The following is a 57,671-nucleotide window of genomic DNA, read 5'->3' on the forward strand; positions in this document are numbered from 1 at the left end:
GGATTGGATGACAAGCACTACGGGTAGTCATTCAGAAACAGTACTAAGATTTAAGAAAATAGTAAGCACTTTAAAAGAAGCTAAAAGTAACCCAGCCCAGTATGAAAACTTAGTGTCTAACTTGGATGCTAGTACTAAAAATGCACTTGAGGCTACTATTAAGAGTAATAATATTATTGTACCGACACAAGACACTAATAAGGTAATGTCAGAAATATTATCAGGAATGCAAACATGGCTAGATACAAAAAGTCATATCCCTATGGACCTTAAACAAAAATTCTTAGATTTAGGTTCTAATAATTTAGAACTATTCATAAAAGCTGCTTATAACAAATTTAACAATACGTGGATAGTTAAAGAGTTTCTTGATAATGCTGTAAAAACTGGAGAAGAAGGTAGAAAATATCTAGCCGATTGTGATTGTAGTTCAACTAACCAGCTATGGACAAAGCTTGTTGAACCTCAAATAGAAAACCTTAGAATAAGCGAAAATTCAACTGATAAATCTGAAGATGATGAAATATCAGAAGCTTCGGCGAATAAACTTGGAGCAAAAGTAAAGACTTTAGCACTATCTAATACTCATGAACTACCAGCACAAAAAGAAGCATTAAAGCTTGTATATGATATGAGGAAAGGTAATATAGATAAAGCAACTGTTGTTAAGAACATTAATTTTTTTGGTCAGGACGATACTTTATTAGGTTGGTTTGTAGAATATAGTGGTTTTACTATTGACCAAATCAAGACTAAAGCAGTAGAGCTTACCGGTGATACTGCTGCTTTTTATTTAGAGTAGTTTCTTAAGGTTATTCTCATTTTCTATGTCATTTCTGTTCCCTTTTATGTCATCCCTAGCTAAAATGGGAATCTGCTTGCCTCTGTCGTAGCGTGGCTTGTCCACAGTATCTAGAAAAAATAAAATAAAGACTGGATGCCGTGGTCAAGCCACGGCATGACATAGTAGGCTTATCTGTTCATATAACAATACCTATCAATTATATTCATGATTCTTAAAAATATATCTTTACTAATAATATTATTTTTTTCAATATCAACTTTTTCTGCTGGTCATAGTCTAAAAAATATCTCTATTACTGTTGTTGCTCCGGCAACAGGAGCGGATAATAAAACCTTGTCGGATTTAAAAAATATTAATGGACTAAATTTACAAATTTCTTCTAAGTGTTTTGCTAAAGGTAAGCTACCCTTTCTTGCAAGTAGCGATGAAGTAAGATTTAATTGCCTGCGGGATGCATTATTTGATGAGTCTGATAATATAGTATGGAGTTTACGAGGTGGTTACGGCTCTGCGAGAATAATTCCTGATTTACTAAAGCTATCAAAACCAAATAAAGAGAAATTCTTTATAGGATATAGCGATATAACGGCGTTACATCTTTTTCTATCACAAGAATGGGGCTGGAAAACTATTCACGGCAGTAATATAGCCGATCTCTTAAAGCCGGAACAAGATCAAGGTAATTTTACCAAGCTTGCTAAAATATTAAAAGGTAAAGTAAAGCAGGTTACTATAGATAATTTAGTGCCTCTTAACGATATAGCAAAATCAAGTGATCTTGTTAACGGCAAACTAACAGGCGGTAACTTAACTATGGTGCAGATTAGTATAGGAACGAGTTGGCAAATAAAGACTAAGGGCAAAATTCTTTTTTTAGAAGATGTGAATGTAGCTCCTTTTAGATTAGATCGTGGGCTTTTACACTTAAAGCAAGCAGGGTTACTTGAGGATGTTAAGGCTATAATATTTGGTTCATTTGGTAAAGATCTTGATGCCACAATGTTAGTGCTTCGTAATTTTGCAGATAGTTTAGATATACCGGTATTTAAAACAAATAGATTCGGTCATGAAAAAATTAACGATCCGATTATTTATAATACGAATAGTAAGATTATTAAAAGTAAAGAATTTAAGTTAGTGATGGGGTTGTAAGCACTATTGCGAGCAGTTGCTAAGCCGTATTGCGAGCGACTGAAAGCCTTGTTGCATGGTTTGTTTATGTCATTCCCGCGGAAGCGGGAATCTAGGGTAAAGCGAGATAAATCGAGCTTTACAAAAAGTTTTAAAGTACTGGATTCCTGCCTCCGCGGGAATGACATCGAGTCTTAAGTTGACACCCATGCACCTTCGCAGGAATGACATAATTAGCCTATCGACTCAAATGCAAATAATCATTATACTTTGATAAATTCAAATCATAAGAAAAGAATTTATTTGTAATATAATGTTCAAGTAATTTTACTAATCCTGCTTTATGTCTATTTAAAGTCTCGATGCTTAAAGCTATTTCCGTTGTGTGCACATAAGGTTCGGTACTAGTTATTTTTACGTAGGCGATAGTAATATTGTTATTCATAACTGGATTCCCGCTTTCGCAGGAATAACACAAAAGGGGCTGGGGATGACATAAAAGGGACAGAGAATTACATTTCGTAAATCCGTTTTCTAGTAACATCAAACTTTCTATGATAAGTTGCGGAGAGAGTCCAAGCTCTATTTCTTTCTTAGTCGGAATAGTACCGGTCTTATAATCTAGTATAGTTATATTGTTTGATTTACTTATTTCAATTCGGTCAGCTATACCGATTATTTTTATATCTTGACCTACAATATTTAGCCGTAACTCCCCTTTAGTTTCAAAATAGATTTCTTTGCAGTTTTTTCGGCGTTCTATATCAAATAAAATAAAAGCTTTGCTGAAAGCCGTGAGTTTTATTTGCCAAGTTTTTTTTGTGTAGCTTGGTAAAATAGTGCTATATAAAATATGATTACCGATATTTATTAAAGCATTTTGTTTATCAAGCAAATTTAAATTAATATATTGTTTGGCGTAATTTTTAGAATATTCCTCTAAAACTTTATGGATCAAATTACCGAAATCCGATATTTTAGGCTCTTCCCATATATGATCTTTTTTACGTAGTCCAAGAATTTTCTTAGCATAAAAACCGTATGGGTTTCTTATTAATGTTTCTATTTCGGTTACTGATAAGGTGGTTGGGAAAGAGGGGCTGTGGATCTCAATACTCTTGTCATACCGTGGCTTGACCACGGTATCCATATAATTACTGGACCCCGTGATCAAGTCACGGGGTGACACAGAACCTTTTTCTAGCTTCAAAAATAAATTACTCGGCACTGACAACTTCCCATCATATTTTTTAGCATTCAGTATAACTATTTGTTTATTTTGTAGAAATAAATTGAAGTAATCTGAATATAGAGTAGGGGCGATTTCACCGTAATCTATATTTAGTATCTGCAAGGCTTTCTTGCTAAGCCATGGGTGAGTTTTAGCACTAAGTGTCCAGTTTTCATTATTAAAATGCGGTAATATAATTAAGTCAAATTCACATAATGCTAAATCTTCAGGCCGTCCTATAATAATACTAGCAGTGTCGGTATTTTTGTAATATTTGATATTAGAAAGTAAAAAAGAAAAAATTTTAGGAAAATCCTTTTTATCCGTTGAATTTATATATTTACTATATGCGGTTAAATTTGTTAAAAACTCAAGTAGTTCTGCTCCTCCTTCTTTTTCCCAAATAGTAGGCAAAAGTTTTTCAGTTATTTCTTTAGTTAAGGTTAGAATAGCTTGTATATTATGTGGAGTATCGGTAAATAAAATATCTATTAAGTTACGGCAATACTCTCTTATATCCTCATTATCAAATTGTAATTGCAATAAATATTTCGGTGAGGATATAAAACGATTTTTATTAGATAGCATTAATTCTAACTGCTGCACAGTAGGGCAGTTAATTAAAGGATTTTTAAGTAATAAAAATAGAAGTTTTAAATCAAAATTATTACATAATATTTTAATAATGGAAGTTAATAATTCACCTATATTAGTAAGCCTTAAGTCATTACCTAGTAGATCTGCATATTTGTCTAAAAAATTACAATATACTCTTTTAAGCTTATTATTATTTGTAACGATTGCAATCCGTCTGTCTTTATTACGGCTACATATATAAGCTATTTGTTTAGTTTCTTCATGAATGTCATTAGGTTCATAATAAGATATACCATCGCTAATCTGCTTGGAGGCAGGATTATAGTGAATTATGTAATCCTTTAATTCTTCTTCAAATCTTTTTAAAAAAACATTAGGCTTGAATATTCCGGCGAGTATTACCTGCTTATGTCCCTTTTTGATTTTTATTATTTCTTCTTGTAATAGCTTTAATTTATAAACTGCTTTAGTTTGTTTTTGAGTAAACGATATTTCTTCTTGCCATCTTAAAAAGCAATATTCTAGAAATTTATAAATCTTTTGCCAATAGTTAGAATTGTTATAGACTTCAATTAATTTTATATCGATATTATTGATTATAAGATCATTAAACAATTTTCTTAAAAATTCTGCAGCTTTTAATGATTCATTTTTATTAAAAGGTAATTCTTTATATTCGGTGATAATGGATGATAAAATAAGTAATTCTTCTATTTTAGATATATAATCCGAATCGATTTTTTTTGAAATAAGAGAATTAAAAGGAATAATGATAGGTAATTTAATTTTATATTTATCGGTTAAAATCTTCTTTAATTCTAGGCATGAGAAATTATTAGGCAATATTATTTGAACTTCTGTACCTTTACCTAATTTATCAATGATATACTCAGCAAAACTTTTCAAAAAAGAATAATCAGCAGTCATAAATAATGTTTTTGACGATAATATAGCAGATCAAAGGTCCGAGATCTTATTTAAAATGATAATATAGTACAATAAATAATATTTGATTATTAGTTTCTTATTAAGTATCTTAAAATATATTAATTTAAATTTAATAAATAAGGTATCATATGATAATTTTTATTATATTATTTACTATTTATTATAGTCTCTATAACATCACGAGCTTATGCTAATAATTTAAACTTACATATAGCTTATTGTGATAATATACAAGTAGAACAACAAGCAGATTTGGTAATACAAAAATTGGTTAAACTATTTGTGACTGAAATGAATTGTATTATTAGCGGCTGTTTACAACAATGAGATGTGCAAGATAATCGGGTAAAATATTCAATTGCTTGGCAAGAACAATGTGGACCTGTAATTTATGGTCAGTATCAACTAGAAGACAATGGTAGAGGTTCTACTTTCGTATATGAACGCTCTAAAAATTCCGTATGTTGTTGGCCGCTTGGATATGAATATAATAAAGCGTTTGTAATATGTTCATCTAATGATGTTAAAAACTAATATTTACTTACTAACTTTTACAAATTCTTTAAATAATTCTAAATCTACTCCATTATCGTTAAGATATTCAGGATGCCATTGAACGCCGATAACAAATCTATGTTTCGTTGATTCAATGGCTTCAATTATACCGTCTTCTGCTTTTGCAGATACGATAAGATCATTACCAAGTTGTTTAGCAGCCTGGTGATGAGTCGAATTAACCATAGTTTGTAGCTGATTATTAGCTATTTTAGCAAGTTTAGTATTTGCTTCTATATTAATTGCATGTGAAACGATGTTTTTAGGCAAAGGTTGTGTATGATTAATTACAGTTTCAATATAATCAGGAATATGTTTAATAAGCGTACCCTTAAAAATAACGTTTAATAACTGCATACCTCGGCATATTCCTAAAACCGGAATATCTCTCTCTAATGCTTTCTTTAAAACTAATATCTCAAAATTATCACGTTCTTCATTGGAAACTACTACATTTTCGGCGTATTCCGGCTCATAAAATTTAGGATGTATGTCCTCATCACCGCCTGACATTACAACACCATCAACAAGTTCCATAAGCTGATTTATTGTATCACTTTGATAAGGTAATAATAGCGGTACACCGCCGGCTGCAATAATCGCATCGGTATAGTTTCTTCGCAAGGCGTACCATGGAAAAGCAGCGTAAGTATATTTTTCACAATTTTGGGCTAAGTCAGGTGTAACACCTATTATTGGTTTTTTATACATTTTATTATCGTTTTATTATTTTTCTGTCAGCTATGTCATTCTTCATAGTACCGGACAGTTCATAAAGGTCCCGTCATTGCGAGCCAGCATTTATGCTGACGTGGCAATCTCAGGAGTTTTTTTTATATTATCTTATGAGATTGCCGCGTCGTTGCTAACACAACTCCTCGCAATGATGACTTGGCATCCACGCAGCAAAGCCACTATTACCCCTCAATATGCGGTGGTGTTTCAAAAGTATGGAACGGCGGTGGTGAGGTAAGTGTCCACTCTAATGTGTCTGCTCCTTCTCCCCAAGGATTGTTTGGACAATCTTTGCCGTATTTGAGCGTATAGAAAACGATAAATACAAAATAAAGGGCAGCAAACATAGAAATACCTGCTCCTATCGACGAAACCATATTCCAGCCGGCGAAAGCTTCAGGGTAGTCCGGTATTCTTCTTGGCATGCCCGCAAGACCTAAGAAATGCTGAGGGAAGAAAGTTAAATTAACGCCTATAAAGGTAATCCAAAAATGAATTTTGCCTAAAATGTCCGGGTATTGTTTACCGGATATTTTGCCAAACCAATAATAAAAGCCTGCAAATGCCGTAAATAAAGCACCGAGCGACATCGTATAATGGAAATGTGCAACAACATAATATGTATCGTGCAGAACTCTATCAAGTGCCGAATTTGATAGGATTATGCCGGTTACGCCGCCGATCGTGAATAATATAATAAATCCTATCGAAAATAGCATAGGAGTTGGGAATGTAATCGAACCACCCCACATAGTCGCTATCCAGCTAAATATTTTAATACCCGTCGGAACTGCTATAATCATCGTTCCGGCAGTGAAATATATAAGTGCATTATAAGAAAGCCCAACAGTAAACATATGGTGAGCCCATACGATAAATCCAACAAAGCCTATTATCACCATAGCCCCGACCATACCTTGATAGCCGAATATAGGTTTGCGTGAAAAAGTTGAAATAACTTGACTTACTATACCAAAGCCTGGAAGTATTACGATATATACTTCAGGATGACCGAAAAACCAAAATAGATGCTGAAATAATACAGGATCACCGCCGCCGTCAGGCTTAAAGAAAGTAGTTCCAAAATTACGATCTGTAAGTAGCATAGTAATAGCTCCACCAAGTACCGGCATAGCAAGAATTATTAGAAATGCGGTAACTAAAATAGACCAAACGAATAACGGCATCTTGAAAAGCCCCATTCCCGGAGCTCTCATATTAAAGATAGTAACGATTAAGTTAATTGATCCAAGGATTGACGATAGACCGGTTAAATGTAAACTGAAAATAGCCATATCAACGGCTGCACCGGGGTGACCGCTTAAATTACTTAAAGGAGGGTAGAGCGTCCAGCCCGTTCCCGGCCCACCGTCAACAAAAGCTGATCCCATAAGTAAAAGAAAAGCAGGAACTAGTAGCCAAAAACTGATATTGTTAAGGCGTGGAAATGCCATATCGGGAGCCCCTATTAACAGAGGTACGAAATAGTTACCAAAGCCACCGAACAAAGCCGGCATAATCATAAAGAATACCATAATAACCGCATGTGCTGTGATAAGCACGTTATATAGCTGAAAATCATGATTTAAGAAAGTGCCGCCGGGCATTGCAAGCTCTAACCTAAAAAGCAGTGAGAACAAACCTCCGACAATTCCGGCAAAAACGGCAAATATGATATACATAATGCCGATATCTTTGTGATTGGTAGAAAAAAGCCATCGCCTCCAACCGTGTGGGGTGTGGTGGTCATCGTGATAAATTTCGGTAGTAATTATATCCATAATTATTATTCTGCCTGTTTTAATTTTTCAATATCTGCTCCAACAATTGCCGGAATATTCCGAGTAATTTTATCATAATCCCAATCCCACCATTTAATTTCAAGTAATTGCTCAACTATCTCATCAGGAAATCTATAGCGTACTATCTTTGCAGGATTACCGACAACAATACTATACGGTGGTACAGCTTTAGCTACTACTGAGCAAGCACCGATAATTGCTCCGTCACCTATATTAACTCCAGGCAAAATGGTAGAGTTTGTACCAAACCATACATCATTTCCTATAACGGTGTCTCTTCTTTTGTCAGGTGAAGGCGTGTAATTATTCCAATTTTCAAAAATAAAGGAAGGATAAGTAGAAAAGCTGTCCATAGGATGATTCATATCATCGGTTATAAAACTAGTACCCATAGCAATAGCACAAAATTTTCCTATAATCAATTTAACAAAATAAGCTCCTCTAACATTTTCATATTCAAATTTCTCAGGGTGATTAGCGTCATTGTAATAAGTGTAATCTCCGACTATTATATTTGGATTATGGATAAAATGTTTTAAAAATATCATTTCTTGCGCTTGTTTAGGCAAAAGATGAGGATAAGGGTTATTGTGGTTAGTCATATATTAAAAAATTTAAAGTAATAGTTTTAGTTTATAAAATACTTTCTTTATAAATTACCATGCTTCTTTACCTACTGAATCATCACTACTTAATAATTTCTTGATGTCGATTAGAATCAGTTATATCGTTTAGTAATTTATCTAGTTCAGATATTTTTGTATTATAATTTTCCATAGAACTTCTAAATATAATTAGTTAGCTGCCAATTTTGGCTTCTTGCCATTCATAGCAGTCTTATTCTTGCTTGCAATCCAATTGTCGAAATCCTCTTTACTTACTACTTCTATAGCAATCGGCATGAAGCCGTGATGGATGCCACATAGTTCGGAGCATTGTCCGTAATATACGCCTTTTTTAGCCACTCTTGTCCAGGTTTCGTTTATTCTGCCTGGGACTGCGTCTATTTTAAACCCAAGTGATGGAACGGCAAAACTATGTATTACGTCACCTGCGGTAATGAGAAACCTTACGGTAGCATTTTCAGGGATAACAATTCGATTATCAACATCTAATAATCTTTTTTGGTTAGGTTTTAAATTCTCATCAGAGATCATTACGCTATCAAATTCTAAATTATCATGATCAGGATATATATAATGCCAATACCATTGATAACCTACTACTTTAATAGTTAAATCCGTTTCGGGTATTTTTTCGGCATGACGCAATATTTTAAAAGACGGCACTGCAATAATAACTAAAATTATTATAGGTATTACAGTCCAAATTATTTCTATTAAAACATTATGTGAAAATTTTGCCGGTACGGGATTATTTTTTGCATTAAATCTGATGCATACAAAGCCAAGTAATCCGGCAACAAATAAAACAATAGCTGTGGAGATATAAAACAGAAAATTATGAAAATGATGTAATTCCTCCATAATCGGACTTGCCGGCGGCTGGAATGTTACTTGCCAAGGTAACGGCTCGGAAGCAAAGCAATTACTACTAACAATCAAAAAACAAATTAAAACAATAGACATCTTTCCAAGTTTCGTTTTTGGAGGTAATTTATAAGTCAATCCGGTATTCGAATCCTCACGTACGCTTTTGTACGCTGCGGTTCGAGGGGAAGTGTCTCCTTTAAATTCCTCTCTATAAGCTGGTTTGGAAAGATGTCTAATAATATTTTTCATAGCACATATAAAGTTATTTATATTTAATATAAATGGATATACAGTTTTATTAAAGTAAAAATCGATAAATTTTTGTAAAAACTACATATTTTTAATAATATTTGAGCTAGAAAGTGTACCTATATTAGGATGTTGCAGTAAGTCAATAACTTCTATTACTTTCGCATTTATTTTTTGCTTGAATTTATTTATTAACTGAGGATCGTGCTTTGTTACAGCGATTACAGCAGGACAAATATTTTGCACTAACCGAGCGTAATCATTAAAATCTTTTAGTTTAGGTAATATAAGTACTTTATCAACAAATGTGAAAGAACTTAAAATTTTTGCTCGTTGTAATTGATTATGGATAGGTTGACGTTTTTTATATTTAATAATTGTTTCATCCGGCTCTAAAGCAACGATTAAGTATTTACCGTGTTTTTTAGCTTTGCGTAGAAATTCTATATGACCGTAATGTAATAAATCAAAACAACTACCTACTAGAACTATTTCACTATTTATAGGACAGTTTTTATTTAAAGAAATATTCTCATAATATTCTATTTTGGGCAATGATTAGTATTATGGCTAGATGAGCAGGACATAAGATTTATAAAAATTAATAAAAATAGGAAAAGTCTAGGCATAATATTTATCTATATAAGTTAATGAAAATATAACTTATATTAAAAATTAAATTTTAATCAATAAAAAACTAATAAGACAGAAATAAAACAAAATTTTACAATTTTCTATTGTAATTTGTTTGTATATAGTTCATATTATTATTAGTAATGAAAAATTGATTCAAATAATCTTCAGAGCAATTTTAATGAATGATACCGCACTATCTTATGATTTTAATGGCATATTACCATCATCTTTTATTAGTGCACGTCTCAGGAAAATCCTCACCTCTACCTCCTTATTATTATTTATAGGATTAGTTGTTTTTGTCTCTTTTGCCGTTAATAATTATGTTAACGACACTTTATCCATAACTTTAGTACAACCTGATAGTAGTGAAGAAGAAACAATTTCATTTAAAGAAGTAGTAGTAAAAAAAGGTGATACTATAAAGTCAATTTTGATAGAACAACATATCCCTAAAAATGAAATAGACAAAATTGTAAGTTTAATAAAAGAGGGAAAATTATCTTCTGCTCTTAAAATAGGGCAGCAAATTATTTTTGAATATGAAACAAAAATTATCGAAAACGAGGATGAAGATTTAACCTCAGAGGTAGCATTCTTAAATAAAATCGTTATAATTATCGATAAGCTAAAAACTATTGAAGTAATTAGAGAAGGTGATAATTTTAAAGTTGAAGAAATTGTAGTACCTTTAAGTAAAAAAGTTGCTAAATCGTCGGTAAGTATTGAAGCAAATTTTATGTCAGCTCTTAAAAAACTGGGCTTATCGAATAACAGTATAATAGAGCTGATTAATGCTTATACTTATCAAATCGATTTTCAGCGTCAAATAAAAAGCGGTGATACTGCAACCGTAATAACGGAAAAATACGTAACGGAAGACGGTAAATTTTCCCACCACGGTAAAATTCTATATGTTTCATTAAATCTTTCAGGGAAAGAATATAATATATATCGTTATTCTCATGACAATAACGCAAATAATCATGCATTTTTTTCCGAAGACGGTAAAAGTGTAAAAAGAAGCTTACTTAAAACTCCGCTAAAAGTTATAAAAGTTTCTTCACATTACGGTAATAGAAAGCATCCGATACTCGGTTATACTAAAATGCATAAGGGGGTTGACTTTGCAGCTCCAACCGGTACGCCTATATATTCCGCAGGAAACGGAGTGATAACAGAAATAGGTTGGAAGTCGGGTTATGGAAAATTTATTCAGGTAAAACATAGTGGTACGCTATCTACTGCTTATGCGCATGTTTCAAATTTTGCAAAAAATTTAAAAGTGGGAAGTATCGTAAAACAAGGACAAATCATCGCATATGTCGGAAGTACCGGCAGAGCTACCGCTCCACATTTACATTATGAAGTTAAAATTGATGGCAAACATGTTAATCCTATGTTAGTTAAAACAACACCGGGTATAGAATTAAACGGAAAAAATTTAGAGAAATTTAAACAATTTAAAAAAGAAATAAAAACTTTAAATGTTAAGCTTGATAAGGAATTGCAAGCTGATAAAGCAGCTACAGTTTCATTGTAGAGTGAATCCTTGTCATACCGTAATCAACTTGGTGTTGTACGATTCTTATGTCATTCCCGCGAAAGCAGGAATCTAGTAAAATCTAAAATCTATAAAAAACTTGTTTTTTATAGATTTATTTTATCAAATATATAATTTTGTATTAATATTAAGGTTGTTTTTTTTCTGGATTCCCGCTTACGCGGGAATGATATTTACAATTATGCTCCCACTACTAAAAAAACTATATCTTACATTTGCTCGTAGTAGTCGTATAATAATAACCTTAGTGATTATTGATCAGTTAAGTAAATGGTGGTTTATTGATAATTTGAGATGGAAGCCGGGCTTAATGCTTAAGGTTACTTCTTTCTTAAATATGGTTTATACTTGGAATTACGGTATTAGCTTTGGTCTAATGCGTGAATATTATCAATATAGCAATGCTATTTTCTTAATAACGAACACGATTATTGTCTATTATTTATATTATTTGATGGTACGTTCAAAAACGATCGGAAGCTTTGCCGGTTATAGCTTTGTAATCGGCGGAGCTGTTGGTAATCTAATTGATAGATTTTTTAGAGGAGCAGTTTTTGACTTCATCCATTTTCATTATCAGAATTATAGCTTCCCCGTATTTAATTTAGCTGATTGCTTTATTACAATAGGAGTAATTATCTTAATAGAAGATTATTATAGTACTAAAAAAGTTATTGAAGAAAAGGCTAAAGGGAATTATGATAATGCTCAAATTGAAGCTATGGCTGAAAAAATTCGTAATACCGGTAAGGGTGGTAACGATAAAATAGATTCCTTGCAAAATTAAACTTATAGAGAGGAATTTGAAGGAAACACGGAACGCAGAACCGTAGCGTAGTAGACCTACGTGAGGATTTGAGTACCGGATTGACGTACAAGTTATCTCTAGAAGTTCATTTTGCAAGGAGTCTATTATAATTTTAATTTATAGGTGTTTAAGTGAAAAAGATTTTTTTATTATTTACTGTTTTATTAATTACTTCTGCTTGTAGTAAAAAGTTAAAAGAAACCGTAGGTATATCAACAGCTGGACCTAATGAGTATCAAGTACAGCGTGCTAAAGCACTAGAAGTTCCGCCTCATTATTATTTACCTGATCCTGGGCATAGCAAAGCAACTTGCAGTAATGTAAAAGGACAAGGTGAATTTAATGAAGGTGAACAAGCATTACTGCAGGACATGAATTAGTATACTTGATCAACTTCAAAAATTGGCTACGTCGTTTTACAAGATCTGCGGTGCTCACGTATTAAGTATACGCTCCGCTCCTCGACTTGTAAACTCCTTGCTCTTTTTGAAGTTGATCTTAATATACCTGTTCTTGAATACTAAGACTGCAATGTTCTTTCAAATTAATTCATGAATTCTCATACAAAACAAAAAATAGGTGTTTTTGGGCTTGGTAAAACCGGTATATCGGTTTACGAGGAATTGCAAAATAAATATGATGTAATTGTTTATGATGATTTAAAAGCAAATAGAGATATATTTGAAGAATTATATAGTAAAACCGCTATCGCTGCTTTATCTGATTCAAGATGGCAAAATTTAGATACAATTGTCTTAAGTCCTGGAATTCCTTTAACGCATGAGATAGTCAATATTGCAAAAAATTTTAATATTCCAATCACTTCCGATATAGACTTATTATTTGCAAAATCAAAAAACTTAAAATTTATAGCTATAACCGGTACAAACGGTAAAAGTACTACTACTGCTTTAATAAGCCATATCTTAAATAGTAGCGGTTTAGACTATCCGGTTGCCGGTAATATTGGAGTTTCTGCTTTGCAAGCTAAAGCAAGTAAGGATGGATATGTACTTGAATTGTCTTCTTTTCAGCTAGATCTAGTAAAAACCTTTACAGCTAAAATAGCCGTGCTGCTTAATATAACTCCCGACCATTTAGATAGACATCAGGATATGACCTGCTATATTGCAGCAAAATCTAAGATCTTTGATCGAATGGATCAAGAGAGTTATGCGGTAATTAATATCGATAATGATTATTGTCGTGAAGTCTTTATAAAATTGCAGCAAGAGCAGCGTATAAAGCTAATTCCTTTTTCGGTTACTAAAATTCTTGAAAACGGTATTTCGGTAGTTGATGATAAAATTAGCGCTAATTTTTTTGATGATATAAGTTTTGAATTACAGCGTAATTCAGAAAGTTTTAGACAAGATGAATTTCAAGGTGAGCCTGTGGAGCGTATAAAAATACGTGAGCACAGGCGAGACCTGCGAAATTCGCTTGTATCAAGCTTTATGCATTATGCTGTGCCTTTTAATAAAAACTTGCAAGGAGTGCATAATTGTGAGAATATTGCAGCAAGTTATGCAGTAGCTAAAATAATAGGAGTAGAACCTAAAAAAATACTTGAATCTATAAGTAGTTTTCAAAGTTTACCTCATAGAATGCAATATATCAGTAGTATAAATAATATAAGTTTTTACAATGATAGTAAAGCGACAAATGCCATATCTGCCGTGCAATCAATTAAAGCACTCGATAATATTTACTGGCTTGCGGGAGGAATCCCTAAAGAGGGTGGTATTGAGGAAATAAAGCCTTATTTCAGTCAAATTAAGAAAGCTTATTTTTATGGTCAAGCTAAAGAAATATTTGCAAATACTGCTAAGAATATAGTAGATTTTGTAATATGTGATAATCTTGAACAGGCTTTCGATCTTGCTTATAAGGATGCAGTAGGTGATAACGCGGAGGTAAAAAATATCTTGTTAGCACCTAGTTGTAGCTCATATGATCAGTTTAAAAATTTTGAAGAGCGTGGCGAGTTGTTTATAAAATTGTGTAGTATCCTGTCACCCCGTGGCTTGACCACGGGGTCTAGTTAAAAATACTAAATAATATTAGTATTTTTTATTGTTTTTCTGGATACCGTGGTCAAGCCATGGGGTGACATCGAGGTTGTTTTCCGATCCATGCAATAACATTATAAATATAGCCATAATTGAATAACTATAATATGAATAACGAAATATCTAATAACTTTATAAAATTATGGTGGCGGAGTACCGATAGGCAAATAATAATTTCTTTAATTATCTTATTTGCTTTTAGTCTAATGCTTGTTACTACCTCAGGTTCAGCAGTAGCAAGTAGAATAGGTCTTGAAGAAAGTTATTTTGTATCTAGACAAATATTTTATTTAGCTGCCGCTTCAGGACTTATATTATTATTTTCATGTCTTAATAAAAAATGGTTAAGGCGTTTTGCAATAGTTGGATTTATTGCTAGTATAGTTTTATTAATAGCAGTTAAATTTTTTGGCTATGAAGTAAAAGGCGCAGTGCGATGGATTAATATTCTAGGTCTATCTATTCAACCTTCGGAATTTATCAAACCGTTTTTTGCAGTTGTTATGGGCTGGATATTATCGCTAAAATTTAATGATGATTTTCCAAGTTTTACAATTTGTGTAATACTTTATTCTATTGTTGCTATTCTCTTAATTATTCAGCCGGATTTTGGAATGCTTGTAATAATTACGGCAGTTTTCGGTATTCAACTGTTTATTGCGGGTATGCCGATATTTTTGATTGTTTTAGCCGGTTTTTTAGGAATGATAGGAGTAACTATTGCTTATTTTTGGTTACCGCACGTAACGCAAAGAATTAATTCGTTTTTAGATCCAGATAGTAGCAAGAATTATCAAGTTAGTAAGTCTCTTAAGGCTTTTGAGTATGGCGGGTTATATGGACGAGGTCCAGGGGAGGGGGCAGTAAAGCAGGTACTACCTGACTCGCATACGGATTTTATTTTTGCTGTAGCAGGTGAGGAGTTTGGAGCTATTATTTGCCTTATTGTTATAGGTATATTTGCTTTTATAGTATTAAGAAGTCTTATTAAGTTATTAAACGAAACAGATAAATTTGTACAATTCGCTGCTAGCGGTATAATTGCACAATTAGGGCTTCAGGCAATAATTAATATGGGCGTGACTTTACATTTACTTCCTACTAAAGGTATGACATTACCGTTTATTAGTTACGGTGGTTCTTCAACGCTTGCAATGGCTATCGCTACCGGTATGCTTCTTGGCTTTACAAGACACCGAACGCCGTTAAATTCGTACAAAATTCGTAATATTGAAATATGAAAAAAATCATTTTGGTCGCAGGAGGGTCGGGGGGACATTTTTTTCCGGCAGTTGCTCTTGGAGAAGAATTAATCAAACGTGGCTATGAAGTTCATTTTATTACTGATTTAAGATGCAAACAATATATAAAGCAGGATATGAAAGTAATTTTTCATATCCTAGATTTAAAACGCTCAGGTAATATTTTCTTGTTTTTACCTAGGTTATCAATTGCAGTTTTAAAGGCTATTAAATTATTATATAATATGAAGCCTTCCGTCACTGTAGGGTTTGGCGGTTATCCTGTTATAGCTCCAATGTTTGCGGCAATTTTTTTAAGAGTACCGATTATAATTCATGAACAGAATTCTTACCTTGGAAAAGTTAATAAATTTTTTGCAAGCTTTGCTAAAAAGATAGCTATTTCTTATGAAAAAATAAAGAATTTACCGGAATTTGCAAAAAGTAAAATAGTAGTTACCGGTGGGGTAGTTAGAGAGAATATTAGGGAATTGAAAGTTATAGAAATGCCATCCCGTGGCTTGACCACGGGGTCCAAAAAGTCTTTAATAAAAGCACTGGACTCCGTGGTTAAGCCACGGAATGACAAGCTTTTTACAATATTCATCTTTGGCGGTAGTCAAGGAGCTAAGTTATTTTCAGAGCTGATACCTGCAAGTATTCAAATTTTAATGCAAAAACAGCCAAGTCTTGAATTAAATATAATCCAGCAAGTAGCATTAGATGATCAAGTAAAAATAAAAGATATATACTCGAAATTAAACATTACTTATGAATTTGCTGAATTTTTTGATAATATGGCATTGCAATATAAAGAAGCCGATTTAGTGATTTCAAGAGCAGGAGCATCTACTATAGAAGAATTGACCTATATAGGGTTACCGGCAATCTTTATTCCACTGCCTAGTGCTGCGGATAATCATCAATATTACAATGCAAAATTATTGGAAGATAAAAAAACAGGATGGTGTTTAGAGCAGAATAATATTTCTGCAGGAAAATTAGCAGATAAAATACTCGATTTGATAAGTAATCCAAAAATATTAGAGGATGCTTCACAAAATTTATTAAAAAGAAGAAAAGAAGGGCATAAGTTATTAAGTAACCTAATAGAAGAGGTGATTTAGATTTTGTTTTCCGTCATTGCGAGGAAAGACTGTAAGTTTTGACGAAGCAATCTCGTTCTAAAGTTCTGAGATTGCCACGCTCCTTTTAGTCGCTTGCAATGACGGGGTGGGAGACATACAACAAGACCAAAAATACCTCAGAATAACAATAATTTAATTAAGTACATAGCAGTTCGGCTCTTTATCCTTGCAAGTTTGGCTATTATGTGGCATTAATCATAATAGACTTTCTGCATAACTTGCTTCTAAGGGTAATTTGTGCGTCGATCCGGTACTCGCATCCTCACGTACCAAAGCGTACGCTGCGGTGCTGCGTTCCGTGTCTCCTACAAATTCCTCCTTATTATCTAAGTTGTACAGGAAGTCTAATAAAAGTTTTGGAATAATATAAATATATGTTAAAAAAAATTATAATATTATTTTTAGGAATGTTTTTACTTTCAGCTTGTACAGATAATTTTAGAAGCTATTTTCAAAGATCAGCAAATAACAGATTGGTTGATAGCAAAGGTGCTAAAGGCGGCAAGAGAAAACCTGTATATAATAATAAATATATTACTTTGGCTAAAAAGAATATAGTAGAAGATAATCTTGATTATGATAACGACGATGATGATGACTATGGTAGCGATAGTCTTTTAAGAGGAGAAAGAATCGATCCTGTAAAGAGAAATCGTGAAATGTATCTTAAGATGATTAAAAGGGATATAGCAAGGCAAAAAGCAGAAGCCGGCTTCGCTGAATCCGATGATGATATGACTTTAAGTAGAGCAAATAAAAAGGTTAGAAAAGACAATAGCGATAAAGAAAAAAAGATACAAGAGGAATTAAATCAGATAAAAGCCATGCTTAGAGAAACTAAGCGTGATATATCAAAATATACTTGTCCAAATGCTGTAGTAAATCAAAATTATGCCCCGCCCGTTACAAATTATGAGCCTGTAAATTATCCACCGGTAAAAAATAGTAAGCCGTATAATAACAATTCTAAGGTAAAGCAAAAATTTATCTGTGAAGATGATGATAACGGCAGTAATGCTTGTTCGATATAATAAGCCTATTCTTAGCTAAAAGCAGAAATCTCCAGTCTTTAGATATATACAGCAATCTCTAATGTGATATATTTATCACTATCAATAGGTTTATTATTTTTTAAGTAAGATTATTATTTATTAATAAAAATTAATATTTGAATATAGAAATATGTTAAATTTATTAATAGGTATATTATGAAAAGTAAACTCTCAGCAAGTACTGCTAGTCTTACCTTTATAAAAGGCCTTCAAAACCCTATTGTTACTGAAATAAAAGAATTAACAAAAAAATTACATTTTAAAGATCAAGAGCTTGAAAAAGCTTACGGGATGGATTCAGATGATGTTTCTATTCAAGCAACAAGAGAACAGATATTATATGCTTTAAAAGCTGTGGGATCTGCAAAACAACATTCAACAGACAAGACACAAGCATTTATTAAATGACTACGGTATTTGTGTTGCCTACTCATTTGCTAATTATAAAAGAAGCGGTAAGGACATACTAGAATTTATATCACCTTATTTATTAAAAAACGCATCTGATATGGAATATATTAAGGCATATATTCCTGAAGCATATATAAAAGAAAGTAATAAAAATGATGCTATGGAATTGCTTGGTAAACGAGAAGTAAGAGACTATTTAGATCAAAAGTCTTCTGAGTTAGTAAGCACATCGCCTGTACCGTCTACTCCTTCTACAACGGACATATTTAATTATGATAGTGATGAAATTACGGTTGCTGGAGAAGCGAAAACGACGCCGAATACTAAACAAGCTTGATACCACTGTCACGCTGTGGCTTGTCCACGGAGTCTAGTTAAAAATACTAATATTATTAGTATTTTTAGTTGTTTTTCTGGATATCGTGGTCAAGCCATGGTATAACACCGAACGAGTTTCTCGCGCTATACAATAACATTAAGATTTCCAATTTAATTCTGGATAGTTTCTAATTTCAGCTTTATAATTGCTATGTTTTAACCATTTCTTAGCTGTCTCTAAATATAGGCAAATTATCGGTGTGATGTAAAGAGTAAGTAATTGCAATGTGGGTAAACCTCCCACTACTGCAAGCCCTAGTGATCTTCTCTCTGCTCCTGTTGTTCCGACTCCAAGAGCAGTAGGCATAGCTCTCATTAAGGCAGCTAGGGTAGTCATCATAATCGGTCTGAATCGTATTATACATGCTTCATAAATTGCTTCATGCGAAGATTTATTGCCAGTTCTCTCAAGTTCTAAGGCAAAATCGATAATCATGATAGCGTTTTTCTTCACTATACCGATTAACATTATAAGTCCGACAAATCCGTACATATCAAGTTTGCTATTAAATATTAGTAGAGTGAGTAATGCTCCAAATATAGCGGTAGGTAGTCCTAAAAGTATAGTTATAGGATACACAAAACTTTCATATAACATGCCAAGGATGATGTAAATAACTATAACAGCAAGTCCAAGCAATAAGCCAAGATCAGAAAAAGACGACTGACATGCCTGAACTGTTCCTTAGAAGCTTCCCGTAATCGTAGCCGGCATTTGTAACTCTCTTATTGCTTGATTAACTTTTGGAACGGCATCACTAATTGAATATCCATCTTGCAGGTTAAATGATACCGTAACTGAAGGTAATTGCCCGAAATGTGAAATACTAAGCGGGCCAACAGTATTAACAATTTTAGCAAGGGTAGTTAGCAGTACTAAATTGCCGCTTGTGGAGTTAATATTGACTAAAGATAACATTGACAAATCTGTTTGATATTTAGGATCTAGCTCTAAAATAACGTCATATTGAGCTGTTGGGATATATAATGTGGAAATCTGCTCAGCACCGTAAGCTGCATATAAGATATTCTGGACGTGCTTGACTGATATACCAAGTTTTGCAGCCTTATATCTATCAATCTGCACTAAAGTTTATGGCTGTGCTATTTGTAAATCCAAAGTTACGTCAATAAAACCTGGCAGCCGTGCGAGCTTGTCCTTTAATTTCGGTGCAAAGCTAAATAGCACATCTTGATCGAGTTCTTGCATAGTATATTGATATTGGCTTTTGGTTGCTTGTCCGTCGATCGTAATAGTAGGTACGTTCTGGATATATACCCTTAAACCTACTAAATGATTTAGTTTTGAACGTAACTGATCTATAACGGCGTCAGCTCCTATTCTTTGATCACGAGGTTTTAAGCTAATCAAAATCGTACCCTGATTTACTGCAGAGTTTCTACCTGAAACACCTACGGCAGAAAAAAATGAATCTATATTAGGATTTTTAAGTAATACATCACTTACTTGTTGCTGTTCTTGCACCATCGCATCAAAAGAAATAGTTTGAGCGGCGTCGGTAAAAACTAAGATTTGTCCCGTATCGGAATCAGACATAAAGCCTTTGCGTACTTTCTCAAATAAATAAGCCGTTGCGATGATTACTAAGAGAAATATAAGCATAGTAGTTTTTGAATGCTCTACTACTGTTTTTAGACTGCTACCATATTTTTGTTTGACATATTCAAAGGCTTTTTCGGTTGGTGGTAGGTCGTTATTGCGAGGCGTCAAAGACGCCGTGGCAATCTCGGTTGATTGTCCTGAGAGTGCTTCGTCACTACGTTCCTCGCAATGACGATCCCTTAAAAACACATTACATAACATAGGAGTTACGATTATCAAGATAACTCCCGAAAGCAAAATAGCGGTAGTAATAACAACGGTAAGTTCGTGCAGTAGCTTCCCTAAAATTCTGCTCATAAATAATATTGGGATGAATATCGTCATTAGGGATAAAGTCCTTGAGACGATAGTAAATCCTATTTCTTTAGTACCGTTAATACATGCTGCTATTTTACTCTCGCCTTTTTCCATATGTCGTGTGATATTTTCAAGCACTACTATTGCATCATCCACGACAAAACCCATCGTAAGCGTTAGAGCCATTAAAGACATATTATCGATGCTATAACCGAATAGATACATAAAGGCAAAAGTACCGACAACTGATAAAGGAAGGGCAATAGTCGGAATAATCACGGACCGTCAGTTATGTAGAAAGAGAAATATAGCAATCACTACGAATATTAAAGCGAGTAGCATAGTAAAATTGGCATCATTTACCGATGCTCTGATAGAAATTGACCTATCAAACATGATATTAATATTAATGCCCTCAGGGATTTGCCTGTGAAGCAACGGCAATACTTCTTCTATAGAGTTGACTATTTTAATAGTATTAGTATCCGGTTGTTTTTGAATAGCAAGTATTACCCCCGGCTTATCCCTATACCAAGCGGCTATTTTATTATTAGCTACGCTATCAATGGCTTTCCCGATATTTTTAAGAAAAAGTGGATTACCGTTTTTATAAGTTAATATTAACTCATTATATTCTTTAGCATTTTGTAATTGCCCAGGGGCTCTAATATTTGAGTATATATCTTTACCTTATAAAGCTCCGGTCGGTAAATTAATGTTAGCAGAGCTGATAATGTTTGATACTTAGTCAAGTCCTATATTATTTGCTGCCATTTTAACAGGGTCAACCTGCACACGCACTGTATATTGCTGTGAGCCGTAAACTTGTACCTGTGCAACACCCGGCAGCATAGATAAACGCTCAGCCATAATTGTTTCGGCGTAATAGTCCACGGTATATAAGAGGGAGAGTATCAGAAGTTAAAGATAAATAAAATATAGGTACGTCGGCAGGATTTACTTTACGATATGAGGGCGGGGTAGGTAAGTTGTTCGGTAGCTGCTTGTACGTCTTGCCGCTGCATCTATATCTTGGTCTAAATTAAACTGCAAAGTAATTTGAGTAGTACCGTTACTATTAACCGAACTCATCGAGTCAATATCTGATATCGTCGAGAATTGCTTTTCAAGCGGTAATGCAACTGAAGATGCCATAGTAGTAGGATCAGCTCCAGGCAAGCTTACTGAAACCTGAATAGTCGGGCAGTTGATGTCAGGTAAAACGCTTACCGGTAATATCCTATAGCCGAATGCTCCAAACAGCAAAATAGTTGCCATGAATAAAGTAGCCAGAACCGGACGCTTAATAAATATTTCTGAAATACAATTATATTTTTCCTGTTTTATGGATTTTTTCTGTCATATATATATCGTCATTGCAAGCGACTGTAAGAAGCGTGGCAATCTCATGAAATAATGATAATCTCCTAAGATTGCTTCGTCAATTACTTTGTAATTTCCTCGCAATGACGCCTGCTCGCAATGACAATTTGACACTACTCCTCCCTAACATTCACCTCTGCCTCGTTAGATAATCGTAGCTGCCCGTTGGTGATTACCGTTTCTCCCTCATCTATACCGCTTTTAATAACAATAAAATCATCATTAGAAAACACTATATCTATATTCTTGACCACGGCTTTATTATCTTGATCGACAACAAATACATAAGGACCTTGATCGTTAGTTTGCATGGCTTTAGACGGAACTATTAAAGCCTCTTTTTCGATGTAAATCGTTATAGGGATACACGAACACACTGTCCCGGCCATAATATTTCGTTTTGGTGAGGTAGTGTTGCTTTAACTTTGATAGTGCCGCTATTTGGATCAATCGAATTATCGACAAAAACGATCTCACCGTCTTTAATTTCTTGGTCGCTTACGGTTCTAACCGTCAAAGCTAAATCATTAGATTTTTGAGATTTATTAATACGATCGAGATATTTTTCAGGTACAGAGAAGCTGACATAAATAGGCGAGATAGTATTGATAGTTACTAGACTCACAAAATCCGGTGATACTAAATCACCTATATCCACATTACTCTCACTAAGTTTACCATCAAAAGGAGCTTTGAATACTCGATTTGTAAATTAGCGTCTGCAATAATTGCTTTATCGCGTTCCACGGTGGCCCTAAGTATATTCATATTAGTTAGCATCTGTAAATACTGCTCTTCCGAAACGGCTTTTTCCTCGTATAAAGCACGATATCTTGCCTCTTCTTTTATAACATCTTCAAGGTTATAAGTATCACTTAGTAAATTTGCTTGTGCTTGCTGTAATTGATTTTGAAACGGACGAGAATCGATTTCATATAATAAATCACTTGCTTTTACTTCTTGTCCGTCATCAAAATTTACACTTAATATTTGGCCCGTAACTTGAGATTGAATATCGGTACTTTGGTAAGTTTCAGCTACTCCTGCAAGTTCTATCACATCAGGTACGTCTTTTCTGATAACTTGTGTGACCCCTCAACCGGCGCTGCTATAGTGATTTGTTTACTGCTTTTATGATGATGTTTTATTACCCAAACCACTAATATTACTATTAGTACTAGTAATGTTATCAATATCAAATTCCGTATTATTGTTTTAAGCATTGTTATTTGCCAAAATCAAAAATAGGTCCTGCTATGTTGCCGCCTACTTGCCAAGTCTCAGCTGAGTTAGTAAACAGAGTATTAAGTTTATTGCTACCGAATCCTAATAAACATGTTAAAGAAATTTGTGGAAAATAAGTAGCTTTTATTGTTTTTAAGTTTGCATCTGCTGCTAGTAAATTCTGCTCTGCTGCTTTAATATCTGGTCTTTGCTCTAAAAGCTCTGATGGTAATATTTTAGGTAATACCGGTAGAGCAGGGAAGTAATCTATTGGTTTATCACGATAAATTAAGCCGTTTACTATATTTTCAGGAATTCTACTACTAAAATTTTTAAAGTGGTTTCCTGCTCATGTCTTTGTTGTTTTAAAGGCGGCAATGATAACTTAGTAAGTGCACGCTCGGAAGCAGCTTCACTAACCGATATTAAATCATCTACGCCAAGATTATGTAATTTCTGATTTAATTTATAAATTTCCGTTTGAGCCTCAATTAGCTTTTCAGTTAGATAGATTTGTTTGTCTAATGCTAAAAGATTAAAGTAACTTATAGTAACGTTACTTATAACCGATAAATGTACCACTGCCTTGCTATACTCACTTGCAAGGAAAGTTTTTTTAGCCGATTCGCTAGCGTTGGCGGCTGCTCCCATAAATCCAGCTTGTAATTAAGCACGCTTGCTAGCCCAAAATTATTAGAGAATTTCGGCTCATTCGGTGCTTTTGTTTCTTTACTGTTTTTTGTTCGATTTGCTTCGCTTTGTAAATTGATTTGTGGAAATCTATAAGAATTAATAAGGTTAAGCTGTGCTTTCGCTGCTAGCACATTACTCATTGCCAGCTCAATATCGGAGTTACCGGTTAAAGATTCTTCGATTAGGTTATTTAACACCGGATCGTTAAATTGCAGCTACCACTTGGAGGATGCATTATTATTTTGTTCTAGAGAGTAATTATTCCAAGTAGTAATGAGAGTTTAGGTGGAATATTATCGTGTTTTGCATTACAACCACATAGAAGAAATGATGAAATCGATAAAACTAGGATATATTTTAAGTAAATGAAAAATCGGCATACGAAGTTCATCGAGTAGGTTCATTAAAATAAATTCATATTACTTAATATTAATTAAGAATCTTTAAACCGCTATGTCAATATAGACTATTATTTTTTTAACTAACTATTTTTATAATTACGTGATAATGTTGCTACAGCATATTTTAGAAAGCTTAATATAAGTGAATTTTACAAGATTCGCCTGTGTTCACGTATTTTTATACGCTGTGTAGGCTCACCCTTAAATTCATCTTATCTGAAGCTTTCTAAAATATGCTGTAACTTTTCAGAAACAACTTTAATATCATAATTTTGTTTGAGAGTAAGGTAGGCGTTTTTAGAAAATTCTTTTGCTTTTATAGGGTTCTCTATTAGATAGACAATTTTTTCTGCTAAATCTTCAGCAGAGCCGGCTTTACAAATAAGCCCGTCTTGCATGTCGTTTAAGATTGCTGCAGGCCCTTCAGTATCTGTACTAACGATAGGCACGCTTGCCTCCATTGCTTCAAGCACTATAATTCCAAACGGTTCATGACGAGACGGTAAGCAAAAAATATCTATTTGTTTAAAGAATTTATTTCTATCGTTAATCCATCCCGTAAATGATATTTGATCTTGTAAATTAAGTTTATGTGCTAAAGCAATTAAATTATCTTTTTCCTCGCCGCTTCCACCTATAACTGCATGAAGATCATATTTTTTTTCTTTTAAAATTTTGATAGCTTTAATAAAAACATCAACACCTTTCTTAGCTACAAATCTTGCTAGTACACCAATTACGACAGGTTTTCTATATGTTTTATTTGGAATAAAGTCTTTAGCAATATTTATCATATTCGGTAGGATGCATATCATAGATTCGGCAAAGTTATTTTTTAGTAAAAATTCTTTCATATGATGCGTCAAGGCAATAACAAAATCACATTTACGTAGTCCTTTTAAACTATAATTATGAGCGATACCGATTAATTTTATATTTTGTGATTTAGCAAATTTACTAAAATTTATTGCTCTATTACCGTGTGCTATAATTATATCGGGCCTAGTCTTATGAGTTATATACTTAAGAATAAGTACCGAGAGTAAATCAAACGGTACTATATTAGGTAGTTTTAAGCTTTGTTTGTGTAGAAAGGAATTTATTTTTGCCTTGTAAGAAGTGATATTTATAACCTCAATTTTTTGCATCTCTAAAGCAGTGCTATAATCTAAAAATGCTTGTTGAATGCCGCCAAGGTCACGACTTAGCATAATATTAAGGATCTTCATTACTTTAATTGCTCGATTTCTTTTTCTGTTAAACCGGTAAAATCTATAATTTTATCTAAAGGTTTATTTTTTGCTAGCATTTTTTTAGCTGTAGAAATTTTTTGTCTTGCTTCCCCTCTGGCTTCCCCTTGAGCTTCAGCATCTATAATTTTCTGCTCTTCTACGGCTAGATTATCCATTTCGGTTTTTATCATTTTTTCATAAGTATTTAACTCTTTTTCAGACCAACTAGCTTGATCCAAAGCATAAAAAGCTTTTTTAATAATAAAATCATGACCTATCAAATTCTCCATTTCTTCTAGAGTGCTTTCATGTGCATGTTTAAAGAAATATGCCCATTTTTCTTGAAGGTTCTCTAATGGATCTAATTCTTTATTAAATTTCTCAAGCTCTAAAAAGATACAATAAAAATCTTGTAGGTCGTTCTCATAAGTTTTAGTATCAAGTAATCTATGATCTGATCTCCAATCTTTTTTATCGGGCAATGAAATAAAATCAGCAATAGCTAAGAATATTACTCTTTGAAGTTTTGCATACACTGCCATTTTTTTTATGATCTTCATCTTCTTTTATTATTTGTCTTGAATAGGCCTTTGCTGTATAAAGCTGAGCTCGTTTTTCAAAACCTGGATGTTTGCTGACCTGCATCTCTACAATAAATTGAGTACCGTATTTATCTCTACATAATACATCAACTATAGATTGTCTATAAGCAGCGATATCGGGATCTTAGATTGTTTTTAAAAAAGTAACTTCGGTAATTACTTCTTTTCCCGTATAACCTAAAATGTCATTTAGAAAATGAATAAGTATATCCTTATTTTTTTCTGTACCGAAAATTTTTAAAAATGCATAGTTATTTTTAGGGTCTAAGAAACGTGAAATTAGCATAATAGTCTATATTTTTATATATCATCACTTCATTATAGCAAATTCCAAGAAATTTGCTATAATACAATTTCCTAATATGTAAAACATTATGATTAGTAAAATTAATTTTGTAAGAATGCATGGTCTCGGTAATGATTTTGTTATTGTTAACAAACGAGATTTATCAAGTTCATATGATTTATCGCAGTTAGCAAAAAATATGGCTGAGCGTCATACAGGTATCGGTTGCGATCAGTTTATTATTTATGAAGAGCATAATGATTTTTATGAAATGATTATATATAACATAGACGGCTCTAGTGCTAAATTATGCGGTAATGCTACAAGATGTTTAGCCAAGTTAATTTATCTTGATATGGGAAAGAAAGATATTACCGTAATGGTAGGCAATAAAAAATTGCTATGTAATGTCAATGATGAAAATAATATTAGCGTTAATGTAGGAAGCGTTAGTTTTAATGAAGCTTGGATGCCAAGTCGTGATAAAGTTTGGGAATTTGCAGAGCGTTATATGATTGATTTAAAGGAAACTATTTGCGTTGATATAGGTAATCCGCATTTGGTTATTTTTAGTAAGTTAGAACCTCAAGATCAAAAAATTGTCGGTGAAAAATTGCAGGCTAAGGAATTATTCGCAGATGGGGTAAACGTTAATTTTGCTGAAGTAAAAGATAATAAAATCTATTTATCCGTTTGGGAGCGGGGGGCAGGGTTAACACTTGCTTGCGGAAGCGGAGCTTGCGGTAGTTTTGCTGCCGGTTTAAAGCTTGGTTTTATCCATTCACCAAGTACTATAGTCTTTAAGCACGGTAACCTTACTATGAAAGAAGAGAACGGTAATATAATAATGCAAGGGGCAGCTACGCTTGTAGCACGTGGGGAATATTATTGTGAGCAATAATTTAAGACAAGACGTAATAACATTTGGCTGTAGACTTAATATTTACGAAAGTGAGATAATACGAAAAAACTTGGAATTGTCGGGTATCGATAATGTGGCAATATTCAATACTTGTGCGGTAACTAAAGCAGCTGAGAAACAAGCAAGACAAGCTATACGCAAGGCTAAAAAAAATAATCCTGATTTAAAAATTATTGTTACCGGTTGTAGTGCTCAAACAAGTCCGCAAATGTACGGTAATATGCCGGAAGTTGACAAAGTTATAGGTAATGAAGAGAAGTTATTACCTAATTACTACCAAATTACCGATGCAAAAATAACAGTTAACGATATAATGTCGGTGAAAGAGACGGCAAGTCATTTAGTAAGTAGCTTTGACGGTAAGTCTCGTGCTTTTATTCAGGTACAAAACGGTTGTGATCATTTTTGTACTTTCTGTATTATCCCTTATGGTAGAGGAAAAAGTAGATCAGTAGCAATAGGAGCTATAGCAGAGCAGGTAAAGCATTTGGTATTAAACGGCTTTAAAGAAGTAGTTTTTACCGGTGTCGATGTCACGGCTTACGGTAGTGATTTGCCGGGAAGTCCAACATTCGCACAAATGATTAAACGAGTGTTGAATTTAGTCCCTGAATTAAAGAGGCTTAGATTATCTTCAATAGATGTTGCAGAAATAGATGATGAACTTTTTGAGCTTATAGCTTATAGTGAAAGGATAATGCCGCATTTTCATATTAGCTTGCAAGCAGGCGACGATATGATATTAAAACGTATGAAAAGACGTCATAATAGAACAAATGTAATAGAGTTTTGTCGGAAGCTGCGGGCAATAAGACCGGAAGTATCTTTTGGTGCGGATATTATAGCTGGTTTCCCGACTGAAACCCCTGAAATGTTTGAAAATACAAGAAAATTAATTTCAGAAGCGGAATTACAATATTTACATGTTTTTCCTTATTCGGAAAGAGAAGGAACGCCTGCAGCACGTATGCCACAAGTACCTAAAAATATAAGAAAAGAGAGGGCAGCAATTTTAAGGCAAGAAGGGCAAAACCAGTTGACCAAATTCTTTAAAAAACATATAGGACAGAAAGTGGAGTTATTAGTAGAGAATAATAATATTGCCCATACCGAAAATTTTATTCCGGTAAAGCTAGATAAACCTTTAGAAATAGGGCAGATATTTAAAGCGAAATTGGTGGGGATAGAAGAGAATTATATGAAGTGTATGTTGGTTTAACGTCATTGCGAGGAACCGTAGGCGACGCGGCAATCCAGAAAATAATTAAAAAAATTCTGTAAATCAGAATTTTTAACTGGATTGTTTCGTCAATTGCTATGCAATTTCCTCGCAATGACGGATAAACAGGTCCACGCAGCAATGCCCGCTCACAATGACGTTCTATCGTACAATAAAAATCAAAAACAAAAAAACAATCATGGAAAATATAGAAACAATATTAAGGCTTGCTGAGGACAAAATCTTATTAGTACAAAACTTAAAAGCTCTGCAAGAATATAAAGTAGAATTTTTAGGCAAGAACGGTATAGTGACCGGTGAGCTTAAAAAATTAGGTAGTTTAAATGAACAGGAACGTAAAGAATTTGGCTTAAAAATCAATAAATTAAAAGATAAAATACAGAATATAATAAAAGTAAAAGAAGAAATTTTAGAGGAGCAGGAACTAAATTTTAAACTTGCTGCCGATAAAATTGATTTAACAATCCCTGCACGGAGATATAAACAAGGTTCTATTCATCCAATAACACAATGTAGTGAGGAGTTAATACAAGTATTTTCGCAGTTTGGTTTTACTATAGAAAACGGACCGAATATCGAGAATGATTTTCATAATTTTACCGCTCTCAATTTTGAAGATGATCATCCCGCAAGGCAAATGCATGATACTTTTTATTTGAAAAGTCAGGAAAATAATAAGCCGCTGTTATTACGTACTCATACCTCAACAGTGCAGATTAGAGCTATGAAAAACGGCAAACCGCCTTTTAGGTTTATAGCACCGGGTAGGACTTATAGATCGGATTCGGATATGACACATACGCCAATGTTCCACCAAATAGAAGGGCTTGTTATTGATAAAAATATCAATATGGGACATTTAAAATATGTTATTACGGCATTTATAAAAAGCTTTTTTGAAAATTCTAATATTGAATTACATTTTAGACCCAGCTTTTTCCCATTTACCGAACCTTCTGCCGAAGTTGATATTCGGATGAATAAAAACGATAAATGGCTTGAGGTCCTGGGTTGTGGGATGGTTCATCCAAACGTGCTTAAAAATGTTGGTATCGATAGCAGCGAGTATCAAGGTTTTGCTTTTGGGCTTGGAGTAGAGCGTTTTGCAATGTTAAAATATAATATCAAAGATTTAAGACAATTTTTTGAAGGAGATATGCGTTGGCTTAAACATTATAATTTTGGGAGCTTTGATATACCGAATTTAGCAGGAGGGCTTACGAAATGAAATTTACGTTATCATGGTTAAAACAATTTTTAGAGACATCGGCTTCAGTTACTGAAATTGCCGAAGCCCTAACAGCTATTGGTCTTGAAGTGGAAGAAGTGATAGATAAAGCGGCGGAGTTACAAAAGTTTGAAGTAGCATATATTACAAATATTAAACCTCACCCGTCAGCTGATAAATTAAAGCTTTGTGATGTTGAGACTAAAAGTGGTATGCTACAAATAGTTTGTGGTGCGCGTAATGCAAGAGCAGGTATAAAAGTAGTACTTGCAAATATCGGAGTGGAAATACCAAACGGTAAATTTAAGATTAAGGAATCTGTTATTAGAGGCGAAAAAAGCTGTGGTATGCTTTGCTCTGAAGAGGAATTACTGCTAGCTTCAGAGTCTGAAGGGATTATAGAGCTATCTGAAGATGCCGTAGTTGGAGAGAATTTTACTAAATATTACAGTTTAGATGATCCTATATTTGTTATTAACGTTACTCCTAATCGTGGTGATGCACTTGGAGTTTACGGCATCGCAAGAGATTTAGCAGCTAAAGGAATAGGAATACTTAAAGAGCTAGAAATTTCGGCAATAAAGAGTACATTTATTTCTAAAATGAAGCTTAACGTGCAAGATAAAGAAGCCTGTCCGTTATTTACTTTTAGAGAGATAAGAAATTTAAAAAATAAACCAAGCCCTGATTGGTTACGGAAATTATTAAAAAATGTTGGGGTAAAAACTATTTCAAGCTTAGTGGATGTAACAAATTATATTTCCTATAGCTTTGGGCAGCCGATGCATGCTTACGATGCAGATAGGATAAAAGGGGGAATTACTGTAGCACGTCATTGCGAGAAGCGTAGCGACGAAGCAATCTCAGGACAACAAAATGAGATTGCCACGGCTGCTTTGCAGTCTCGCAATGACTTAGCTAAATGCCACACCCTAAACGGCAAAGAATATTTACTTACCGAAAATGATTTAGTTATAAAAGATGAAAGCGGTATTCAAGGTCTGGCCGGTGTCATTGGCAAGGCTGATAGTAGTTGTACTGATAGTACGACTAATATAATACTCGAAGCTGCTTGTTTTAATGCTAAAATGGTTGCAGCTAGCGGGCGAAGATTCCAAATTGATACGGATGCTAGATATCGTAATGAGCGTAATATCGATAGAAATTTTACGGAAAAGGCTTTGGACATAGCAACTAATCTTATTTTGTCAATATGCGGAAACGGTGAAGTATCGGAAGTAGTGAAAGTCGGTGAAAAAGAGTCACAAAAAAAACCTTTAGATTTTTCAGCATGTTATTTAGAAAAAATTACAGGAATTAAACTAAATATCAAAGCGATAGAAGCCATATTAAATAAACTAGGATTTATTACGGATGTTAAAGGTGAGATTATACAGGTAATAGCTCCTTCTTGGCGTCACGATATAACTATTTTAGAAGATATAGCTGAAGAAATCGCTCGTATTTACGGCTATGATAAAATAGAGAGTATAAAATTACCCGAACTAGACCAAGATAATAATAAGCTAAGAGAGCATAAAAGAGTATCTAGTTTTAAAAGGATATTAGCAAGCAAAGGCTATGATGAGGTAGTAACGAACTCTTTTATGAGTAGTGAAGATGCAAAGTTGTTTGCTGAATTAAAAGAAGAGTTATTTTTGCTTAATCCTATTAGCATAGGAGACAATTATATGCGTCCTACTATACTGCCGAATTTGTTAAGTATAGTAAGTAAAAATCTAGCACGCTCTATAAAAGATATGGCTTTTTTTGAAGTTGGACCAAGTTTTATAGATTTAAATACGGAAGCAACTTATTTGACGGCAATTATAAGTGGCTCATATAATAATAAAAATCCTCATTCGCTTGGACGAGGCTATGATGTTTTTGATCTTAAAGGCGATTTAGAGTTGGTAGCTGATTATGCAGGACTATCTATAGATAAATGTATAGCAACAAATGGGACAGCATTGCCACAATATTATCATCCAACTAGAGCAGTAAATATAGAGCTTGGTAAAAATTTATTAGGTCATTTTGGGCAGATACACCCTAAAATCTTGAAATATTACGATATTAATCAGGAAATATTTGCATTCGAGCTAAACATTACGAATTTGCCGTTGATAAAAGCTAAATTCGGTAAAAGAGACAAATTTGCAGTATCGGATTTCCAAGCTAATTTTAGAGATTACGCATTTATTGTTGATCAAGATCATAGAGTCGGTGAAATAATATCATATATAAATAATTTTAATAAAAAGCTTGTCAAATCAGTTACATTATTTGATATTTATAGCGGTGATAAATTACCTGAAGGTAAAAAATCTATAGCGGTTAAAATAGAGCTACAAGCAGATGATCGGACGTTATCTGACACTGATTTAAATTCGTTCAGTAAAGATTTAGTTGCTGCCATCTCGCAAAAATTTCAAGGAATGTTAAGAGAATAACAATATGTTAAAATTAATAGTTGAAACAAAAACGTTAGTTCAGTCCCTAGGGTTTGCAAGTTCCGTTGTTGAAAAACGTAATGTAATACCTGAATATGCAAACATTAAATTATCGGCAAAAGATGGTAATCTAGAACTTAGTTCTACTAATATGGATTTGTACTTAAGTCAAAAAATAGCAGTACAGGTAGTAAGTGAAGGTGAATTTACCGTTTCTACGAAAACTCTAAATGATATAGTCCGAAAACTTCCGGATTCCGAGCTTACATTAACAGATCTCGGTACAACGGGACTTGAGATCAAAGGAAAAAATTGTAAATTTAATTTATTTACTTTGCCGGTTAGTTCTTTTCCTGCAATGGATAGTATTAATCCTGAAGCAAGTTTTAAAATTTCCTGTATGGATTTTGCTAAAATAATCGAATCGACAAAATTTTCGATTTCTTTAGATGAAACTCGTTATAATTTAAACGGTGTTTATTTACACATAAAAGACAAAGAGTTTTGTTCGGCAAGTACCGATGGGCATAGACTTTCGATTTCATGGGCAACATTAGAAAAACAAATAAAGAATTTTGGAGTTATATTACCGCAAAAAAGTGCAGAGGAAATTTTAAAAATCGTTAAAGATCCTAAAAATATAAATGAAGATATGGAAATTTTATTGAATAGCAATAAGATTAAATTTATATGTAACGAAAATACTATTATGCTATCAAAGCTTATAGACGGTACTTTCCCTGATTATAGTGCTTTTATTCCGGAAAGCAGCAGCTCAAAATTAGTAATTAATCGAAAAATATTTGCAGATAGTATAGAAAGGATAGCGATAATAACCGTTGAGAAATTTAGAGCAGTAAAATTATCGTTATCTCGTGAAACCTTAGAGATTAGTGCCGTCGGTGAAGCAAGAGGTAACGCAAAAGAGGTTATTAATTCTTCACAAGATAAGGAAAGTTTTTATGAATATAATAGTGATGAGTCTTTAGCTATAGGCTTTAACCCGCAATATTTGGAAGATGTCTTAAAAGCAGTGAAATCGGATTTAGTAGAACTATATTTTTCAGATGTTTCAGCACCGGTACTTATTAAATTTCCTGAGAATCCTAAAGATATTTTTGTCGTCATGCCTGTTAAGGTGTAAGTTTTAGAGAACCGGAATATATAAGCATTACAAAGAAAAATTATATCAAGTTATAGATACTGCAAAACATACTGAAACTTTGCAAGAGTTAGTAGTTTATAAAGCATTATATGATAATTTCCAGCTTTGGGTAAGGCCGCTTGAAATGTTTAACGAAAAGGTTTTATTATACGGCAAAAATATTCCACGTTTTGAATTTATTTCTGAGAAATAATTAAATCTGCCCGATGTCATTTCCGCGTAGGCGGGCATGACATCGAGTGGGTTTTTTGAGCCATATAACAATGCCAAAGAACGGTGAGCAGAAATAATTTTTGACTAATAGCTAAAGCTTCTCTATTATTTCCTTCAAACACACTAATTAAATATTGGCTATGAAGAAAATTATCGGATTATTTTTTGTAATTATACTTAGTGCAATAAGTACTAGTATCTTAGCGGGTGATTATCCAAAAACAGAACGAGAGCAGAAATGGGACGAAGTAGGTTCGATAGCAGGTGAAGAAGGATTAGTTTTTAGACCGGGTAGGGTTAAGAACGAATCTACTAAAGCTGTAGGAGGTTCAGTTAATAAATATCTTTGGCAAGCAGCATTAGAGACTATAAGTGTTGCTCCTCTTGCATCAGCCGACTCAAACGGCGGCGTGATTATTACGGAATGGTATAGCCCACGTTCTAATCCTAATTTTCGATTTAAAATAAATATATTTATTAAAGACGATGTAATAAGCCCTGATTCAATCGAAGTGAAAGTATTTGAAGAAATGCTTAAAAATAAACAATGGGTACTTAATGAAAACACCTCAAATCTTGCTATCACGCTTGAAGATAAAATTTTAAGAAAAGCTAGAGATATATATATTAATAGTGTGAGGTAATAACAGTATTTCCGTCATTGCGAGGAAATTACGGAGTAATTGACGAAGCAATCTCAGGATATTTGATGAGATTGCCGTGTAGTCTACGACTGCTCGCAATGACGATACAGTATATAAATTAAAAACATATGAACCAAATAGAACAAAAATGGCAGCACATTTGGCAAGAAGAAAAAGCTTTTGAGGTATCAAACGCCAGTAGCAAGCCAAAATATTACGTACTTGAAATGCTGCCTTATCCTTCCGGTAAAATCCATGTAGGTCACGTACGCAACTATTCTATAGGTGATGTTATTGCAAGGTTTATGACTATGCAAGGTTTTAATGTGCTTCATCCGATGGGCTGGGATGCTTTCGGGCTACCTGCCGAAAATGCCGCAATAAAAAATAATTCTCACCCAAAAAAATGGACATATTCTAATATCGAGAATATGAAAAAGCAGCTAAAATCTATGGGCTTTTCTTATGATTGGTCTAGAGAGATAAATAGTTGCGATCCTGAGTATTATAAACATGAGCAGAAATTCTTTTTAGAGCTTTATGAACGAAATCTTGCTTATCAAAAAGAATCGTTTGTTAATTGGGATCCGGTTGATAATACCGTGCTTGCGAATGAACAAGTTGTAGACGGGCGTGGTTGGCGTTCAGGTGCAATAGTTGTAAAACGTTATTTAAAGCAATGGTTCTTAAAAATCACCGATTATGCTGAAGAATTATTAAACGAAATTCAGAATTTAAAAGAGTGGCCTAAAGCTGTTCGGTTTATGCAAGAGAAATGGATAGGTAAGTCGATAGGTGCTAATTTTCATTTCAAAATTAAGGATAATGAAGAGACTACTATAGAAGTATTCTCAACCAAACCTGAAACCATTTTTGGTGCTAGCTTTATAGGAATTGCCTTTAATCATCCGATAATAGAGCGGTTAGTTTCTAAAACACCTGAAATACTCGCTTTTATAACTAAATGCTCGCATATTACAAGAAGTAGCGAACTAGAAAAGGCTGAAAAGGAAGGTGTATTTACCGGTCTTTTTGCTACTCATCCTTTCGATTCAAATATAGTTTTACCGGTTATTATTACTAATTTTGTGCTAATGGATTATGACACTGGTGCAATATTTGGTTGCCCTGCTCATGACGAACGTGACCATGAATTAGCTATTAAAATGAATTTATCTATTAAACAAGTAATTAAAGCAGATATGGATGTACAAAAGACCGCTTATACGGAAGATGGAATTTTAATTAATTCGGATTTTCTAAACGGCTTAACTAGTCAAAAAGCAAAACAAGAAGTCATCGGAGAATTTGAGAAACTAGGCATAGGTAAACGTAGCGTAAATTATCGTCTAAAAGATTGGGGGATTTCAAGGCAGCGCTTTTGGGGATGTCCTATTCCTATGATTCACTGCAAAACTTGTGGAATAGTGCCAGTACCTTACAAAGACTTACCCGTTACTTTACCTGATGATATAAATTTTGACGGTCACGGTAATCCGCTTGATCATCATCCTAGTTGGAAACATGTTAATTGTCCGAAATGCGATAAGCCGGCTGTGCGTGAAACCGATACTTTTGATACATTTTTTGAATCATCTTGGTATTTTACGAGATATTGCAATAGCAATGCTATAGAGATGACTGATAAAAAAGCTTGTGATTACTGGCTACCGGTCGATAAATATATAGGCGGCATTGAACATGCGGTAATGCATTTATTATATGCAAGGTTTTTCACAAAAGTAATGAACGAACAGGATTACGTAAGCGTTCGAGAGCCTTTTAAAGGTCTATTTACTCAAGGTATGGTGCTGCATGCCACTTACAAAGATGAACATAATAATTGGTTATATCCTGAAGAAGTAGTTAAAAGGGGTAATGAATTTTTTCATAAAGAAAGCAATAATAGAGTAGTGCAGGGACGCATTGAAAAGATGAGTAAGTCTAAAAAGAATCTCATCGATCTTGAGACAATGCAAGAGCAATATGGGGCAGATGCTATTAGGCTTTTTGTACTGTCCGATAGTCCGCCTGAGAAAGATCTAGAATGGTCGGCAAGCGGTATTGAAGGCTGCTCACGTTTTATTAATAAGCTTGAGTATATGTTTAAGGCGATAGATTCTTTAAAATATGATGTGAATAGCGAGATTAATAAAGAGCTTAATAGGTTAGTACATTTTACAATAAAGCATATCGCCGAAGATATAAAGCATTTTGCCCTAAACAGAGCAATAGCACGTATGCGCGAGCTTTCTAATGCTATATCTGCTGAAATATCTAAAGATAAAATTGATGTTAAAACCGTAAGGCATGGCTTTAATGTTTTAGTACAGCTACTAAATCCTTTTATCCCGCATATTACGGAAGAAATTTGGCAGAAGCTTGGCAATAAAGAGCGATTATATAATTCGTCTTTTCCTACATTTGATGAATCAATGCTAGAGTTAGATACATATATTATGGCAGTGCAGGTTAACGGCAAACTCCGTGATACCTATGAGTTTAAAACTTCCGTAAGTGAAGCTGAAATAAAGCAAGTTACCGTCAGTCTGCCAAAGGTACAAAAGTTCTTAGAAGGGAAAGAGCCGAAGAAGATTATCCTCGTTCCTCGTAAAATTGTGAATATACTCGTTTAATTTGGAAAGTTGGCTACGTCGTTTTGGTAAGTCCTCGGATACTCACGTATTAATATACGCTCCGCGCCTCGGCTTACAGACTCCTTGCTCTTTCCAAATTAAACTGCGTCTATCTACTTTTTATTTATCAGAAGTATATTATTTTTTGAATCTGTCATCCCGCGACTTGATCGCAGGATCTAGTTTAAAATACTAAAATTATTAGCACTTTAAGTTGTTTTTAAATGTCGTGGTCAAGCCGCAGCATAGTAATGACACCTAGCATACTTTTATTGTATTACCACCATACTAACCCAAAAAAAGTAGTAGTATGACCTAAAACTACCTCCTTATGTTTATCTAATGAGGAATCATAATGCTGCTTCATCGCATTTATAAAATTACTGCAATTATTATGGTAAGTACCTTTTGAAGCACCCTTATAACTCTGATAAGATGAAGTTTCATAATGCCTCTTCTCTAAGGTAATAGTAAATATTGTCTGTTATTAGCATTAATACTTTATCTATTATATAATTGGCTGCCCACCAAAATGCGGCAAAAACACCGTAATCAATACTTAAAGTGTCTTCTTCTGTTTCACAAGTTATAACCCTAGGATAACAGAGGTTTGCTATACTATCTAGACTTAGATTTAAATCTGACTCTGAATCTAGCACGTCTATTTTTTTTCTATTAGTCATAAAGATTCCCTTTTTAGTCACTAATTAATTAAACTTTTTGTATAACTTGCGTCTAAGGGTAAATTTGTATGTCAATCCGGTACTCACATCCTCACGTATTTTTATGTACGTTGCGGTGGCAAGTGTTTCCGTGTTTCCTTCAAATTCTTCCGTATTAGCTACATTATGCAATAAGTCTATTGTAGGCTCAGTAATTTAAAAAAAATCAATTAACTAATAATAGACTATCTGTAATAAATTTTAACCGGTAATTTAATTTTTTTGCTGTAAATTATAAGATTTTTTTTGAAATAGGTACTGCTATTTCTGCAAAAATCTTCAATTATTAATTAAAATTTATTACAGATAGACTATTAAATAGTGCGCCTGATTTTATACCTGAAGTCAATAAATTGTATTAATTTAATAATATTCTTATTAATTTAAATTAATGCATGAAAATATCGATTTCATTCCAACCGGTAAGGTCTAAATTAGCTCTTGTCGGTAAAAAACGGAAAATATCTTGGGCAAGTTCATACCTATTTTCTTTAAGTAGCATTTTTTGTAAAATATCTTTTAACTGATGCAAATAAAGCACATCTTTTGCTGCATATTCTTTTTGTTCTGAAGATAAATTATCTGCACCCCAATAGGAAGATTGTTGTTGTTTTGAAATATTTATATTAAGCAATTCTCGGCATAAATCCTTAAGCCCATGACTATCGGTATAAGTTCTAACTAGTTTTGAAGATATTTTAGTACAAAAGATATTTTCTAAATCTATACTTAAATATTTTTTTATGGATGCTAGATCAAATCTAGCAAAATGAAATATCTTGCATCTAGTTTTATCTAGTAATAATGCTTTTAAATTAGGAGCTGTATAATCTTGATTTGTAAAATGAACAAGATGAGCTTCACCATTGCCGTTACTAAATTGTAGCAAACATAGTTTATCTCTATGTAGATTTAGCCCCATTGTCTCGGTATCTATAGCTAGATCTCCTTCAAGTTCAAAATGATTAGGTAGGTCGTTTTGATAAATTTTTATAGTCATAAATGATTTTTAATTCCTTTTAATCAATAACGTTGTTGTGCGGATCGAAAAACGCGTTCTGTGTCATACCGTGGCTTGACCATGGTATCCAAAAAAAATTAAAAAAGACTGGATCCCGCGATCAAGTCGTGGGATGACAACAAAGTTTTGTTATTGGTGATTAAACACCTGCTCATTTGGAGCAGCTACTCCTAAAACTTTCTTTGCTTGTTCTTCTAACATATCTTTATTTAGAGATTCCGTTCGAAGTAATTTGACGTTATGCTCAAGTTCTACTCTTTCTGCTCGTAAGCCTTTTAGTTCATCATAAGCTTTTTCAAGCTGCCTATTTACTTTTAAATATGCAATAATCCCTTTGTTACCATATATGCAATGAAAAACAAAATATCCAAGCAGTAAAGCTAAAAAGATATTTAAAATTATTTTTTTAGAATGATTATTTAAATGTATTATCATAAATATATATTCATAAGAAATAATATCGGAGCGGTTAAAATAATACTATCAAATCTGTCTAGCACTCCTCCATGACCGGGTATTATATAACCGCTATCTTTAATATTAAATTTTCGCTTAAAATATGAAATAAATAAATCACTTAATTGAGCTATTAATGCTAATATACAACTAATTATAAACAAATAAATTTTATTTGAAAAATAGTAATTTTCAATATGAAAGCTTGGTATAAAACTAACTAATACCGCAACTAAACCTGCTGATAATACTCCCGTCACTAAACCGCTCCAGGTTTTTTTAGGACTAAGTTTCGGAGCAAGTGTTGCTCCTTTAAAAGTTTTGCCGCCAATCATAGCGAAAGTATCTACCGACCACATTATGCAAAAATAAAGCATAATAAGCCATCTATTGGTATCTTCCATACTTAAAAATATTAATAGGCTTATAGGAATCGTAATAATAATTAGCCCGATTAATAGATAAGGAATAGAAGAGTAGGTCATATTATACCATTCACTTAACATTCCCGTACCTACTAATATCATTAGAATATAGAATAAAGGCTTACACCATAATATAGCTACGACAAATAACGAAACTAAAACTATACCGGACAGGATTCTTAAATAGATGTTTGATTTTTGTTTATCTTTTGCCAAATGTTCTTTTCCTTTTTGAGTAATCATTTATAGCTTCTTGTATATCATCTTTATTAAAATCAGGCCAATATTTGGGTGAGAAATATAATTCAGCATAAGCTGCTTGCCAAAGCAAAAAATTACTAATGCGATAAACCCCGCCCGGTCTTATTAATAAATCTACATCCGGCATTTCAGGATCATATAAAGCGTGTTGTATATCGCTGTCACTTACTGCTTTTTTACCGCTTGTAATAATTTTTGTGCAGGCATCAACTATTTCTTGACGACTTCCATAACTAAAAGCTATACAAAGCGTTATTTTATTATTATTTTTTGTTAATTCTATAGCATTATTTATTTGTTTTTGCAATGAGCTACTTAATAAATTAAGTCTACCTATTACTTTTACTTTAACGCCGTTTTTATGTAAATTATTTAATTCGGTTTTTAAATAAATACTTAATAATTTTATTAAGAAATCTACTTCCGTGCTTGAGCGTTGCCAATTTTCGGAAGAGAAAGTATATAAAGTTATATAAGGTATGTTAAGGTTAATAAACTCAGGCAGTAATTCACGAATTTTATTGGCTCCTGCTTTATGCCCTTCAGATTTTGTTAAGTTATGCCGATCTGCCCAACGAGCATTACCGTCCATTATTATTGCTAAATGTTTTATGTTAGTCATTATTTTATATTTTAGATGTTGCTGCATGGATCGATTTTTCCGTCATTGCGAGCGACTGCAAGGAGCGTGGCAATCTCATGAAACAATATAAAATTTCTGAGATTGTCACGCCCTCGGCTTTGCCTCTCCTCGTAATGACGATTTGGTATCTACACGGGAATGACATCGGTAGTCATATTTTAGGTATTTCGATTCTTACCGATAGCCCGCCTAAATCCTTGCTATCTTCTAAATAAATAGAGCCTTTATGATCGTTTATTATTTCTTTAGTAATAGCAAGCCCAAGTCCTACGTTACTTGCATTATCAAGCTGTCTTGCTTTATCCGATCTATAAAACGGTTTAAATACAAGGTGTGTTTCCGTATCATCTATACCGGGACCGTTATCTTCAATAATTATAGCTACGGTAGATGAATTATCTTTTGAGGATATCTTAATTTTAGTTCCATATTTTATAGCGTTACCGATTAAATTAGACAAGGCTCTTTCAAAAGAATTCGGCTTAATGCGTACTTCTAGTTTATCTAAATTAGTAGATTTTATAAATTCAATATTTACATGTGACCATTTGTTAAAAAAACGTTCCATCCAAGGTAATAATAAAATGTCTTCAAATTCTTCTGTACTTTCATTTTTAGCAAAATCTAAATAAGAATTTATCATTTGCTGCATAGTTAATATATCTTGTTTTAACCCTTCGATTTCTTCGCTTTCTTCCATCAATTCAAGTTGTAGCTTCATTCTTGTTAAAGGAGTTCTAAGGTCATGAGAGATCATAGCAAGCGTAGTGGTTTTTTTAGTAATTTGTTTTTCAATACGAGCTTTCATTTTTAAAAAAGCAAGCCCTGCTTTTCTTATTTCTAAGGCTCCTGAAGGTTTGAAATTTTTGTCTTTTAAAACACCGCGACCAAATTTATCCATGCTATCCGCAAGAGTGAGTATTGATTTAATTTGATTTTTGGAGAAAATAATAGAAATAGAAAGTAATATAACAGTTAAAGATATAATCCATAAAACAAATATATATACTGTAGGATTAAGTAGTAACTTTGCAGGAAAAGTAATATATAATACTCCATCTTTTAATTCTAAAAATACTTCAATTTTATTTTCCTTATTTAGTTTAACTATATTTTTTTCATGGATTTTTGTAGCTAAAATATTTTTAAATATAGTTAAAGGTTCACCTAATTTAGGCTGTTTTATAGATAACTTTTTATTAAGTTGAAACTGATAAGATAAATTAAGATAATTTGCCGATAAATGGGTTATCTCTCTTGAATTATTTCTATGTTCTTTAATCAATGATTCTATTTCATTGATAATAATAGTACTAGTATAATATGAAACATTATACCAATGACGATCGTAAAACAAAAATATAGCAACGATTTGTCCTATTAAAATCGGAATGATTATAATAAACATAAACCGTACAAATAATGTTCTCGGTAAAGCATATTTCAAAAAGCTTGATACAAGCGAATTTTTCAAGACTCGTCTGTGCTCACGTATTTTTATACGCTGTGCAGGCTCGCTTTTAAATTCATCTTGTCTGAAGCTTTTTGAAATATGCTTTAATAATTTAGACATAAAGTGCATAGCCCTCATTACGCACGGTTTTTAAATATTTCGGCTCTTTTGGGTTGTCTTCTATTTTGCTTCTTATTCTTGTAATTTGTACATCGATAGAACGCATACTAAGCCCTCCCATTATTTTTGACAGTTCAAAACGACTAGTAGATTTGCCGGAATTTTTTATTAATATCTCAAGTAATTTTTGTTCAGTAGAGCTAAGAGATACAATTTGATTATTCTTGGTAAATTCTTTTGTATCGGAATTATAAAAATTATTGCCGAATTTAATTATATTCGTTTCTTTTTTAAAGTTATTATAATTATTGATTAAGTTATTTATCCGAAGTAATAATTCTCTCGGTTCAAAAGGTTTAGTTATATAATCAGAGGCACCGGCTTCAAGTCCTTTAACACGGTCATCGGCTTCCGATAAAGCAGTAAGCATAACTATAGGAATATTATTACCGGCATCCCTTATAGTAGTAGCAAAATCAAGCCCTGTTATTTCAGGTAACATAACATCTAAAATAATTAAATCATAATTAGAAGTTTTTAATAGATTTTTAGCTTCTATGACTGAGCTTGCCGTTGATACTAAAAACGCGTTTTTATTTAAAAATTGCTTTAAAAGTGCTAATATTCTGCTATCATCATCAACGATTAAAATATGTGCTTTGTATGTATGCATGTATACTCGTTTAATTTAAAAAAATTGTATTTCACTATTGCCATCCCGTGGCTTGACCACGGGATCTTATGTCGCAGGCTGTGTTCTGAGATCCTACGATCAAGTCGCGGGATGACGCTAAATACTACCGGATTCCCGATTTCGCGGGAATGACATAAGAGCTACGGTCTTATAGCTCATGACAATTGACAATACTTTAATATGAATATAGGTTAATGACAATGATAAAACTAGAGCAAATTTTTTGGCATGTTTGGATTAACGGTGATTTAGTTCCTTATCAATTTGCAAGGATTCATGTTTTGACTCATAGCCTGCATTATTCAGGATCGGTATTTGAAGGTGAGAGAGCTTATAACGGCAAAGTTTTTAAACTAAAAGAACATACGGCAAGATTAATAAAATCAGCAGAAGCATTAGGTTTGAAAGTACCTTATAATGTAGACGAGATAATAAAAGCTCATGAACTTGTAATAAAACAAAATAATATTAAGGATGCATATATAAGACTGCTTATTTGGTGCGGAGACGAGTCGCTAAATATCATTAATCAGTATTTATCTACTAATCTTTTGATTGCCGGTATTCCATCTATGCCGAGGTCTTTTGAGAAAGGTATAAATTTGCATGTAAGCCGCTGGCGTAAAGCAATGCCTGATAGCACCCCAGTACAATCTAAATCCGCCGCTCAATATAATATGGCAATAACGAGTAAAAAAGAAGCTAAGGCTCTTGGCTATGATGATGCATTATTACTTGATTATGAAGGGTATATTGCTGAATGCACTACAACAAATATTTTCTTTGTTAAAGATAAAATATTATATACTCCAATTGCCGATAGGTTTTTAAACGGTATAACAAGACAGACTATTATTGAAATTGCAAAAGATTTAGGTCTAGAAGTAAAAGAAGAGCGTTTAAAATTAGAGCAAATAGAGGATTTTACCGGATGTTTTGTTACAGGCACGGCAATTGAGATACAAAATATTGATTCTATAGATCTTGGCAATAAAAAGATTATTTTTGATGATCATAAAATTGCAGATCGTTTGAAAGAAGAGTATGGGCGTGTTGTTAGGGAGTAGAAGAAACGTCATTGCGAGGAGGTATTGCCTGTGTATGGATACCGAGTCGTCATTGCAAGCAGTCGTAGACTGCGTGGCAATCTCATCAAATAATAACAAACTCCTGAGATTGCTTCGTCGAATTACTATGTAATTCTTCTCACAATGATGGTTTAATAAGCTAAACAATTAAAATCAAAAAAATCATGCATAACATATTTAAAGGTTTAATTACCGCACTTATAACACCTTTTAAAGATAATAAGTTAGACTTATATGCTTTAGAGAGAATTGTAAAACATCAAATAAAGCATGAAGTCGATGCAGTATTAATTGCAGGCTCAACGGGAGAAAGTAGTAGTTTAAGCTTTGAAGAATATAAATTATTACTGCAAACTAGCGTAGAAATCGTTAATAAGTGTATTCCTATAATAAGCGGGTGTTCATCAAATAATACTACTTATGCAAGAGCACTTGCAGCGGAATCTACAAAAATCGGCGTAGATGGTTTTATGGCTAGTCCACCATCTTATGTCAAACCTACCCAACACGGGATTTATAAGCATTTTGAAGCATTGCATGAAGCGTGTAATCTACCTATTATGTTATATTCAGCTCCAACTAGAAGCGGAGTAGATTTTTCTGATGAGACAATATTGAGGCTTAGCAAGCTACCGCGTATTTTAGCATTAAAAGATTGTGGTGTAGATTTAGAACGTCCATTGCGGATCAGAGCAACAGTTAAAAAGGATTTCAATATTTTAACCGGTAATGATGAAGTAGTCTTAGCTTTTAACGCTCAAGGTGGGGTAGGGTGGACTTCTGTAGCCTCTAATATTGTTCCTAATATATGTAAAGAACTATTAGAAAAATGGAATAAGAACGATACTAAAGGAGCATTAGAAATCCATCAGAAATTGCTACCTTTATATACAGCATTATTTGTAGAATCTAATCCGATTCCGATAAAATATGCTGCACATTATTTAGGTTTATGTGAAAATGAAATTAGACCCCCATTAACTGAAGCAAGCGATAGTGCCAAAAAACAAATTGAAAACATCATAACATCACTATCTATAAAAATATGACCGAATATAAGAAAGTTATTGCACAAAATAAGAAAGCCCTTTTTAATTATTTTATTGAAGAAAGATTAGAAGCGGGTATTGTATTAAAAGGTAGTGAAGTACAATCTCTGCGTCAAGGCAAAGCTTCTATAGAAGAAAGTCATGCGGCAGATACCGGACATGAGGTATTTTTGTATAACTGCCATATTGCAGAATATGAAAAAGCGAATAGATTTAATCATGCTACTCGTAGACCGCGTAAATTATTGTTGCATACTAAAGAGATAAAGAAAATTATCGGTAAAATTAGAATAAAAGGCTATACGCTAGTAGCTCTTTCTATGTATTTTAATAAAAAAAATAAAGTGAAAGTTGAACTTGGTATTGCTAAAGGTAAGAAATTATATGATAAAAGAGAGTCAATTAAAGAAAAAGACTGGAAAAGAGATCAGAGCAGATTAATAAGACAGAAGTAATGGACTTTGCTACACCGGATGACAAGCTGGTTTTGTTACATAGCTCGTTTTGTGTCATTCCCGCTTTCGCAGGAATGACATATAGAATTACTTGGACTTTAGGAAGATACAAAATTTTTAAAAAAAGGTATTTATGCAGCATATTATAGGTAAAATATTGGTTATATTTGTAGTTGTGATAGGAGTTTTATTTGTTTTCAAAACAATGAAAACTTATTCTACAAATCCGGTTTCCGTTGAGGTTAAACAAAGCGAAGATGCAAGAAAATGTGAAGAGGAAAGAGTACAAGAAATAATCAAAGATTATTTGCTTAAAACTCCGGAAATAATAATAGAATCAATAGAAGGGTTGCAAAAACGTAAAGTACAGGAAAATGAGACTAAAGTTAATAACTATCTAAAAGATAATAAGTTAGGTATTGAAGATAGCACAAGCTTTCCTATTATAGGAAATAAAGACGGTGATGTAACAATAATTGCTTTTTATGATTACAATTGTTCTTATTGTAAAAAAGGCGATGTTTCTATAAATGAATTATTGCAAAACGATCCAAAAGTTAAAGTTGTATTACGACCGCTTCCTATCCTTGGAGATGCTTCCGAATATCTTGCAAGAATAGTTTTAGCCGTTTATAAGGTTAATCCAAGTAAATTCAAAGCTGTTCATGATGAATTAATAAAAATAAGAGATGTTTCTAAGGAATCTATAAAAGAATTATTAACTGAGAATGGCTTAAATACTACGGAAATTGAAGAAATTGCCGATAGCAATGAGATTAAAGATTTAATTACTCAAAATATGAAAATAGCTAGAAGTCTTAGAATGCAAGGAGTACCTGCGTATATAATTGATTCAAAATTAATACCTGGGTTAATAGATTTCCCACAATTACTAAATATAGTTAAAGAAATTAGGGATAATAAGAGTTCTTAAGAATTGTTGCATAGACCAAGTACATGCTTTTTATGTTATTCCCGTGAAAGCATTGTTGCATGGATACCAAATCATCATTCCAAGGAGCGAAGCGACGTGGCACTCTTGTCAAGCATCCTGAAATTGCTTCGTCAATTACTTACGTAATTTTCTCGCAATGACGACCTTCAGTCTCCACGCAACAAGGCCTAGTAGGAATGACAGCAATTGCTCTTGAATAACTTTAGCCTTTATTTAGTAAATCTAACATAGTTTTACCGATATCGGCAGGGGATCTAGTGATAGTTACACCGGCACTTTGTAGAGCTTCAAGCTTATCTTCGGCACTTCCTGTTCCTCCGGCAATAATAGCTCCGGCATGTCCCATTCTTTTACCTGGAGGTGCTGTAATACCTGCAATAAAGCTTACTATAGGTTTCTTGATTTTTGACTGCTTGATAAACTCAGCTGCATCTTCTTCTGCATTACCGCCAATTTCACCGATCATAATAATTGCTTTTGTTTCATCATCTTTCAAAAACATCTCAATACAATCAACAAAATTAGTGCCGTTAACAGGATCGCCGCCTATACCGACACACGTAGATTGTCCAAGTCCTACTGCTGTTGTCTGTGCTACTGCTTCATAAGTTAGAGTACCTGATCTTGAAACAATACCTATCGTTCCTCTTTTATGAATATGCCCAGGCATAATACCGATTTTACATTCACCCGGTGTGATAACTCCAGGGCAGTTAGGACCGATTAATCTAGTTTTAGAACCGACTAAAGCACGTTTTACTTTCACCATATCAAGCACCGGAATTCCTTCCGTTATACATACTACTACTTCAATTTTGGCATCGATTGCTTCTAATATCGAATCAGCGGCAAAGCCGGGCGGAACATATATAACGCTTGCATTTGCACCGGTTTTTGCTTTTGCTTCATGTACGGTATTATATACAGGTAAATCAAGGTGAGTATGACCGCCTTTGCCGGGTGTAACACCGCCAACCATGTTAGTGCCGTACGCTATCGCTTGTTCAGAGTGAAAAGTTCCTTGTGAACCAGTAAAACCCTGACAGATAACTTGTGTTTTTTTATTTATTAATATTGCCATGTTAAATAATTTTTATTGTTTTTATTTTACTTTGATGTCATCCCGTGACTTGATCGCGGGATCCAGTCCTTTTTTAATTTTTTTATAGATATTGTAGTCAAGCCACGGTATGACACTGAACTGGTTTTTCGAGCTATATAACAAGGTCAATGCCTGCATAGCTCATGACGGTTATCTACCGTATCGCTTCAACTATTTTATTTGCTGCATCTGCTAAATCATGTGCCGGTATTATTGCTAAACCGGAATTTGATAAAATTTCTTCGCCTTTTTCAACGTTTGTACCGGCTAAACGAACTACTAACGGTACTTTTATGCCTATGTCTTTTGCAGCTGCAATAATCCCTTCTGCTATAATATCACAACGCATGATACCGCCGAAAATATTAACTAGAATCCCTTGTACTTCTTTATCAGATAAAATTATTTTTAAAGCTTCTTTTACACGCTCACGATCAGCTCCACCACCGACATCCAAGAAATTAGCAGGCGAAGCACCGTAAAGTTTAATAATATCCATAGTGGCCATGGCAAGACCGGCACCGTTAACCATGCAACCGATATTACCGTCCATTTTTACATAGCTAAGTCCTGCATTTGTTGCTCTAGTTTCTAGAGGATCTTCTTCATCATGATCACGCATTGCCGTAATATTCGGATGCTGAAATAAGCCGTTATCGTCAAAAGTAATTTTTGCATCTAAAGCTAATAAGTTCCTGTCGCTATTTACAATTAATGGGTTGATTTCAATTTGTGCTGCATCGGTTTCAATAAAAGCATTATAGACTGATTTTACTATTTCTTTCATCTGTTTGGCTTGGTTATCCTTAAAGCCTAACTCATAAGCTATGCCTCGCATATGAAAATCTTGTAAACCGGTTGCAGGATCAACGGAAAATTTAATAATTTTTTCCGGAGTTTGTTCTGCTACTTCTTCAATATCAACTCCTCCTTCTGTAGAAGCTATGAAAGTAATACAGCTAGCCGATCTATCAAATACTATACTAAAATAATATTCTTTTAAAATATCACAACCTGATTCGATATAAAGACGGTTTACTTTTTGTCCTTGAGGTCCTGTTTGATGCGTTACTAAATTAATACCAAACATGTCATGAGCAACTTTTTTGGCTTCTTCTTTACTCTTAACAACCTTAACACCGCCTGCTTTACCTCTACCGCCGGCATGTATTTGTGCTTTAACCACATATACTTCCGTATTTAATTTATCTATGGTTTCATTAATCTTTTCAGTTTTCGTAACAACTAGCCCGGTGGAAGTAGGTACGCCGTATTGTCTTAAAATCTCTTTTGCTTGATATTCATGAATATTCATTTTAAATAATTTATTTAAATTGCTATTAATTTTTATGGATAAGATACATTTTTAACTTCTCTTACTATGTCTTTATCAAAAGTGATAAACTTATTAGCACTATTGACTTCTCCTTCTGCAATAATCATATAATCGGCAAAGTCTGCTTTACCTTTAATATATTTTTCAGTAGCTGATATTATTATGTTTTGATGCCCAATGATAAAGCCGGAATTATCAATAAGATTAATTACTGCTTCATAAATTTCCTGGCGAGTAAATTTATTTACTTTTAGCACCCATACAAATTCAAGTAATGCATATGATGCAATAAAAATCTTATTAGTGATGTTATTTTTTAAGAAATTTTGAGCTGCTTTACCTTGTATTTCATCATCTTCAAGAAAAGTACGAGTTAAGATATTAGTGTCAATTCCTATCATTTTCGATAACCGCAATACTAATAGCTTTATCTACATCCACCGGACCGTTTTTAGCTTTATGTTTACCCTTGCCAAAAAAGCTATAGATATCTTTTTTTATAGGAAGCAATTCTAATGTTTCATTTTTTTTGTAGTTAATTATTAACTCAGAGCCTGAATGTAAACCAAGTTTATTTCTTATATATTTAGGTATAACTACCTGTCCTTTCGATGAGACTACTACTCTGGCACTTTTACTCATAATACTAATATAGTAAGTTATCTAATCTTACTTTGTATATAAAACACAATTTATTATATGTCAATAAGTTTATAATGAGGTTACATCCTCTTTAATACGTTATCTTTCCTAATAAAGTGATGATATAATGCAGCTAGTATATGCAAAATAATTAGAGCAGTAAATAAGCAGCCTTTTTATGGATTTTTTTAAAGATTTTGGCAAATTGTAAATCTGGAGCAAAAGAATTTATAGTAAACAAACCATAAAAATCAATATGATGGTTTGATAAAATAGTCATTAGAAAGCCGCTTATCGGCATTAATAACATTAAAAGCTATAGCAAATTTATATTAATATTAACGGCTTTTTTTGCCAATGCGGCATATCTTTCGGTAGCAAAACTTAGCATTATAGAATTTCCATAAAAGCCTTATTATTACTAAAGATAAAACAACTATACCGGTTGCTTCATGTATCCCGTATAATTGCCATTTTAAAGGAAGTTCTATGAAATTATTCATTAAGAAACCGACAACGAGCATTACTATAACTATAATGCTCATGATCCAGTGAAAAAGTTTTGCAATTAAGCCGTAAGAAATTTTCAGTATTTGTAAGTAGCATGATAGTACTCCAATAAATTATTCTGAACTTACTTAATGTCATTTTCGCTCTTCTATGTTATTCCTGCGAAAGCAGGAATCTAAAAAACAATAAGAAATACTAAAATTATTAGTATTTTTAACTAGATCCCATGGACAAGCCACGGGGTGACACCGAGTCGCGGTATGACAGTTTCTTCTTAATTCCCAACTGCCGTATCTATAATCTTTTCTGCCTCTGTACCGCTAATTTTTTCTTTATCATTCAGAATGAGATTAGCATTTTTTAAGTCATCTCCTATATGTTCCGCTCTTCCTTTTAAAATCTTAGCTAAAAACTGCTCGGCAAGAGCGTAATATGAGATTCTATTACCGGGTTTTGCAAATCCATGACCTTCATCTTTGTAAAGTGCATAAACTACCGGTATATGCTTTGCTTGCATGCTGTTTACAATCTGTTCTGATTCTGCCTGCACGACTCTTACATCGTGAACACCTTGTGCTATAAATAAAGGCTTTTTGATATTATCAACAAAATTAATCGGTGATCTTTGTCTTAAAAACTCTTTTTCTTCTTCAGTATCCCAAGGTCCTATACGTGTTTTATATATACTTAACAATGGTGTCATATAAGGAGCTTTAGATTGCACATGAGTTAATAAATTAGATATACCGACAACGTCAACACCGCAAGCAAATACGTCAGGCGTCATGGTAAGACCTACAAGCGCTGCATAACCTCCATAGCTTCCGCCCATAATACAAACTTTGTCAGAATCAACTATATTATTCTTAATAGCCCAGTTAACACCATCAATTAAATCGGCGTGCATTTTACCGGCATATTCTAAATTACCGGCGTTTAAGAAATCTTTCCCAAAACCGGTAGAACCACGGTAATTTATACTTAAAACTGCGTAACCACGATTTGCAAGCCACTGATGCTCAGGATTATATCCCCAGCTATCACGTACCCACGGACCGCCGTGGACATTTAAAATTAGAGGTACTTTTCTATCGGGTATATTATTTTTATCGAGCTTTACATCATTTGGAAAAGTGATATAGCTAACTAAATCAAGTCCGTCACGTGACTTGATAATTATCGGTATCATCTTAGCAAGATTATATTGCTCAAGTTCTTTGCGATTAGTAAATAAAAACTCAGCTTTTTTATTTGCCCTATCATATTTATAATATTTCACCGGTGTATTATCAGCCATATAAGCAACGATCCAAGTTTTATCGTCTAGCGTCCTACTATTAATAATTAAATCACCGCGATCAATAGATTGCAAATATTTAATATCATCTTCAATATCTTTATCTAATATTTTATATGAGACTCTATCATAATCTATAGATACTGCTTGCGGAGTTTGCTTTGTGGGATGAACTGTAAATAAGCCAATATCGGCTTTTGCATCTTCGGCTAATATTTCTTCACTACCTGTAGCTAGTGTTATAGCTTTAAGTGCAGAGGTATTACGATTACGTCCCTCTAGCATATATAAAGTTTCACCGCTAGCATCAAAACCAAGTATGGAAGTGTTAAAAGAATCTTCCATTGATATCTTAGTAAATAACTTTGGTTCTCCGTCTTTTAATTCATAATATTCAACAGCTCCGTCTTTATCTAGTAAGCTACCGAATCTTAAATTTAAATTTTCATCGGTTACATAATCAGTAAATCTATCATTTTTATAAATCAGTTCTTTTTCTAGAGTATCTAGATTTAATTTGTAAATATCAAAATATTCAGGATTACGCTCATTTAAATATATTAATATCTCATTTGGCTTCTTATGACTTGCTCCGGCTATTTCGGCTTTAACTCCTTTTACGGGAGTAAGTAATTTTGTCTCTTTTGTCTCTATATTATAGCTATAAATTCGGTCATTTTCATCACCGTTAAAATCTTGGGTATATAAAATATTTTTATTATTATAAGCTTTAGCATAAGACCAAATACCGCGTCCTTTGTCATGGGTTATGGCTTCTGCTTTACTAATATCATCTGAGGGTGCTAGCCAAATGTTTAATACACCGTCTTTTGGTGCAACATATAGAATATATTTGCCGTCGTGGGTTAGAGAAACCCTTGCTTTATCAGGGTTACCGAATAAAACTTTTCTGGGGATTATTTGATTGTTATCTGTTATCGTTTGCGTTTGAAACATAAAAATACCGACACTTATTATTAATATAGTGCCTATAATATAGAAAATTTTACTCATTACTAATAGTTTGTTATTTAGTTTTGTAGTTTTTCGATGTCATTCCCGCTTCCGCGAACATGACATTCAGGTCATAAAATATAATTGCTACACTCTCTCAATATTGCTTAAAAACCAATCAACTTCTTTGGTATTAGCATTACGTGTAAATGTCCATTCTTCTTTTAAATCTTCGATTTTGTCAACTACATTTTTACCTTGAAATAGTAATTTAATAAATATGTTATTACCGAACATGTAAATTTCTGAATATTTTGCACTTAAAGCCGATGAGTCAAAAAAATCACCATAGGACGGTGTTATTTTTTCAAATTCTTCCAAGTATCTTTTATCTATCAGCTCAGATAATTCTTTAGCATCTTTTTTATAAGCAGCTTCTACAATCATTTGAAAAGCAGTTTTAGCATTATTTATGAATTTAACCGGATCAAAGGAGTAAAGGCGTTTATGGACTTGTGCCATTCCATCTACGACCGCAGTTATATTATGTTCCACTATTATATCTTTAAAAGCTTTAATATCTTGGGCTGTTGGAATATTTTTTTCTTCTTTATTAGATTTAACTGTACTGTAAGTTACGTCCTTAATAACCGGTTCGCCAAAATAAGATTTTTGCTTTGTCTGTTCCTCTTCTGAAGTAGAACCGAGAGTCGTAATTAATTTGTTGATAATGTAAAAGGCAATAACGGCAAAAATTAATAACTCTATTATTTGAGGAGACATTTTCTATTTATTTTTATTATAAAGATTATTCTTATATCTTAATATAAAAAAATAATCTTTTAAAGTTTTTTAATAAAAATAAGGATTTATTTTTATTTGAGTTATACTTAAAGTTTAAAAAATAACTAAAATATCTTGATTATTTTAATTATTATGATATTATAGTTTTGTAAATGATGTTTAAACTCCATCATTGCAAAACATTTATAGCCTTTAGTCCATTTATGCTAGGGGGTTGTTGTACTAAAGCTTAATTTTTAAGCGTTTTTAGTATAACGGATAATTATTGTTTTCAATGATTGAGTTTATCCCCTAGCACCCATCTATCTATTCACTTTGAATTGACGAATGAACTGGCGAGCTGGTAATTCAATTATATAATGCAAAATAGTAGCTATTATAACCGAAGTAGCAAATTTAAGCCATAAAGGAGTTGGATAAATCCAGTAATATGCTACAAAAAATTCTGTAGTTAAAGCAGAAAGGTATAAAGCATGTGAAATTTGACCTAGAAAATATGTTATTGGATTACCGTAAATAAGTTTACTTAATCCTGAATCATTAGATGTTCCAATAATTATTAAGGATGAGCCAACCCAACTGCAGGCCACCAAAGTGTTTCTGCATTAATTATAATAAAAATATAAGCAAAAACAGCAATTCCTACAAATATAATAATATCATAAATAATATAATTAAGTTTCAAAGATTTTATATGTTTTGTAATAAAAAATGTTATACAACCAAAAATAAATACACCTAAAAACATTATTAAGCTTTTACCGTAAGCAAATTGTACTCTTTATGTTACTAATATGGGTCTGCAGCCATTGAAAAGCATAAGGAGCAGAAATTATCCAATAAGATATAAATAACAAGATTATCAATAACTTAATGATTGATAATCTTTGCATCAATGATATTAAAAAAGGAAATAATTAATATGCAAACATTTCCGTACTTATTGAACATGAAGGTTGATTCCAAGATACTAAATCCGTGAATCCCCATGCTTGAATAAGGAACACATTAAGAAGAAAAGTATAAGAATTATCGGAGGGTGAAAGAATTTCTGGAAAAATCGACTCTGCATTAATACGCATAAAAGCATAAATAAATGTAAGGGATAAACTCTGGCAATACGTGCAAATAAAAAATTTTTATAACTTAACGGTATGCGTATATAATCTAGTATTATATACATAACATAAAATAAAGCCGGATAACACAAAAAATATTACGCCCCCCAAGACCGCCAAGTCTTGCTATATTCATTCCAATTGAGTTACCTGGCCAATTATGGTGTGTAAGAAGAATACCCATAATGCAGCATACCCGCGTAAACCTAGTTAATCCTTTTATTTCTTTTAAGTTATCTATTTTGTTATGCATATTGAAGTTATAACATTACTGATTAAAATATGGCATGATACAATAACCTAAATATTAAAACAATTTATTAATAATAATTTTTTTAATAAATTATTAGATTCTTATATTCAGAGATCTTTTAATAAGTGTGCCACTTTTATAGCATTATCAAATCCGTGATCGTAATGAAATCTTATATCAGGCGAGAATTTCATATTTATTTTATTAGTAATAAAATTTCTGATAGCATTTTTAGAATTATTTAATGCATCCATAATTTCATCTATTGTTAGTTTAGTATTAAAAGGCAAGAAATAACAATTAGCTATTTTGAGATCAGCAGTAATTATAACTTTCGTAATAGTGAGAGGACAATCAAAAAGTCTGCTATCCAGCATTTTGCCACGCCTTAGAATTTCTATTAATGCTTCATTTATAATGCTTGCTAATTTTTGTTGTCTATGAGAATTAGTTTTGGTTAATTTTTTCATGAGTTAAAATATATACAATTCTAAGGCATAATAGCATGCTTTTGCCAAACAACCAATACCTAAAAATTTTAGAAATTTTGTTTTAAAAAAACCGGAGAATAAGGAAATAAAGCTTCCCCAAAAAGAAAATGCCATTAAGAAAATTATAAATATCTCATATTTATAATATAGTTTTGTTAAATTTTTATGTCTTAAAATATTTTGTGCATTTTTGGAAGCATAAAAGATATTTAAAACTATTCTTCCAAAAATATAATTGACTGCATTACCGCTAAGAGAAGCACAAATAGCTACTAACAGTATTATTAACTATTATAGCCTCTGAACATTTTCATAGAATGAAATATTAATGCATTCTGAAAACCTATAACAAGATTTGAGACAAAAATATCAACAAATAATAAACTATATGCTTCAAATTGATTCATGAATGTAATATATTGAATTTTGATTAGGGGCATTAATCGTCATTGCGAGGAAAAACTGTAAGTTTTGACGAAGCAATCTCATGCCAAAATCCTGAGATTGCCACAACCCTTACTATCTAATACCAAAATAAAGTAACTGGCAATGAAAAAGCAAATTATTTATCCTGATTTTATAGCACGAATTTTTTCTACGGCACTTGATTTATCATTATTTGCCTTTATAGCAATCCCAATATCACAATTTTGTTCTTTTAATTTATTATGGTTGTTCTTTAATGATTATTTCCTTAGCAATAACATTAATCTTCATAATCCCAATGAAATGTTTAACTCGGTTATGAGTCAGGAATTTTATGAATATCTTAAAGCAGGCAATTTTAATAAATATATTTTGTTTAATATTTCAATTTTTGCTACTAATATATTAGTAATAGGCTCATATTTCATAACACTTTGGTATTATAAAGGTGCAACGCTTAGTAAAATGTTTTTACGTATGAAAATAGTAGATGCCGTAACATTAAATCGTCCGACTTTAAAGCAGTTAATTAAAAGATTTTTAGGGTATATGACTTTTCCTGTCGGTATTTTTTTCATACTTTTTTCTTCTAAAAAACAAGCATTACATGATAAAATAGCCGGAACCGTCGTTATTAAGTCTTAAATATACTCCTAAGTAATAGACGAAGTGTAATTTGGAAAAGAGCAAGGAGTCTATAAGGCGAGGAGCGGAGCGTATACTTAATAGGTGAGTACCGCAGTTCTTATAATACGACATAGCTCATTTTTCAAATTAAACGAGTATATTTATGAATGAAACAAATGATAATGATATAGATCAGCTAATTTATCTTTTTTCAAAATTACCCGGTCTTGGTAGTAGATCGGCAAGGCGTATAGCGCTTTACCTATTGCAAGATAAAGACGTAAGGTTAAAAAGCCTGATTAATAATCTTGTAGAGATAGATAAGAAAATAGTAAAATGCGAGATTTGCGGTAATATGGATACAGAAAATATTTGCCGTATTTGTTCTTCTGAATATAGAGATAAATCAATTATTGCTATTGTCGAAACTGTAGCTGAATTATGGGCAATGGAGCGTAGCGGTAATTTTAAAGGTTTATATCATGTACTCGGTCATAATTTATCGGCAGCTAGTAGACAAAACCCTAGCATACTTCGGTTACCTGAACTACTTAAAAGATGTTTTGCAGAAAATATTAAAGAAGTTATTATTGCTACTAATTCTACTTTAGAAGGTCAGACTACTGCTTACTTTATTACAGAATATTTAAAAGAGCATCCTGCTAAAATTTCTCGCCTTGCTAGCGGTATACCTATCGGAGGTGAACTTGATTATTTAGACGAGGGTACCGTATCTGCCGCTATTAACCTACGCCAACCTTTTGAGTAAAAATTAATAATTTTATTAAAATTATAGTGACTCTTAATGAAATTCTAGATGATGTTCGCCGGCGAATTTTATTACATCATTATGATTTCCTTGATGATCAAAATGTATCAGTAATTTACCTTGTTCGTTTGAATATAGTATATTTGTGAATAAACGCTGGTCACCATCAATTTTAATTTCAACTGCTTTTTTACCGATAAATTTAACGCCGTTGTCCCCCTGTTGTCTATATATTATATCTTTCTTTAAGGCATTTATAAATTTATCACATTGATTCTTATCTAATTTTTCTTGTAATTTTTCGCTAATTCTTCCATAACATTCAAGTCCTTGATATTTGCCTAAAGCAGTAGTGTTATTACTTGTAATTTCTCCTTCTTGATTAACTTTCCAATTGCTGTAACTAGGAATAACCTGCCCGATAGTATGAAGTAAATGTGCATTTTTTATTGATGTGATAATATTCATGAATTTCTATAGGATTTTGATTTTCATACTGCTCTAGCTCTTCTTTAAGTGATAATAAACCAATATATTTCTGTATCTTTTCGTGATCATTAGTTAGCCTTGCAGCTATGAGTCTATTCTCAATGGCTTCCTGATTTTTATTATCATATTGTAAAATTTCCTCAACTTTCTTTAACGCTAAGTCGTATTTCTTAATTGCGATTCAACAAGTGATAATCTTATTAATTTTTTCTATAGCTTGTGCTTGTGCAAAATTAAGGTTGCTAACAAGAGCTTCGATATGAATTTGGTTAATATATTCTTCAGGATTTAATAAAAATTCTATTACCTGGAAGATATTACTGAGATATGGAGTTATTTTTAGGTATTTTTTGTATAAATTGTTTAGCTAATTCATATTGTTTGGTATATAAGGCTGTTGTAGATAGTAATA

The 57,671-nt window shown here is 32.9% G+C and carries 58 protein-coding genes and 7 pseudogenes; 26 read left to right on the forward strand and 39 right to left on the reverse strand.

Features of this window, described 5'->3' with window-relative positions; all coding sequences use genetic code 11:
• Nucleotides 1-802 (forward strand): hypothetical protein (locus RGRA_RS08695; protein WP_024547280.1); only part of this gene is annotated, 802 nt, incomplete at its 5' end.
• Nucleotides 803-1,009: 207 nt separating this feature from the next.
• Nucleotides 1,010-1,957: an LD-carboxypeptidase gene (locus RGRA_RS0103595; protein WP_017443017.1), complete on the forward strand. Its 948-nt coding sequence runs from the start codon at nucleotides 1,010-1,012 to the stop codon at nucleotides 1,955-1,957.
• A gap of 217 nt (nucleotides 1,958-2,174) precedes the next feature.
• On the opposite strand, the gene RGRA_RS0103600 is transcribed toward RGRA_RS0103595, so the two are convergent.
• On the reverse strand, nucleotides 2,175-4,691 hold the full coding sequence (locus RGRA_RS0103600; RefSeq protein ID WP_017443018.1) for a PD-(D/E)XK nuclease family protein: 2,517 nt from the start codon (nucleotides 4,689-4,691) through the stop codon (nucleotides 2,175-2,177).
• Nucleotides 4,692-5,042: 351 nt separating this feature from the next.
• On the opposite strand from RGRA_RS0103600, the gene RGRA_RS08700 reads away from it, so the two are divergent.
• Complete coding sequence (locus RGRA_RS08700) at nucleotides 5,043-5,246, forward strand: hypothetical protein (protein ID WP_014014247.1); 204 nt, start codon at nucleotides 5,043-5,045, stop codon at nucleotides 5,244-5,246.
• A gap of 3 nt (nucleotides 5,247-5,249) precedes the next feature.
• Here RGRA_RS08700 and RGRA_RS0103610 read toward each other — a convergent pair whose 3' ends face one another.
• The 5 genes and pseudogenes from RGRA_RS0103610 to RGRA_RS08705 all read right to left on the reverse strand — a co-directional run bounded on the left by RGRA_RS0103610 (nucleotide 5,250) and on the right by RGRA_RS08705 (nucleotide 10,133).
• The gene (locus RGRA_RS0103610) at nucleotides 5,250-5,978 is read right to left on the reverse strand and encodes a gamma-glutamyl-gamma-aminobutyrate hydrolase family protein (RefSeq protein WP_017443019.1); all 729 of its coding nucleotides are present in this window, start codon (nucleotides 5,976-5,978) and stop codon (nucleotides 5,250-5,252) included.
• A gap of 206 nt (nucleotides 5,979-6,184) precedes the next feature.
• Nucleotides 6,185-7,783 carry a cytochrome c oxidase subunit I gene (gene ctaD / locus RGRA_RS0103615; RefSeq protein WP_017443020.1) on the reverse strand — a complete coding sequence of 533 codons (1,599 nt, stop codon included), beginning with the start codon at nucleotides 7,781-7,783 and terminating at the stop codon, nucleotides 6,185-6,187.
• Nucleotides 7,784-7,788: 5 nt separating this feature from the next.
• On the reverse strand, nucleotides 7,789-8,406 hold the full coding sequence (locus RGRA_RS0103620; RefSeq protein WP_017443021.1) for a CatB-related O-acetyltransferase: 618 nt from the start codon (nucleotides 8,404-8,406) through the stop codon (nucleotides 7,789-7,791).
• Nucleotides 8,407-8,598: 192 nt separating this feature from the next.
• Nucleotides 8,599-9,546 carry a cytochrome c oxidase subunit II gene (gene coxB, locus RGRA_RS0103625; RefSeq protein WP_017443022.1) on the reverse strand — a complete coding sequence of 316 codons (948 nt, stop codon included), beginning with the start codon at nucleotides 9,544-9,546 and terminating at the stop codon, nucleotides 8,599-8,601.
• An 81-nt stretch (nucleotides 9,547-9,627) separates the two neighbouring features.
• A pseudogene (locus RGRA_RS08705) lies at nucleotides 9,628-10,133 on the reverse strand (adenylyltransferase/cytidyltransferase family protein).
• Nucleotides 10,134-10,360: 227 nt separating this feature from the next.
• Here RGRA_RS08705 and RGRA_RS0103635 point away from each other — a divergent pair.
• The 6 genes from RGRA_RS0103635 (at nucleotide 10,361) to murG (ending at nucleotide 16,994) form a co-directional block, all read left to right on the forward strand.
• Nucleotides 10,361-11,725 (forward strand): M23 family metallopeptidase, encoded by a 1,365-nt coding sequence (locus RGRA_RS0103635; RefSeq protein WP_017443023.1) that lies wholly within the window; start codon nucleotides 10,361-10,363, stop codon nucleotides 11,723-11,725.
• Between the two features lie 202 nt (nucleotides 11,726-11,927).
• Nucleotides 11,928-12,533: a signal peptidase II gene (gene lspA, locus RGRA_RS0103640; protein ID WP_017443024.1), complete on the forward strand. Its 606-nt coding sequence runs from the start codon at nucleotides 11,928-11,930 to the stop codon at nucleotides 12,531-12,533.
• A 152-nt stretch (nucleotides 12,534-12,685) separates the two neighbouring features.
• Nucleotides 12,686-12,934: a DUF3035 domain-containing protein gene (locus RGRA_RS0103645; RefSeq protein ID WP_017443025.1), complete on the forward strand. Its 249-nt coding sequence runs from the start codon at nucleotides 12,686-12,688 to the stop codon at nucleotides 12,932-12,934.
• A gap of 171 nt (nucleotides 12,935-13,105) precedes the next feature.
• Nucleotides 13,106-14,602 carry a UDP-N-acetylmuramoyl-L-alanine--D-glutamate ligase gene (gene murD / locus RGRA_RS0103650; protein ID WP_017443026.1) on the forward strand — a complete coding sequence of 499 codons (1,497 nt, stop codon included), beginning with the start codon at nucleotides 13,106-13,108 and terminating at the stop codon, nucleotides 14,600-14,602.
• Between the two features lie 131 nt (nucleotides 14,603-14,733).
• Nucleotides 14,734-15,867 carry a putative lipid II flippase FtsW gene (gene ftsW, locus RGRA_RS0103655; protein WP_017443027.1) on the forward strand — a complete coding sequence of 378 codons (1,134 nt, stop codon included), beginning with the start codon at nucleotides 14,734-14,736 and terminating at the stop codon, nucleotides 15,865-15,867.
• A complete protein-coding gene (gene murG / locus RGRA_RS0103660; RefSeq protein WP_024547281.1) occupies nucleotides 15,864-16,994 on the forward strand; it encodes an undecaprenyldiphospho-muramoylpentapeptide beta-N-acetylglucosaminyltransferase in 1,131 nt (376 codons plus the stop codon). The genes ftsW and murG overlap by 4 nt, the downstream gene beginning before the upstream one ends.
• Nucleotides 16,995-17,213: 219 nt before the next feature.
• On the opposite strand, the pseudogene RGRA_RS10480 reads toward murG, so the two are convergent.
• Nucleotides 17,214-17,378 (reverse strand): annotated as a pseudogene (locus tag RGRA_RS10480) (palindromic element RPE1 domain-containing protein); the annotation flags it as partial.
• An 11-nt stretch (nucleotides 17,379-17,389) separates the two neighbouring features.
• Here RGRA_RS10480 and RGRA_RS0103665 point away from each other — a divergent pair.
• The 3 genes from RGRA_RS0103665 (at nucleotide 17,390) to RGRA_RS12100 (ending at nucleotide 18,815) form a co-directional block, all read left to right on the forward strand.
• Nucleotides 17,390-18,046 (forward strand): hypothetical protein, encoded by a 657-nt coding sequence (locus tag RGRA_RS0103665; RefSeq protein WP_017443028.1) that lies wholly within the window; start codon nucleotides 17,390-17,392, stop codon nucleotides 18,044-18,046.
• Nucleotides 18,047-18,223: 177 nt separating this feature from the next.
• Nucleotides 18,224-18,475 (forward strand): hypothetical protein, encoded by a 252-nt coding sequence (locus tag RGRA_RS08710; RefSeq protein ID WP_017443029.1) that lies wholly within the window; start codon nucleotides 18,224-18,226, stop codon nucleotides 18,473-18,475.
• Nucleotides 18,476-18,575: 100 nt separating this feature from the next.
• On the forward strand, nucleotides 18,576-18,815 hold the full coding sequence (locus RGRA_RS12100; RefSeq protein WP_017443030.1) for a hypothetical protein: 240 nt from the start codon (nucleotides 18,576-18,578) through the stop codon (nucleotides 18,813-18,815).
• Between the two features lie 138 nt (nucleotides 18,816-18,953).
• Here the strand turns inward: RGRA_RS12100 and RGRA_RS13325 are convergent.
• From RGRA_RS13325 to RGRA_RS14795, 10 genes and pseudogenes are all read right to left on the reverse strand, one after another.
• Nucleotides 18,954-22,055, reverse strand: a pseudogene (locus RGRA_RS13325) (efflux RND transporter permease subunit).
• Between the two features lie 81 nt (nucleotides 22,056-22,136).
• Complete coding sequence (locus RGRA_RS11745) at nucleotides 22,137-22,274, reverse strand: hypothetical protein (RefSeq protein WP_157668018.1); 138 nt, start codon at nucleotides 22,272-22,274, stop codon at nucleotides 22,137-22,139.
• Entirely contained in the window at nucleotides 22,274-22,549 is a 276-nt protein-coding gene (locus tag RGRA_RS08735) for an efflux RND transporter periplasmic adaptor subunit (protein ID WP_157668019.1), read from the reverse strand. The genes RGRA_RS11745 and RGRA_RS08735 overlap by 1 nt, the downstream gene beginning before the upstream one ends.
• Nucleotides 22,516-22,818, reverse strand: a complete 303-nt coding sequence (locus RGRA_RS08740; protein ID WP_236609782.1) for an efflux RND transporter periplasmic adaptor subunit — start codon at nucleotides 22,816-22,818, stop codon at nucleotides 22,516-22,518. The genes RGRA_RS08735 and RGRA_RS08740 overlap by 34 nt, the downstream gene beginning before the upstream one ends.
• Nucleotides 22,809-23,219, reverse strand: a complete 411-nt coding sequence (locus RGRA_RS13330) for an efflux RND transporter periplasmic adaptor subunit (RefSeq protein WP_236609783.1) — start codon at nucleotides 23,217-23,219, stop codon at nucleotides 22,809-22,811. The genes RGRA_RS08740 and RGRA_RS13330 overlap by 10 nt, the downstream gene beginning before the upstream one ends.
• 166 nt (nucleotides 23,220-23,385) lie before the next feature.
• Nucleotides 23,386-23,700, reverse strand: a complete 315-nt coding sequence (locus tag RGRA_RS14310) for a TolC family protein (RefSeq protein ID WP_330216864.1) — start codon at nucleotides 23,698-23,700, stop codon at nucleotides 23,386-23,388.
• Nucleotides 23,685-24,035: a TolC family protein gene (locus RGRA_RS13340; protein ID WP_157668020.1), complete on the reverse strand. Its 351-nt coding sequence runs from the start codon at nucleotides 24,033-24,035 to the stop codon at nucleotides 23,685-23,687. Before RGRA_RS13340 ends, RGRA_RS14310 begins: the two co-directional genes overlap by 16 nt.
• A complete protein-coding gene (locus RGRA_RS14100) occupies nucleotides 23,945-24,274 on the reverse strand; it encodes a TolC family protein (RefSeq protein WP_024547282.1) in 330 nt (109 codons plus the stop codon). The genes RGRA_RS13340 and RGRA_RS14100 overlap by 91 nt, the downstream gene beginning before the upstream one ends.
• A gap of 416 nt (nucleotides 24,275-24,690) precedes the next feature.
• The gene (locus RGRA_RS0103730) at nucleotides 24,691-25,707 is read right to left on the reverse strand and encodes a glycosyltransferase family 4 protein (RefSeq protein ID WP_017443033.1); all 1,017 of its coding nucleotides are present in this window, start codon (nucleotides 25,705-25,707) and stop codon (nucleotides 24,691-24,693) included.
• Nucleotides 25,707-26,598 (reverse strand): annotated as a pseudogene (locus RGRA_RS14795) (Rpn family recombination-promoting nuclease/putative transposase). The gene RGRA_RS0103730 and the pseudogene RGRA_RS14795 overlap by 1 nt, the downstream one beginning before the upstream one ends.
• A gap of 88 nt (nucleotides 26,599-26,686) precedes the next feature.
• On the opposite strand from RGRA_RS14795, the gene dapF reads away from it, so the two are divergent.
• The 8 genes from dapF (at nucleotide 26,687) to leuS (ending at nucleotide 37,099) form a co-directional block, all read left to right on the forward strand.
• Nucleotides 26,687-27,499 (forward strand): diaminopimelate epimerase, encoded by an 813-nt coding sequence (gene dapF, locus RGRA_RS0103745; RefSeq protein ID WP_017443036.1) that lies wholly within the window; start codon nucleotides 26,687-26,689, stop codon nucleotides 27,497-27,499.
• Nucleotides 27,474-28,739, forward strand: a complete 1,266-nt coding sequence (mtaB, locus tag RGRA_RS0103750; RefSeq protein ID WP_017443037.1) for a tRNA (N(6)-L-threonylcarbamoyladenosine(37)-C(2))-methylthiotransferase MtaB — start codon at nucleotides 27,474-27,476, stop codon at nucleotides 28,737-28,739. The genes dapF and mtaB overlap by 26 nt, the downstream gene beginning before the upstream one ends.
• 199 nt (nucleotides 28,740-28,938) lie before the next feature.
• The gene (gene pheS, locus RGRA_RS0103755) at nucleotides 28,939-29,988 is read left to right on the forward strand and encodes a phenylalanine--tRNA ligase subunit alpha (RefSeq protein WP_017443038.1); all 1,050 of its coding nucleotides are present in this window, start codon (nucleotides 28,939-28,941) and stop codon (nucleotides 29,986-29,988) included.
• On the forward strand, nucleotides 29,985-32,441 hold the full coding sequence (pheT, locus tag RGRA_RS0103760; protein ID WP_017443039.1) for a phenylalanine--tRNA ligase subunit beta: 2,457 nt from the start codon (nucleotides 29,985-29,987) through the stop codon (nucleotides 32,439-32,441). Before pheS ends, pheT begins: the two co-directional genes overlap by 4 nt.
• A gap of 4 nt (nucleotides 32,442-32,445) precedes the next feature.
• A complete protein-coding gene (gene dnaN, locus RGRA_RS0103765; protein WP_017443040.1) occupies nucleotides 32,446-33,585 on the forward strand; it encodes a DNA polymerase III subunit beta in 1,140 nt (379 codons plus the stop codon).
• Nucleotides 33,586-33,601: 16 nt separating this feature from the next.
• Nucleotides 33,602-33,799 carry a DUF1653 domain-containing protein gene (locus RGRA_RS0103770; RefSeq protein ID WP_029662621.1) on the forward strand — a complete coding sequence of 66 codons (198 nt, stop codon included), beginning with the start codon at nucleotides 33,602-33,604 and terminating at the stop codon, nucleotides 33,797-33,799.
• 160 nt (nucleotides 33,800-33,959) lie between these two features.
• Nucleotides 33,960-34,463 carry a DUF3576 domain-containing protein gene (locus tag RGRA_RS0103775; protein ID WP_014014278.1) on the forward strand — a complete coding sequence of 168 codons (504 nt, stop codon included), beginning with the start codon at nucleotides 33,960-33,962 and terminating at the stop codon, nucleotides 34,461-34,463.
• A gap of 128 nt (nucleotides 34,464-34,591) precedes the next feature.
• Nucleotides 34,592-37,099: a leucine--tRNA ligase gene (gene leuS, locus RGRA_RS0103780; protein ID WP_017443042.1), complete on the forward strand. Its 2,508-nt coding sequence runs from the start codon at nucleotides 34,592-34,594 to the stop codon at nucleotides 37,097-37,099.
• Here the strand turns inward: leuS and RGRA_RS11765 are convergent.
• The 8 genes and pseudogenes from RGRA_RS11765 to RGRA_RS0103815 all read right to left on the reverse strand — a co-directional run.
• Nucleotides 37,096-37,191 (reverse strand): annotated as a pseudogene (locus RGRA_RS11765) (palindromic element RPE5 domain-containing protein); the annotation flags it as partial. The gene leuS and the pseudogene RGRA_RS11765 overlap by 4 nt on opposite strands.
• 351 nt (nucleotides 37,192-37,542) lie before the next feature.
• On the reverse strand, nucleotides 37,543-37,782 hold the full coding sequence (locus RGRA_RS08755) for a hypothetical protein (protein ID WP_017443043.1): 240 nt from the start codon (nucleotides 37,780-37,782) through the stop codon (nucleotides 37,543-37,545).
• Between the two features lie 427 nt (nucleotides 37,783-38,209).
• Nucleotides 38,210-38,821, reverse strand: coding sequence for a ribonuclease D (locus tag RGRA_RS0103790; RefSeq protein WP_017443044.1), 612 nt, complete (start codon nucleotides 38,819-38,821; stop codon nucleotides 38,210-38,212).
• Between the two features lie 150 nt (nucleotides 38,822-38,971).
• Nucleotides 38,972-39,277: an FtsB family cell division protein gene (locus RGRA_RS0103795; RefSeq protein WP_012150781.1), complete on the reverse strand. Its 306-nt coding sequence runs from the start codon at nucleotides 39,275-39,277 to the stop codon at nucleotides 38,972-38,974.
• The gene (locus RGRA_RS0103800) at nucleotides 39,274-39,966 is read right to left on the reverse strand and encodes a phosphatidate cytidylyltransferase (RefSeq protein ID WP_017443045.1); all 693 of its coding nucleotides are present in this window, start codon (nucleotides 39,964-39,966) and stop codon (nucleotides 39,274-39,276) included. Before RGRA_RS0103800 ends, RGRA_RS0103795 begins: the two co-directional genes overlap by 4 nt.
• On the reverse strand, nucleotides 39,926-40,633 hold the full coding sequence (gene uppS / locus RGRA_RS0103805) for a polyprenyl diphosphate synthase (protein ID WP_017443046.1): 708 nt from the start codon (nucleotides 40,631-40,633) through the stop codon (nucleotides 39,926-39,928). Before uppS ends, RGRA_RS0103800 begins: the two co-directional genes overlap by 41 nt.
• A 145-nt stretch (nucleotides 40,634-40,778) precedes the next feature.
• Entirely contained in the window at nucleotides 40,779-42,209 is a 1,431-nt protein-coding gene (locus tag RGRA_RS0103810) for a palindromic element RPE3 domain-containing protein (RefSeq protein WP_017443047.1), read from the reverse strand.
• Nucleotides 42,193-42,873, reverse strand: a complete 681-nt coding sequence (locus tag RGRA_RS0103815; protein WP_017443048.1) for a response regulator transcription factor — start codon at nucleotides 42,871-42,873, stop codon at nucleotides 42,193-42,195. The genes RGRA_RS0103810 and RGRA_RS0103815 overlap by 17 nt, the downstream gene beginning before the upstream one ends.
• Nucleotides 42,874-43,088: 215 nt before the next feature.
• Here RGRA_RS0103815 and RGRA_RS0103820 point away from each other — a divergent pair, with 215 nt between their 5' ends.
• The 4 genes from RGRA_RS0103820 (at nucleotide 43,089) to RGRA_RS0103835 (ending at nucleotide 46,420) form a co-directional block, all read left to right on the forward strand.
• Nucleotides 43,089-43,961 (forward strand): branched-chain amino acid transaminase, encoded by an 873-nt coding sequence (locus tag RGRA_RS0103820; RefSeq protein WP_017443049.1) that lies wholly within the window; start codon nucleotides 43,089-43,091, stop codon nucleotides 43,959-43,961.
• A 185-nt stretch (nucleotides 43,962-44,146) separates the two neighbouring features.
• Nucleotides 44,147-45,031, forward strand: coding sequence for a 4-hydroxy-tetrahydrodipicolinate synthase (dapA, locus tag RGRA_RS0103825; protein WP_004995750.1), 885 nt, complete (start codon nucleotides 44,147-44,149; stop codon nucleotides 45,029-45,031).
• Entirely contained in the window at nucleotides 45,028-45,486 is a 459-nt protein-coding gene (gene smpB / locus RGRA_RS0103830) for an SsrA-binding protein SmpB (protein WP_017443050.1), read from the forward strand. Before dapA ends, smpB begins: the two co-directional genes overlap by 4 nt.
• Before the next feature lie 133 nt (nucleotides 45,487-45,619).
• Entirely contained in the window at nucleotides 45,620-46,420 is an 801-nt protein-coding gene (locus RGRA_RS0103835; protein ID WP_017443051.1) for a DsbA family protein, read from the forward strand.
• A gap of 223 nt (nucleotides 46,421-46,643) precedes the next feature.
• Here the strand turns inward: RGRA_RS0103835 and sucD are convergent, their stop codons facing one another.
• The 13 genes and pseudogenes from sucD to RGRA_RS08770 all read right to left on the reverse strand — a co-directional run bounded on the left by sucD (nucleotide 46,644) and on the right by RGRA_RS08770 (nucleotide 55,355).
• A complete protein-coding gene (gene sucD / locus RGRA_RS0103840) occupies nucleotides 46,644-47,522 on the reverse strand; it encodes a succinate--CoA ligase subunit alpha (protein ID WP_017443052.1) in 879 nt (292 codons plus the stop codon).
• Between the two features lie 175 nt (nucleotides 47,523-47,697).
• Nucleotides 47,698-48,858, reverse strand: coding sequence for an ADP-forming succinate--CoA ligase subunit beta (gene sucC / locus RGRA_RS0103845; protein WP_017443053.1), 1,161 nt, complete (start codon nucleotides 48,856-48,858; stop codon nucleotides 47,698-47,700).
• Nucleotides 48,859-48,890: 32 nt separating this feature from the next.
• Nucleotides 48,891-49,280 (reverse strand): PIN domain-containing protein, encoded by a 390-nt coding sequence (locus RGRA_RS0103850; RefSeq protein WP_017443054.1) that lies wholly within the window; start codon nucleotides 49,278-49,280, stop codon nucleotides 48,891-48,893.
• Complete coding sequence (locus RGRA_RS0103855) at nucleotides 49,267-49,521, reverse strand: AbrB/MazE/SpoVT family DNA-binding domain-containing protein (protein ID WP_017443055.1); 255 nt, start codon at nucleotides 49,519-49,521, stop codon at nucleotides 49,267-49,269. The genes RGRA_RS0103850 and RGRA_RS0103855 overlap by 14 nt, the downstream gene beginning before the upstream one ends.
• A gap of 80 nt (nucleotides 49,522-49,601) precedes the next feature.
• Nucleotides 49,602-49,667, reverse strand: a complete 66-nt coding sequence (locus tag RGRA_RS14320) for a hypothetical protein (protein WP_330216865.1) — start codon at nucleotides 49,665-49,667, stop codon at nucleotides 49,602-49,604.
• A gap of 5 nt (nucleotides 49,668-49,672) precedes the next feature.
• Nucleotides 49,673-49,831 (reverse strand): hypothetical protein, encoded by a 159-nt coding sequence (locus RGRA_RS13350; RefSeq protein ID WP_017443056.1) that lies wholly within the window; start codon nucleotides 49,829-49,831, stop codon nucleotides 49,673-49,675.
• 28 nt (nucleotides 49,832-49,859) lie between these two features.
• Complete coding sequence (locus RGRA_RS08760; RefSeq protein ID WP_236609784.1) at nucleotides 49,860-50,066, reverse strand: hypothetical protein; 207 nt, start codon at nucleotides 50,064-50,066, stop codon at nucleotides 49,860-49,862.
• Between the two features lie 239 nt (nucleotides 50,067-50,305).
• A complete protein-coding gene (locus RGRA_RS0103870; protein ID WP_017443057.1) occupies nucleotides 50,306-52,342 on the reverse strand; it encodes a S9 family peptidase in 2,037 nt (678 codons plus the stop codon).
• Between the two features lie 87 nt (nucleotides 52,343-52,429).
• Nucleotides 52,430-53,065 (reverse strand): Tim44 domain-containing protein, encoded by a 636-nt coding sequence (locus RGRA_RS0103875; protein WP_017443058.1) that lies wholly within the window; start codon nucleotides 53,063-53,065, stop codon nucleotides 52,430-52,432.
• A gap of 323 nt (nucleotides 53,066-53,388) precedes the next feature.
• Complete coding sequence (locus tag RGRA_RS08765; protein ID WP_236609785.1) at nucleotides 53,389-53,679, reverse strand: hypothetical protein; 291 nt, start codon at nucleotides 53,677-53,679, stop codon at nucleotides 53,389-53,391.
• Between the two features lie 488 nt (nucleotides 53,680-54,167).
• Nucleotides 54,168-54,388, reverse strand: a pseudogene (locus tag RGRA_RS14325) (hypothetical protein); the annotation flags it as partial.
• 176 nt (nucleotides 54,389-54,564) lie between these two features.
• A complete protein-coding gene (rbfA, locus tag RGRA_RS0103885) occupies nucleotides 54,565-54,927 on the reverse strand; it encodes a 30S ribosome-binding factor RbfA (RefSeq protein WP_017443060.1) in 363 nt (120 codons plus the stop codon).
• Nucleotides 54,928-54,930: 3 nt separating this feature from the next.
• Nucleotides 54,931-55,355 (reverse strand): annotated as a pseudogene (locus RGRA_RS08770) (YqaA family protein).
• A 142-nt stretch (nucleotides 55,356-55,497) separates the two neighbouring features.
• On the opposite strand from RGRA_RS08770, the gene RGRA_RS0103895 reads away from it, so the two are divergent.
• Nucleotides 55,498-56,019, forward strand: a complete 522-nt coding sequence (locus RGRA_RS0103895) for an RDD family protein (protein WP_017443061.1) — start codon at nucleotides 55,498-55,500, stop codon at nucleotides 56,017-56,019.
• A gap of 145 nt (nucleotides 56,020-56,164) precedes the next feature.
• Entirely contained in the window at nucleotides 56,165-56,770 is a 606-nt protein-coding gene (recR, locus tag RGRA_RS0103900; RefSeq protein WP_017443062.1) for a recombination mediator RecR, read from the forward strand.
• A 33-nt stretch (nucleotides 56,771-56,803) separates the two neighbouring features.
• On the opposite strand, the gene RGRA_RS13355 is transcribed toward recR, so the two are convergent.
• Entirely contained in the window at nucleotides 56,804-57,238 is a 435-nt protein-coding gene (locus RGRA_RS13355) for a hypothetical protein (protein WP_017443063.1), read from the reverse strand.
• Between the last annotated feature and the right edge of the window lie 433 nt (nucleotides 57,239-57,671).

This window comes from Rickettsia gravesii BWI-1 (assembly GCF_000485845.1).
In the GTDB taxonomy this organism is placed as follows: domain Bacteria; phylum Pseudomonadota; class Alphaproteobacteria; order Rickettsiales; family Rickettsiaceae; genus Rickettsia; species Rickettsia rickettsii.

Excerpts from the sequence above, each read along its gene's own strand:
- RGRA_RS0103595 (WP_017443017.1), top strand. The coding sequence starts at position 1,010 with ATGATTCTTAAAAATATATCTTTACTAATAATATTATTTTTTTCAATA.
- RGRA_RS0103600 (WP_017443018.1), bottom strand. The coding sequence starts at position 4,691 with ATGACTGCTGATTATTCTTTTTTGAAAAGTTTTGCTGAGTATATCATT.
- RGRA_RS0103610 (WP_017443019.1), bottom strand. The coding sequence starts at position 5,978 with ATGTATAAAAAACCAATAATAGGTGTTACACCTGACTTAGCCCAAAAT.
- ctaD (WP_017443020.1), bottom strand. The coding sequence starts at position 7,783 with ATGGATATAATTACTACCGAAATTTATCACGATGACCACCACACCCCA.
- RGRA_RS0103620 (WP_017443021.1), bottom strand. The coding sequence starts at position 8,406 with ATGACTAACCACAATAACCCTTATCCTCATCTTTTGCCTAAACAAGCG.
- coxB (WP_017443022.1), bottom strand. The coding sequence starts at position 9,546 with ATGAAAAATATTATTAGACATCTTTCCAAACCAGCTTATAGAGAGGAA.
- RGRA_RS0103635 (WP_017443023.1), top strand. The coding sequence starts at position 10,361 with ATGAATGATACCGCACTATCTTATGATTTTAATGGCATATTACCATCA.
- lspA (WP_017443024.1), top strand. The coding sequence starts at position 11,928 with ATGCTCCCACTACTAAAAAAACTATATCTTACATTTGCTCGTAGTAGT.
- murD (WP_017443026.1), top strand. The coding sequence starts at position 13,106 with ATGAATTCTCATACAAAACAAAAAATAGGTGTTTTTGGGCTTGGTAAA.
- ftsW (WP_017443027.1), top strand. The coding sequence starts at position 14,734 with ATGAATAACGAAATATCTAATAACTTTATAAAATTATGGTGGCGGAGT.
- murG (WP_024547281.1), top strand. The coding sequence starts at position 15,864 with ATGAAAAAAATCATTTTGGTCGCAGGAGGGTCGGGGGGACATTTTTTT.
- RGRA_RS0103665 (WP_017443028.1), top strand. The coding sequence starts at position 17,390 with ATGTTAAAAAAAATTATAATATTATTTTTAGGAATGTTTTTACTTTCA.
- RGRA_RS08710 (WP_017443029.1), top strand. The coding sequence starts at position 18,224 with ATGAAAAGTAAACTCTCAGCAAGTACTGCTAGTCTTACCTTTATAAAA.
- RGRA_RS12100 (WP_017443030.1), top strand. The coding sequence starts at position 18,576 with ATGGAATATATTAAGGCATATATTCCTGAAGCATATATAAAAGAAAGT.
- RGRA_RS08735 (WP_157668019.1), bottom strand. The coding sequence starts at position 22,549 with ATGGCCGGGACAGTGTGTTCGTGTATCCCTATAACGATTTACATCGAA.
- RGRA_RS13340 (WP_157668020.1), bottom strand. The coding sequence starts at position 24,035 with ATGGGAGCAGCCGCCAACGCTAGCGAATCGGCTAAAAAAACTTTCCTT.
- RGRA_RS0103730 (WP_017443033.1), bottom strand. The coding sequence starts at position 25,707 with ATGAAGATCCTTAATATTATGCTAAGTCGTGACCTTGGCGGCATTCAA.
- dapF (WP_017443036.1), top strand. The coding sequence starts at position 26,687 with ATGATTAGTAAAATTAATTTTGTAAGAATGCATGGTCTCGGTAATGAT.
- pheS (WP_017443038.1), top strand. The coding sequence starts at position 28,939 with ATGGAAAATATAGAAACAATATTAAGGCTTGCTGAGGACAAAATCTTA.
- pheT (WP_017443039.1), top strand. The coding sequence starts at position 29,985 with ATGAAATTTACGTTATCATGGTTAAAACAATTTTTAGAGACATCGGCT.
- dnaN (WP_017443040.1), top strand. The coding sequence starts at position 32,446 with ATGTTAAAATTAATAGTTGAAACAAAAACGTTAGTTCAGTCCCTAGGG.
- RGRA_RS0103775 (WP_014014278.1), top strand. The coding sequence starts at position 33,960 with ATGAAGAAAATTATCGGATTATTTTTTGTAATTATACTTAGTGCAATA.
- leuS (WP_017443042.1), top strand. The coding sequence starts at position 34,592 with ATGAACCAAATAGAACAAAAATGGCAGCACATTTGGCAAGAAGAAAAA.
- RGRA_RS08755 (WP_017443043.1), bottom strand. The coding sequence starts at position 37,782 with ATGACTAATAGAAAAAAAATAGACGTGCTAGATTCAGAGTCAGATTTA.
- RGRA_RS0103790 (WP_017443044.1), bottom strand. The coding sequence starts at position 38,821 with ATGACTATAAAAATTTATCAAAACGACCTACCTAATCATTTTGAACTT.
- RGRA_RS0103795 (WP_012150781.1), bottom strand. The coding sequence starts at position 39,277 with ATGATAATACATTTAAATAATCATTCTAAAAAAATAATTTTAAATATC.
- RGRA_RS0103800 (WP_017443045.1), bottom strand. The coding sequence starts at position 39,966 with ATGATTACTCAAAAAGGAAAAGAACATTTGGCAAAAGATAAACAAAAA.
- uppS (WP_017443046.1), bottom strand. The coding sequence starts at position 40,633 with ATGCAGCAACATCTAAAATATAAAATAATGACTAACATAAAACATTTA.
- RGRA_RS0103810 (WP_017443047.1), bottom strand. The coding sequence starts at position 42,209 with ATGCACTTTATGTCTAAATTATTAAAGCATATTTCAAAAAGCTTCAGA.
- RGRA_RS0103815 (WP_017443048.1), bottom strand. The coding sequence starts at position 42,873 with ATGCATACATACAAAGCACATATTTTAATCGTTGATGATGATAGCAGA.
- RGRA_RS0103820 (WP_017443049.1), top strand. The coding sequence starts at position 43,089 with ATGACAATGATAAAACTAGAGCAAATTTTTTGGCATGTTTGGATTAAC.
- dapA (WP_004995750.1), top strand. The coding sequence starts at position 44,147 with ATGCATAACATATTTAAAGGTTTAATTACCGCACTTATAACACCTTTT.
- smpB (WP_017443050.1), top strand. The coding sequence starts at position 45,028 with ATGACCGAATATAAGAAAGTTATTGCACAAAATAAGAAAGCCCTTTTT.
- RGRA_RS0103835 (WP_017443051.1), top strand. The coding sequence starts at position 45,620 with ATGCAGCATATTATAGGTAAAATATTGGTTATATTTGTAGTTGTGATA.
- sucD (WP_017443052.1), bottom strand. The coding sequence starts at position 47,522 with ATGGCAATATTAATAAATAAAAAAACACAAGTTATCTGTCAGGGTTTT.
- sucC (WP_017443053.1), bottom strand. The coding sequence starts at position 48,858 with ATGAATATTCATGAATATCAAGCAAAAGAGATTTTAAGACAATACGGC.
- RGRA_RS0103850 (WP_017443054.1), bottom strand. The coding sequence starts at position 49,280 with ATGATAGGAATTGACACTAATATCTTAACTCGTACTTTTCTTGAAGAT.
- RGRA_RS0103855 (WP_017443055.1), bottom strand. The coding sequence starts at position 49,521 with ATGAGTAAAAGTGCCAGAGTAGTAGTCTCATCGAAAGGACAGGTAGTT.
- RGRA_RS13350 (WP_017443056.1), bottom strand. The coding sequence starts at position 49,831 with ATGTTATTAATGCCGATAAGCGGCTTTCTAATGACTATTTTATCAAAC.
- RGRA_RS08760 (WP_236609784.1), bottom strand. The coding sequence starts at position 50,066 with ATGAGCATTATAGTTATAGTAATGCTCGTTGTCGGTTTCTTAATGAAT.
- RGRA_RS0103870 (WP_017443057.1), bottom strand. The coding sequence starts at position 52,342 with ATGAGTAAAATTTTCTATATTATAGGCACTATATTAATAATAAGTGTC.
- RGRA_RS0103875 (WP_017443058.1), bottom strand. The coding sequence starts at position 53,065 with ATGTCTCCTCAAATAATAGAGTTATTAATTTTTGCCGTTATTGCCTTT.
- rbfA (WP_017443060.1), bottom strand. The coding sequence starts at position 54,927 with ATGAAAAAATTAACCAAAACTAATTCTCATAGACAACAAAAATTAGCA.
- RGRA_RS0103895 (WP_017443061.1), top strand. The coding sequence starts at position 55,498 with ATGAAAAAGCAAATTATTTATCCTGATTTTATAGCACGAATTTTTTCT.
- recR (WP_017443062.1), top strand. The coding sequence starts at position 56,165 with ATGAATGAAACAAATGATAATGATATAGATCAGCTAATTTATCTTTTT.
- RGRA_RS13355 (WP_017443063.1), bottom strand. The coding sequence starts at position 57,238 with ATGAATATTATCACATCAATAAAAAATGCACATTTACTTCATACTATC.